General features: G+C 73.8%; 48 protein-coding genes and 3 tRNA genes (2 of these 51 only partly in view). 17 read left to right on the top strand and 34 right to left on the bottom strand.

Annotation, left to right across the window (positions count from 1 at the left end; genetic code table 11):
- From AC2TEW_RS19935 to hrcA, 3 genes are all read right to left on the bottom strand, one after another.
- Nucleotides 1–599, bottom strand: the 5' portion of a protein-coding gene (locus tag AC2TEW_RS19935) for a 16S rRNA (uracil(1498)-N(3))-methyltransferase (RefSeq protein WP_484624694.1). Its footprint begins 151 nt before the window's first position; the window shows 599 of its 750 coding nt (coding positions 1–599); its start codon is at nt 597–599; the stop codon falls past the left edge of the window.
- A gap of 157 nt (nt 600–756) precedes the next feature.
- Entirely contained in the window at nt 757–1,896 is a 1,140-nt protein-coding gene (gene dnaJ / locus AC2TEW_RS19930; RefSeq protein ID WP_484624693.1) for a molecular chaperone DnaJ, read from the bottom strand.
- Nucleotides 1,897–1,967: 71 nt separating this feature from the next.
- Nucleotides 1,968–3,047 carry a heat-inducible transcriptional repressor HrcA gene (gene hrcA, locus AC2TEW_RS19925; RefSeq protein ID WP_082526573.1) on the bottom strand — a complete coding sequence of 360 codons (1,080 nt, stop codon included), beginning with the start codon at nt 3,045–3,047 and terminating at the stop codon, nt 1,968–1,970.
- 231 nt (nt 3,048–3,278) lie between these two features.
- Between hrcA and htpX the strand changes: the two genes are divergently transcribed.
- The 3 genes from htpX (at nt 3,279) to AC2TEW_RS19910 (ending at nt 5,719) form a co-directional block, all read left to right on the top strand.
- The gene (gene htpX, locus AC2TEW_RS19920) at nt 3,279–4,199 is read left to right on the top strand and encodes a zinc metalloprotease HtpX (RefSeq protein ID WP_484624692.1); all 921 of its coding nucleotides are present in this window, start codon (nt 3,279–3,281) and stop codon (nt 4,197–4,199) included.
- 13 nt (nt 4,200–4,212) lie between these two features.
- Nucleotides 4,213–4,797 carry a PspA-associated protein PspAB gene (gene pspAB, locus AC2TEW_RS19915; RefSeq protein WP_484624691.1) on the top strand — a complete coding sequence of 195 codons (585 nt, stop codon included), beginning with the start codon at nt 4,213–4,215 and terminating at the stop codon, nt 4,795–4,797.
- Between the two features lie 91 nt (nt 4,798–4,888).
- Complete coding sequence (locus AC2TEW_RS19910) at nt 4,889–5,719, top strand: DUF3097 domain-containing protein (RefSeq protein ID WP_484624690.1); 831 nt, start codon at nt 4,889–4,891, stop codon at nt 5,717–5,719.
- Between the two features lie 14 nt (nt 5,720–5,733).
- On the opposite strand, the gene hemW is transcribed toward AC2TEW_RS19910, so the two are convergent.
- On the bottom strand, nt 5,734–6,963 hold the full coding sequence (gene hemW / locus AC2TEW_RS19905; protein WP_484624689.1) for a radical SAM family heme chaperone HemW: 1,230 nt from the start codon (nt 6,961–6,963) through the stop codon (nt 5,734–5,736).
- 79 nt (nt 6,964–7,042) lie between these two features.
- Entirely contained in the window at nt 7,043–8,941 is a 1,899-nt protein-coding gene (locus AC2TEW_RS19900; RefSeq protein ID WP_484624688.1) for an AMP-dependent synthetase/ligase, read from the bottom strand.
- Between the two features lie 282 nt (nt 8,942–9,223).
- Here AC2TEW_RS19900 and AC2TEW_RS19895 point away from each other — a divergent pair, with 282 nt between their 5' ends.
- Nucleotides 9,224–10,957, top strand: a complete 1,734-nt coding sequence (locus AC2TEW_RS19895) for an ABC transporter ATP-binding protein (RefSeq protein WP_484624687.1) — start codon at nt 9,224–9,226, stop codon at nt 10,955–10,957.
- Nucleotides 10,954–12,963 (top strand): ABC transporter ATP-binding protein, encoded by a 2,010-nt coding sequence (locus tag AC2TEW_RS19890; protein ID WP_484624686.1) that lies wholly within the window; start codon nt 10,954–10,956, stop codon nt 12,961–12,963. Before AC2TEW_RS19895 ends, AC2TEW_RS19890 begins: the two co-directional genes overlap by 4 nt.
- On the opposite strand, the gene AC2TEW_RS19885 is transcribed toward AC2TEW_RS19890, so the two are convergent.
- A complete protein-coding gene (locus AC2TEW_RS19885) occupies nt 12,939–13,868 on the bottom strand; it encodes an EamA family transporter (protein WP_484624685.1) in 930 nt (309 codons plus the stop codon). The genes AC2TEW_RS19890 and AC2TEW_RS19885 overlap by 25 nt on opposite strands.
- Nucleotides 13,869–13,954: 86 nt before the next feature.
- Here AC2TEW_RS19885 and AC2TEW_RS19880 point away from each other — a divergent pair, with 86 nt between their 5' ends.
- The 4 genes from AC2TEW_RS19880 to AC2TEW_RS19865 all read left to right on the top strand — a co-directional run bounded on the left by AC2TEW_RS19880 (nt 13,955) and on the right by AC2TEW_RS19865 (nt 17,368).
- A complete protein-coding gene (locus tag AC2TEW_RS19880; protein WP_484624684.1) occupies nt 13,955–14,503 on the top strand; it encodes a MarR family winged helix-turn-helix transcriptional regulator in 549 nt (182 codons plus the stop codon).
- Nucleotides 14,504–14,534: 31 nt separating this feature from the next.
- Entirely contained in the window at nt 14,535–15,515 is a 981-nt protein-coding gene (gene sigJ / locus AC2TEW_RS19875) for an RNA polymerase sigma factor SigJ (RefSeq protein ID WP_484624683.1), read from the top strand.
- 105 nt (nt 15,516–15,620) lie between these two features.
- Nucleotides 15,621–16,691, top strand: a complete 1,071-nt coding sequence (locus AC2TEW_RS19870; RefSeq protein ID WP_484624682.1) for an NAD(P)/FAD-dependent oxidoreductase — start codon at nt 15,621–15,623, stop codon at nt 16,689–16,691.
- 68 nt (nt 16,692–16,759) lie between these two features.
- Nucleotides 16,760–17,368 (top strand): hypothetical protein, encoded by a 609-nt coding sequence (locus AC2TEW_RS19865; RefSeq protein WP_484624681.1) that lies wholly within the window; start codon nt 16,760–16,762, stop codon nt 17,366–17,368.
- A 134-nt stretch (nt 17,369–17,502) separates the two neighbouring features.
- On the opposite strand, the gene lepA is transcribed toward AC2TEW_RS19865, so the two are convergent.
- Nucleotides 17,503–19,371 (bottom strand): translation elongation factor 4, encoded by a 1,869-nt coding sequence (gene lepA / locus AC2TEW_RS19860; protein ID WP_484624680.1) that lies wholly within the window; start codon nt 19,369–19,371, stop codon nt 17,503–17,505.
- 326 nt (nt 19,372–19,697) lie between these two features.
- On the opposite strand from lepA, the gene AC2TEW_RS19855 reads away from it, so the two are divergent.
- The 3 genes from AC2TEW_RS19855 to AC2TEW_RS19845 all read left to right on the top strand — a co-directional run bounded on the left by AC2TEW_RS19855 (nt 19,698) and on the right by AC2TEW_RS19845 (nt 21,779).
- Entirely contained in the window at nt 19,698–20,003 is a 306-nt protein-coding gene (locus tag AC2TEW_RS19855; RefSeq protein WP_484624679.1) for an antibiotic biosynthesis monooxygenase family protein, read from the top strand.
- 203 nt (nt 20,004–20,206) lie between these two features.
- On the top strand, nt 20,207–20,470 hold the full coding sequence (gene rpsT / locus AC2TEW_RS19850) for a 30S ribosomal protein S20 (protein ID WP_033820963.1): 264 nt from the start codon (nt 20,207–20,209) through the stop codon (nt 20,468–20,470).
- 466 nt (nt 20,471–20,936) lie between these two features.
- The gene (locus AC2TEW_RS19845) at nt 20,937–21,779 is read left to right on the top strand and encodes a hypothetical protein (RefSeq protein ID WP_484624678.1); all 843 of its coding nucleotides are present in this window, start codon (nt 20,937–20,939) and stop codon (nt 21,777–21,779) included.
- A gap of 151 nt (nt 21,780–21,930) precedes the next feature.
- Here the strand turns inward: AC2TEW_RS19845 and holA are convergent, their stop codons facing one another.
- The gene (holA, locus tag AC2TEW_RS19840) at nt 21,931–22,926 is read right to left on the bottom strand and encodes a DNA polymerase III subunit delta (RefSeq protein WP_033820964.1); all 996 of its coding nucleotides are present in this window, start codon (nt 22,924–22,926) and stop codon (nt 21,931–21,933) included.
- Nucleotides 22,927–23,181: 255 nt separating this feature from the next.
- On the opposite strand from holA, the gene AC2TEW_RS19835 reads away from it, so the two are divergent.
- Nucleotides 23,182–23,445, top strand: coding sequence for a hypothetical protein (locus AC2TEW_RS19835; protein ID WP_484624677.1), 264 nt, complete (start codon nt 23,182–23,184; stop codon nt 23,443–23,445).
- 214 nt (nt 23,446–23,659) lie between these two features.
- Nucleotides 23,660–24,616 (top strand): helix-turn-helix transcriptional regulator, encoded by a 957-nt coding sequence (locus tag AC2TEW_RS19830; protein WP_484624676.1) that lies wholly within the window; start codon nt 23,660–23,662, stop codon nt 24,614–24,616.
- Between the two features lie 32 nt (nt 24,617–24,648).
- Here AC2TEW_RS19830 and AC2TEW_RS19825 read toward each other — a convergent pair whose 3' ends face one another.
- The 4 genes from AC2TEW_RS19825 to AC2TEW_RS19810 form a co-directional block, all read right to left on the bottom strand.
- Complete coding sequence (locus tag AC2TEW_RS19825; RefSeq protein WP_484624675.1) at nt 24,649–27,276, bottom strand: ComEC/Rec2 family competence protein; 2,628 nt, start codon at nt 27,274–27,276, stop codon at nt 24,649–24,651.
- A 184-nt stretch (nt 27,277–27,460) separates the two neighbouring features.
- Nucleotides 27,461–28,492, bottom strand: coding sequence for a ComEA family DNA-binding protein (locus AC2TEW_RS19820; RefSeq protein ID WP_484624674.1), 1,032 nt, complete (start codon nt 28,490–28,492; stop codon nt 27,461–27,463).
- Nucleotides 28,493–28,632: 140 nt separating this feature from the next.
- Complete coding sequence (locus AC2TEW_RS19815) at nt 28,633–29,478, bottom strand: DegV family protein (protein WP_484624673.1); 846 nt, start codon at nt 29,476–29,478, stop codon at nt 28,633–28,635.
- A gap of 141 nt (nt 29,479–29,619) precedes the next feature.
- Nucleotides 29,620–30,432, bottom strand: a complete 813-nt coding sequence (locus AC2TEW_RS19810; RefSeq protein ID WP_484624672.1) for a hypothetical protein — start codon at nt 30,430–30,432, stop codon at nt 29,620–29,622.
- A gap of 232 nt (nt 30,433–30,664) precedes the next feature.
- Here AC2TEW_RS19810 and AC2TEW_RS19805 point away from each other — a divergent pair, with 232 nt between their 5' ends.
- Complete coding sequence (locus tag AC2TEW_RS19805; RefSeq protein WP_484624671.1) at nt 30,665–31,687, top strand: helix-turn-helix transcriptional regulator; 1,023 nt, start codon at nt 30,665–30,667, stop codon at nt 31,685–31,687.
- Between the two features lie 125 nt (nt 31,688–31,812).
- On the opposite strand, the gene leuS is transcribed toward AC2TEW_RS19805, so the two are convergent.
- The 3 genes from leuS to AC2TEW_RS19790 all read right to left on the bottom strand — a co-directional run bounded on the left by leuS (nt 31,813) and on the right by AC2TEW_RS19790 (nt 36,526).
- Complete coding sequence (gene leuS / locus AC2TEW_RS19800) at nt 31,813–34,695, bottom strand: leucine--tRNA ligase (protein WP_484624670.1); 2,883 nt, start codon at nt 34,693–34,695, stop codon at nt 31,813–31,815.
- Nucleotides 34,696–34,993: 298 nt separating this feature from the next.
- The gene (locus AC2TEW_RS19795) at nt 34,994–36,283 is read right to left on the bottom strand and encodes an NsdA family TPR-like regulatory protein (protein WP_484624669.1); all 1,290 of its coding nucleotides are present in this window, start codon (nt 36,281–36,283) and stop codon (nt 34,994–34,996) included.
- A 170-nt stretch (nt 36,284–36,453) separates the two neighbouring features.
- Nucleotides 36,454–36,526 (bottom strand) — tRNA-Ala (locus tag AC2TEW_RS19790).
- Nucleotides 36,527–36,834: 308 nt separating this feature from the next.
- On the opposite strand from AC2TEW_RS19790, the gene AC2TEW_RS19785 reads away from it, so the two are divergent.
- Nucleotides 36,835–37,776, top strand: coding sequence for a helix-turn-helix transcriptional regulator (locus AC2TEW_RS19785; RefSeq protein ID WP_484624668.1), 942 nt, complete (start codon nt 36,835–36,837; stop codon nt 37,774–37,776).
- A 71-nt stretch (nt 37,777–37,847) separates the two neighbouring features.
- Here the strand turns inward: AC2TEW_RS19785 and AC2TEW_RS19780 are convergent.
- The 8 genes from AC2TEW_RS19780 to AC2TEW_RS19745 form a co-directional block, all read right to left on the bottom strand.
- Nucleotides 37,848–37,920 (bottom strand) — tRNA-Ala (locus AC2TEW_RS19780).
- Between the two features lie 36 nt (nt 37,921–37,956).
- Nucleotides 37,957–38,029, bottom strand: a tRNA-Ala gene (locus AC2TEW_RS19775).
- Nucleotides 38,030–38,136: 107 nt separating this feature from the next.
- Nucleotides 38,137–38,784 (bottom strand): histidine phosphatase family protein, encoded by a 648-nt coding sequence (locus AC2TEW_RS19770; protein WP_033820979.1) that lies wholly within the window; start codon nt 38,782–38,784, stop codon nt 38,137–38,139.
- Complete coding sequence (gene rsfS, locus AC2TEW_RS19765) at nt 38,781–39,227, bottom strand: ribosome silencing factor (protein ID WP_484624667.1); 447 nt, start codon at nt 39,225–39,227, stop codon at nt 38,781–38,783. Before rsfS ends, AC2TEW_RS19770 begins: the two co-directional genes overlap by 4 nt.
- Before the next feature lie 110 nt (nt 39,228–39,337).
- Nucleotides 39,338–41,233 carry a LytR C-terminal domain-containing protein gene (locus AC2TEW_RS19760; protein WP_484624666.1) on the bottom strand — a complete coding sequence of 632 codons (1,896 nt, stop codon included), beginning with the start codon at nt 41,231–41,233 and terminating at the stop codon, nt 39,338–39,340.
- Between the two features lie 16 nt (nt 41,234–41,249).
- On the bottom strand, nt 41,250–41,876 hold the full coding sequence (gene nadD, locus AC2TEW_RS19755) for a nicotinate-nucleotide adenylyltransferase (RefSeq protein WP_484624665.1): 627 nt from the start codon (nt 41,874–41,876) through the stop codon (nt 41,250–41,252).
- 98 nt (nt 41,877–41,974) lie between these two features.
- Nucleotides 41,975–42,130: a hypothetical protein gene (locus AC2TEW_RS19750; RefSeq protein ID WP_199520276.1), complete on the bottom strand. Its 156-nt coding sequence runs from the start codon at nt 42,128–42,130 to the stop codon at nt 41,975–41,977.
- A gap of 186 nt (nt 42,131–42,316) precedes the next feature.
- Nucleotides 42,317–42,463: a hypothetical protein gene (locus AC2TEW_RS19745; RefSeq protein WP_199520277.1), complete on the bottom strand. Its 147-nt coding sequence runs from the start codon at nt 42,461–42,463 to the stop codon at nt 42,317–42,319.
- Nucleotides 42,464–42,745: 282 nt separating this feature from the next.
- On the opposite strand from AC2TEW_RS19745, the gene AC2TEW_RS19740 reads away from it, so the two are divergent.
- The gene (locus tag AC2TEW_RS19740) at nt 42,746–43,831 is read left to right on the top strand and encodes a M48 family metallopeptidase (RefSeq protein WP_484624664.1); all 1,086 of its coding nucleotides are present in this window, start codon (nt 42,746–42,748) and stop codon (nt 43,829–43,831) included.
- An 81-nt stretch (nt 43,832–43,912) separates the two neighbouring features.
- Here AC2TEW_RS19740 and AC2TEW_RS19735 read toward each other — a convergent pair whose 3' ends face one another.
- The 11 genes from AC2TEW_RS19735 to AC2TEW_RS19685 all read right to left on the bottom strand — a co-directional run.
- On the bottom strand, nt 43,913–44,968 hold the full coding sequence (locus AC2TEW_RS19735; protein WP_484624663.1) for an SCO2583 family membrane protein: 1,056 nt from the start codon (nt 44,966–44,968) through the stop codon (nt 43,913–43,915).
- Nucleotides 44,969–45,116: 148 nt separating this feature from the next.
- Nucleotides 45,117–45,701 carry an SCO2584 family spore wall biosynthesis protein gene (locus AC2TEW_RS19730; protein ID WP_484624662.1) on the bottom strand — a complete coding sequence of 195 codons (585 nt, stop codon included), beginning with the start codon at nt 45,699–45,701 and terminating at the stop codon, nt 45,117–45,119.
- A 147-nt stretch (nt 45,702–45,848) separates the two neighbouring features.
- A complete protein-coding gene (locus AC2TEW_RS19725; protein ID WP_484624661.1) occupies nt 45,849–47,159 on the bottom strand; it encodes a glutamate-5-semialdehyde dehydrogenase in 1,311 nt (436 codons plus the stop codon).
- Between the two features lie 86 nt (nt 47,160–47,245).
- Nucleotides 47,246–47,749 carry a DUF8830 family protein gene (locus AC2TEW_RS19720; protein WP_484624660.1) on the bottom strand — a complete coding sequence of 168 codons (504 nt, stop codon included), beginning with the start codon at nt 47,747–47,749 and terminating at the stop codon, nt 47,246–47,248.
- A 78-nt stretch (nt 47,750–47,827) separates the two neighbouring features.
- Nucleotides 47,828–48,964 carry a glutamate 5-kinase gene (gene proB, locus AC2TEW_RS19715; RefSeq protein ID WP_484624659.1) on the bottom strand — a complete coding sequence of 379 codons (1,137 nt, stop codon included), beginning with the start codon at nt 48,962–48,964 and terminating at the stop codon, nt 47,828–47,830.
- Nucleotides 48,965–49,090: 126 nt separating this feature from the next.
- Nucleotides 49,091–50,566, bottom strand: coding sequence for a GTPase ObgE (gene obgE, locus AC2TEW_RS19710; protein ID WP_484624658.1), 1,476 nt, complete (start codon nt 50,564–50,566; stop codon nt 49,091–49,093).
- Nucleotides 50,567–50,677: 111 nt separating this feature from the next.
- On the bottom strand, nt 50,678–50,935 hold the full coding sequence (gene rpmA / locus AC2TEW_RS19705; protein ID WP_033818964.1) for a 50S ribosomal protein L27: 258 nt from the start codon (nt 50,933–50,935) through the stop codon (nt 50,678–50,680).
- Nucleotides 50,936–50,947: 12 nt separating this feature from the next.
- Nucleotides 50,948–51,265 (bottom strand): 50S ribosomal protein L21, encoded by a 318-nt coding sequence (rplU, locus tag AC2TEW_RS19700; protein ID WP_350640756.1) that lies wholly within the window; start codon nt 51,263–51,265, stop codon nt 50,948–50,950.
- A gap of 231 nt (nt 51,266–51,496) precedes the next feature.
- Entirely contained in the window at nt 51,497–55,039 is a 3,543-nt protein-coding gene (locus tag AC2TEW_RS19695; protein WP_484624657.1) for an Rne/Rng family ribonuclease, read from the bottom strand.
- A 453-nt stretch (nt 55,040–55,492) separates the two neighbouring features.
- Nucleotides 55,493–56,257 (bottom strand): TIGR03936 family radical SAM-associated protein, encoded by a 765-nt coding sequence (locus tag AC2TEW_RS19690; RefSeq protein ID WP_484624656.1) that lies wholly within the window; start codon nt 56,255–56,257, stop codon nt 55,493–55,495.
- A gap of 155 nt (nt 56,258–56,412) precedes the next feature.
- Nucleotides 56,413–57,314, bottom strand: the 3' portion of a protein-coding gene (locus AC2TEW_RS19685) for a hypothetical protein (RefSeq protein WP_484624655.1). Its footprint extends 661 nt past the window's final position; the window shows 902 of its 1,563 coding nt (coding positions 662–1,563); its start codon lies off the right edge, out of view; the stop codon is at nt 56,413–56,415.

Genomic DNA, 57,314 nt, shown 5'->3' with positions numbered 1-57,314 from the left:
CCGACCACCAGCACGATGTCCCCGGCCGCCGGGAGCTCGGCGGTGGCCAGCGGCTCGGCGCCCTCCTCGTGCAGGACGGCGGCGAGCGCCGCCCGTTCCAGCAGCGGGACCAGCTGACGGGTGGTCACCTGGTCGGCCACCTCGGGGAAGCGCAGCCGTCGGGACTGCTTGCCCGCCTCCCGGGCGGTGGCCCGCCACTTGGCGAGCGCCTTGGCGCCGCGCTCGCCCTTCCACTGGGTGATGCAGCGGGAGGCCGCCCACGGGATCACCACGTCGACGCCGACCTCGGTCATGGTCTCCACCGCCAGCTCGCCGCGGTCGCCCTTGGGCAGCGCCTGCACCACCACGATCCGCGGGCCCGGCTCCGGTTCACGGCGCACCGCCGTCACCGTGACGTCCAGGGCGTCCTTGCCCAGCACGGCCGCCACGGTGCCGTCCAGCCCCAGGCCGAGGCCGTCCGTCAGGGTGAGCGCCTCCCCCGCCGTCAGCCGCTTCACCGCCGCCGCGTGGCGCCCCTCCGGCCCGTCCAGCCGTACCACCGATCCGGGCCCGGCCGCGGCCAGCCGGGCGGTCTCGACGACGAACACGGGCGCGGTCATGGGACGAACCTCCGGTGGGACGGGACGGGGGCCCGGCCTGGGCCGGGCGGGAACGGGAAGCGGTGGAAGGCAGTGGCGCCGGAGCGCGCGACACCCCGCCGGCCCGGACGGGCCTGCGGGGTGTCGCGAGGGTCGGCCGCTCGGGCCTCCCGGCGGCTCAGCGGCCGTTGAAGGCGTCCTTCAGGCGGGAGAACAGCCCCTGCTGGCCCGGCGCGAAGTGGCCGGCCGGCCGCTCCTCGCCGCGCAGCACCGCGAGTCGGCGCAGCAGTTCCTCCTGCTCGGGGTCGAGCTTGGTGGGCGTCTGCACCTCGACATGCACTATCAGGTCGCCGCGGCCGCCGCCGCGCAGGTGGGTGATGCCCCGGCCGTGCAGCGGGATCGACTGGCCGGACTGGGTGCCGGGCCGGATGTCGACCTCCTCCAGCCCGTCCAGGGTCTGCAGCGGCACCTGGGTGCCGAGCGCGGCGGCCGTCATCGGGATGGTGACCGTGCAGTGCAGGTCGTCGCCGCGGCGCTGGAAGGTCGGGTGGCTGGTCTCGGCGATCTCGACGTAGAGGTCGCCGGCCGGGCCGCCGCCGGGGCCGACCTCGCCCTCGCCGGCCAGCTGGATGCGGGTGCCGTTGTCGACACCGGCGGGGATCTTGACGGTGAGGGTGCGGCGGGCGCGGACCCGGCCGTCGCCGGCGCACTCCGGGCAGGGGGTCGGCACCACGGTGCCGAAGCCCTGGCACTGCGGGCAGGGGCGGGAGGTCATGACCTGGCCCAGGAAGGACCGGGTGACCTGGGAGACCTCGCCCTTGCCGCGGCACATGTCACAGGTCTGCGCGGAGGTGCCGGGGGCCGCGCCCTCGCCCGCGCAGGTGGTGCAGGTGACGGCCGTGTCGACCTGGAGCTCCTTGGTGGTGCCGAACGCGGCCTCCTCCAGGGTGATCTCCAGCCGGATCATGGCGTCCTGGCCGCGCCGGGTGCGCGAGCGCGGTCCGCGCTGGCCGCCGGCGGCGCCGAAGAAGGCGTCCATGATGTCGGAGAAGCCGAATCCGGCCGCGCCGAACCCGCCCGCGCCGCCACCGCCGCCGTTCGGCGACAGCGGGTCGCCGCCGAGGTCGTAGACCTGCCGCTTGGAGGGGTCGGAGAGCACCTCGTAGGCGGCGTTGATCTCCTTGAACCGCTCCTGCGTCTTGGGGTCCGGGTTGACGTCCGGGTGCAGTTCGCGCGCGAGGCGCCGGAACGCCTTCTTGATCTCGTCCTGACCCGCGTCACGTCGGACGCCGAGTACCGCGTAGTAGTCCGTGGCCACCAAATGCTCCGGTTTGTTCCGCCTCTAGAAGTGCTTGCGACTGCTGCGCGCCGGCCTGCGGCGCGTGTGTCCTACGACTCGGCCAGGATCTGGCCCACGTACCGTGCCACCGCTCGCACCGCCCCCATTGTGCCCGGGTAATCCATCCGGGTCGGACCGATCACCCCGAGCTTCGCCACGCTCTGGTCGCCCGAACCGTAACCGACCGAGACCACCGAGGTGGAATTGAGCCCCTCGTAGGCGTTCTCGTGGCCGATCCGGACCGTCATCGTGGCGTCCGCCGTCTCACCCAGCAGGCGGAGCAGGACCACCTGCTCCTCGAGGGCCTCCAGCACCGGCTGGATGGTCAGCGGGAAGTCGTGTCCGAAGCGGGTCAGGTTGGCCGTGCCCGCCAGCATGATCCGCTCCTCGTTCTGTTCGGCCAGCGTCTCGAACAGGGTGGCCAGCACCGCGGTGACGGTCGGCCGGTCGGCCGGCTCGAACGCGGCCGGGAGCTCCTCCAGTGCCGTCGGCACCTCGGGCAGCGGGCGGCCGCCGGCCTGGCCGTTCAGCCGGGCCCGCAGGTCCGCCAGCACGGTGTCGCCGACCGGGCCCGGGCAGTCGACCATCCGCTGCTCGACCCGGCCGGTGTTGGTGATCAGGACCAGCATCACCTTGGCCGGCGTCAGCTGGACCAGCTCGATGTGGCGGACCGTGGAACGGGTCAGCGACGGGTACTGGACCACCGCGACCTGCCGGGTGAGCTGCGCGAGCAGCCGTACCGTGCGGGCCACCACGTCGTCCAGGTCGACCGCGCCCTCCAGGAAGTGCCGGATCGCCCGGCGCTCGGGGCTGGTCATCGGCTTGACCTCGGCCAGCCGGTCGACGAAGAGCCGGTAGCCCTTGTCGGTGGGGATCCGGCCGGCGCTGGTGTGGGGCTGCTGGATGAAGCCCTCCTCCTCCAGCGCCGCCATGTCGTTGCGCACGGTCGCCGGGGAGACCCCGAGGCTGTGCCGCTCGACCAGGGCCTTGGAGCCGACCGGCTCCTCGGTGCCCACGTAGTCCTGGACGATCGCCCGCAGCACGGCCAGCCTGCGGTCGTCCAGCGGGCGGGCGGCGGGGCGGGGCTCCACCGCCCGGGACGGCTCGAAGGAACGGGGCTCGTCGACCATGGGCACGCACCTCCGTCTTCGTCCGTTGAGCTGTTGAGTGTCCGATATCTGGCACTCCGGCAGGCAGAGTGCCAGGACCTTACCAGCCAGTGTAAGGCCCGGGTCCGACGGCAGGAACGGGCCGCCCAGGTGATCCTGCCCGCATCGCCGGACGGCACCCGTGGCGCATGGTGCCCGGGGCGGCCGCGAGTGGGAGCATCGGAGGCGAGCGCGACGAGCGAGGGAGTGGCGATGTCGACTTCGGGAGAGCACTCCCGGTTCGCCCCCGACCGGGGGCTGACCGGCCGGATGGTCACCACGATGTTCCTGATCGGCCTGGTCTACGTGGGGTTCACCGGGCTGCTGATCGCACTGCTGCGCGGGGCCTGGCCGCTGATCGTCCTGATCTCCGGCGGCCTGTTCGTGGCGCAGTTCTGGTTCAGCGACAAGATCACCGAGCGGGCGATGGGCGCCCACGAGGTCACCCCCGAGCAGTACCCGCAGCTGCACGGCACCATCGACCGGCTCTGCGCACTGGCCGACATGCCCAAGCCCCGGGTCGCGGTCGCCGTCAACGACATGCCGAACGCCTTCGCCACCGGCCGCAAACCCGAGAAGGCCGTGGTCTGCGTCACCACCGGGCTGCTGCGCCGGCTGGAGCCCGAGGAGCTCGAAGGCGTGCTCGCCCACGAGCTCTCGCACGTCGCCCACCGGGACGTGGCGGTGATGACCGTCGCCGGCTTCCTCGGGGTGCTGGCCGGCGCGATGACCAGGATCGCCCTGTACGGCGGGTTCCTGGGCGGCAACCGCAACAGCAACGACAGCACCGCGGCCATCGCGGCGATCATCATCCCGCTGGTCAGCATCGTGGTCTACGCGATCAGCTTCCTGCTCACCCGGCTGCTCTCGCGCTACCGGGAGCTGGCCGCCGACCGGGCCGCCGCCCAGCTGACCGGCCGGCCGAGCGCGCTGGCCTCCGCACTGACCAAGGTGACCGGGCAGATCGCCGCCATCCCGACCAAGGACCTGCGCCAGGCGCAGCCCTACAACGCCTTCTACTTCGCCCCGGCGCTGAGCGCCCGGGAGGCCGCCACCCAGCTGCTGTCCACCCATCCGTCGCTGGAGCAGCGGCTGGCGCAGCTGGCGAAGATCTCGGCCGAACTCGGCCGGTGACGAGGAGCTGGACGTGGGATTCCTGGACGCACTGTTCGGCCGGACCAAGCCGGTCCGGCCGGACCTTGACCAGCTCTTCGGGGTGCCCTCGGCGGCGCTGACCCTGGAGGCGGCCGCCGGCTTCCGCCCGACCGGGCTGGGCTCGGTCTGCTTCGCGGCGGTGGAGGGCGGCGCCTTCGCCGAGGTCCAGCGGCAGGTCCGGGCGCTGTTGGACGCCGACACCCCGAACGGCGGGGTGCCGGTGGAGGCCTCTCAGGACGCCTACGGCTACTCCTGGCTGCTGGCCCGGCACACCGCCGAGGAGCTGCCGGACCTGGTCAACGACCTGCACGCGGTCAACAGCGAGCTGGAGGGCAACGGCTTCGGCCCGCAGCTGCTCTGCTCGCTGGTCGGCTTCCGCAACGAGGCGGGGCAGCCGCTGGCACTGGTCTACCTGTACAAGCGCGGGTCCTTCTACCCGTTCGCGCCGGTGCCGGGGGGCGGGGAGAAGCGCAACAGCCCGCTGGAGCTGCAGGTGAAGGCGATGCTCGGCAACGACCTGCGGCTGGAGCAGGACCTGAGCCGCTGGTTCCCGGTCTGGGGTGCGCCCGGGCTCTGAGGCGGCGGCCGAGCGGCCGCCACCTCGGGGGCGGGGCCGCGGGGGCGGGTCGGGGCGGGTGACGGTGCGTCGGGTTCCGTATAGTCCCGGCATGCGCAGCAGGCAGTACGGCCCGGACCTGACCCCGCCGTGGAAGCGGCAGCAGCCCGCCCCCGAGGTGGCGGCCGAGCGTGACCTGGTGGTCGAGGAGGCCGTGACCGGGTTCTGCGGGGCCGTGGTGCGGTGCGAGAAGACCGCCGAGGGGGTGACCGTCACCCTGGAGGACCGCTTCGGCAAGCACCGGGTGTTCCCGCTGACCCCGCGCGGGTTCCTGCTGGAGGGCCGGGTGGTGACCCTGGTCCGGCCGGCCGCCGCGGCGCCCGCGCGCGGGCCGGCCGTGACGGCGTCCGGGTCGCTGGCGGTGCCCGGCGCGCGGGCGCGGGTGGCCCGGGAGTCGCGGATCTACGTCGAGGGGCGGCACGACGCCGAGCTGGTGGAGCGGGTCTGGGGTGACGACCTGCGGATCGAGGGCGTGGTGGTGGAGTACCTGGAGGGGATCGACGACCTGCCGGCGATCGTCGACGCCTTCGGGCCCGGCCCGGGGCGCCGGCTCGGGGTGCTGGTCGACCACCTGCTGCCGGGCACCAAGGAGCACCGGATCGCCGCGCAGGTGACCGGCGACGGGGTGCTGGTGGTCGGCCACCCGTACATCGACGTCTGGGAGGCCGTGAAGCCCTCCTCGGTGGGCATCGCGGCCTGGCCGCAGGTGCCGCGCGGGGAGTCCTGGAAGGAGGGCGTCTGCCGCCGCCTGGGCTGGCCGGCCGACACCCCGGCCGCCTGGAAGCGGATCCTCGGCTCGGTGCGCAGCTACCGCGACCTGGACCCGGCACTGCTGGGCCGGGTCGAGGAGCTGATCGACTTCGTGACCCTCGCGGTGGACTGAGCCGCGGGCCCGGCTCAGTCCACCAGGTCGCGGACCACGCCGTCGGCCAGCAGCCGGCCGCGCAGGGTGAGGGCGGCCCGGCCGTCGGCGAACGCCGCCGGGTCCAGCAGGCCGTCGGCGAGCGCCCGTTCGGCGGCCCGCAGGCCGTCCGGGGTGAGCAGGGTGAGCGGGCAGCCGTCGACCAGGCGCAGCTCGAGCAGGATCCGCTCGACCCGGCGGTCCTCGCCCGCCAGCAGTTCCCGGCCGAGCGCCGGGGTGCGGCCCTCGGCGAGCGCCTGGGCGTACGCGGCGGGGTGCTTGGCGTTCCACCAGCGCACCCCGCCGACGTGGCTGTGCGCGCCAGGGCCGGCGCCCCACCAGTCGCCGCCGGTCCAGTACAGCTCGTTGTGCTTGCAGCGGCCGGCCTCGGTGGTGGCCCAGTTGGAGACCTCGTACCAGCCGAAGCCCGCCGCGGCGAGCGCCTCCTCGGCGATCAGGTAGCGGTCGGCGTGCACGTCGTCGTCGATCATCGGGAGTTCGCCGCGCTTGACCCGGGCGGCCAGCTTGGTGCCGTCCTCGACGATCAGCGAGTAGGCCGAGACGTGGTCGGGTCCGGCGCCGATGGCGGCGTCCAGGGAGGCCCGCCAGTCGTCGTCGGACTCGCCGGGGGTGCCGTAGATCAGGTCGAGGTTGACGTGGTCGAAGCCCGCCTCCCGGGCCTCCGCGACGCAGGCCTCCGGGCGTCCCGGGGTGTGGTGGCGGTCGAGCAGTCGGAGCACGTGCGGGCGGGCGCTCTGCATGCCGAAGGAGATCCGGTTGAAGCCGCCCTCGCGCAGTTCGGCGAGGTAGCGGGGGTCGACCGACTCGGGGTTGGCCTCGGTGGTCACCTCGGCGTCCTGGGCCAGCCCGAACTCGTCCCGGATCGCGCCCAGCATCTTCACCAGGTCGCGGGCGGGCAGCAGGGTGGGGGTGCCGCCGCCCAGGAAGACGGTGCGCACGGGCAGCTCGGTGTCACCGAGCACCCGGCGGGCCAGGCGCACCTCGGCCACCAGGTTGTCGGCGTAGGTCTCCTGGGAGGCGACGGTGCCGGCCGAGCGCAGCTCGGTGGCGGTGTAGGTGTTGAAGTCGCAGTAGCCGCAGCGGGTGGCGCAGTACGGCACGTGCACGTAGAAACCGAACGGTCGCTCGCCCAGCCCGGCCAGGGCGTGGGCGGGCAGGGAACCGTCGGACGGCACGGGAACGCCGTCGGGGAGTGCGGAGGGCATTGACCCATTGTCCCGCACGGCCCGGGTGGACCGTGCGGGACGGGTGGTACGGGCGCGGGACAGCCGGTACGGGCCCGGGTCAGGCCTCGACGGTGCCCGCGTACATCCCGGAGACGGCGTCGGCGTAGGTCTTCTCCACCACCGGGCGCTTGATCTTCAGGCTCGGGGTCAGCTCACCGTGCTCGACGTCCAGGTCACGCGGGAGCAGCGTGAACTTCTTGATCGTCTGCCAGCGCTGGAGCTCGCCGTTGAGCCGCTGCACGAAGCCCTCGATCAGGGTGTGCACCTGCGGGTCGGCCGCCACCTCGGCGTACGACTTGCCGGCCAGGCCGTGCTCGGCCGCCCACGGCATGATCACCGCCTCGTCCAGGCCGATCAGCGCGGTGCAGAAGTTGCGGCCGTTGCCGATCACCAGGACGTTGCTGACGAACGGACAGATCGCCTTGAACTTGCCCTCGACCTCGCTGGGCGCCACGTACTTGCCGCCGGAGGTCTTGAACATGTCCTTCTTGCGGTCGGTGATCCGCAGGAAGCCGTCCGCGGCGAGCTCGCCGATGTCGCCGGTGTGGAACCAGCCGTCCGGCTCCAGCACCTCCGCGGTCTGCTCGGGCAGGTTGTGGTAGCCGCGCATCACGCCGGGGCCGCGCAGCAGGATCTCGCCGTCCTCGGCGATCCGCACCTCGGTGCCGGGCAGCGGGGTGCCGACCGTGCCGACCCGGACGTCCTCGGCGCGGTTGACGGTCGAGCCGGCCGAGGTCTCGGTCAGGCCGTAGCCCTCGAGCACCGGCACGCCGGCGCCGGCGAAGAAGTAGCCGATCTCGGGGGCGAGCGCGGCGCTGCCGGAGACCGAGCCGCGCAGCTGTCCGCCGAACGCCGCCCGGATCTTGGTGTACACCAGCCTGTCCGCGAGGGCGTGCTGCAGCCGCAGCCCGAGCGGCGCGCTGTCGCGGCCGGTGGCGATCCGGTTGGCCTGGGTGGTGCGGGCGTACTCGCGGGCCACCCCGGCGGCCCACATGAAGATCTTGTACTTGGCGCCGCCCTCGGCCCTGGCCTTGCCCGCTATTCCGTTGTAGACCTTCTCGAAGATCCGGGGCGCGGAGGCCATCAGGGTCGGCCGGATCACCGGCAGGTTGTGGATGATCCGGTCCACCCGGCCGTCCACGGCCATCACGTGGCCGGTGGCGATCTGGCCCGAGATCAGGGTCTTGCCGAACACGTGGGACAGCGGCAGCCACATGAACTGGACGTCCTCGGCGCGCAGCAGCCCGCTCTCCTGCTGGGCCACGCCCTCGTACGCCCAGCAGTCGTGCACCAGGCGCACGCCCTTGGGGCGGCCGGTGGTGCCGGAGGTGTAGATCAGGGTGGCGAGCTGCTCCTTGTCGATCGCGTCGACGGCCTTGTCCACCGCGTCCGGGTGCTCGGCCAGGTACGCGGCGCCGCGCTCCTCCAGCTCGGCCAGGGTGATCACGTTCAGGCCGGCCGCCTCGGCCGGGCCGGCCGGGGCGTCGAACAGGACGACGTGGTCGAGCTCGGGGAGGCTGTCGCGCTCGGCGACCACCTTGGCGAGCTGGACCTCGTTCTCGGCGAACACCGCGCGGCAGCCGGCGTTGGCGAGGATGAAGGCCGACTCGTCGGCGTTGGTGCTGGGGTAGACCGTGGTGGTGGCCGCGCCGGCACACATGTTGCCGAGGTCCGCGATGATCCACTCGATCCTGGTGGCGGACGCGATGGCGACCCGGTCCTCCGCGCCGATGCCCAGCGAGAGCAGACCGGCCGCGACCGACCTGACCCGCACCGCGGTCTGCGCCCAGGTGAGCGAGCGCCACTGCTCGGCGCCGGGGGCGCCGTCGGCCGCGTGCTCGTCCACCGGTGCGGGGTACCGGTACGCCTCATGGTCGGGAGTGGCCTCTACCCTGCTGAGGAAGAGGTGTGCCACGGAGGGCGGACGCCGCTCGATCATGGACTGCACACTGCTCAACGGGGACCTCCGGGGGGCGGGTGGCCAGGGTGGTGGGACGGCGGTTGTGGGGGGCAGCCGTATCGGCCGACTTATTAACCAGTGAGTAACAAGACGGCAATCAGCAGCCTAGGGGGTACGGAGCCGTTCCGTAAGGGGGTCACGGAGGGTGGCACCCCCGCGGACCGGCAGTGCAAAGGACTGTACAAGCCCGCAGGTTCGGCAGCGAAGAGGCCGGACCCGCGCGGTACGGATTGAGAAAACGGGGATGCGCGGCACCCCGGCGACGACGAGAGTGTCACGGTGCTCATCAGACTTCTCCGGGCCCATCTGAGGCCCTACTCCCGACCCATCCTCCTACTCGTGCTCCTCCAACTGATCTCCACCATCGGCATGCTGTACCTGCCCACGCTCAACGCCGACATCATCGACAACGGCGTGATCAAGGGCGACACCGGCTACATCCTGCGGGTCGGCGGCGTCATGATCGGCGTCTCGCTGGCCCAGGCGGGAAGCTCGATCGCCGCGGTGTACTACGCGGCGCGGACCGCGATGGCGGTCGGCCGGGACATCCGGGCCTCGGTCTTCGACCGGGTGCAGAGCTTCTCCGCCCGCGAGCTCGGCCGGTTCGGCGCGCCGTCGCTGATCACCCGCACCACCAACGACGTCCAGCAGGTCCAGATGGTGACCCTGCTGGCGTTCACCCTGATGGTGGCCGCGCCGATCATGTGCGTCGGCGGCATCGTGATGGCGCTCAACCAGGACGTGCCGCTGTCCGGGCTGCTGCTGGCCGTGGTGCCGGCGCTCGGCGCGGTCGTGCTGCTGCTGATCCGGCGGCTGCGGCCGCAGTTCCGCGGCATGCAGGGACGGATCGACACCGTCAACCGGATCCTGCGCGAGCAGATCACCGGCATCCGGGTGATCCGGGCCTTCGTCAAGGACGGGCACGAGAAGCAGCGGTTCGACACCGCCAGCGAGGACCTGGCCGGGTACTCGCTGCGGGTGGGCCGGCTGCTGGCGCTGATGTTCCCCACCGTGATGGGCGTGGTCAACGTCTCCAGCATCGCCGTGCTCTGGTTCGGCGCGCACCGGATCGCCAGCGGCGGCATGCAGATCGGTGCGCTCACCGCGTTCCTGTCCTACCTGATGCAGATCCTGATGAGCGTCATGATGGCCACCTTCATGTTCATGATGGTGCCGCGCGCCGAGGTCTGCGCCGAGCGGATCGAGGAGGTGCTGGACACCGACACCAGCGTCGTCCCGCCCGCCTCCCCCGTCACCGAACTGCGCGCCCGCGGCCTGCTGGAGCTGCGCGGCGTCGACTTCCGCTACCCGGGCGCCGAGGCCCCCGTGCTGCGCGGCATCGACCTCACCGCCCGGCCCGGCCGGACCACCGCCGTGATCGGCTCGACCGGCAGTGGCAAGTCCACCCTGATCGGTCTCGTCCCGCGGCTCTTCGACGCCACCGGCGGCGAGGTCCTGGTCAACGGCGTCGACGTGCGCGAGATCGCGCCCGACCGGCTGGCCGGGGTGATCGGCCTGGTCCCGCAGAAGCCCTACCTGTTCTCCGGCACGATCGCCTCCAACCTGCGCTACGGCCGCCCCGACGCCACCGACGACGAACTCTGGCAGGCCCTGGAGACCGCCCAGGCCAGGGACTTCGTCGAACTCCTCCCCGAAGGCCTGGACGCCCCGGTCTCCCAGGGCGGCTCCAACGTCTCCGGCGGCCAGCGCCAGCGGCTCGCCATCGCCCGGGCGCTGGTCAGCAAGCCGGAGATCTACCTCTTCGACGACTCGTTCTCGGCGCTCGACTACGCGACCGACGCCCGGCTGCGCGCCGCGCTCGCCGAGGAGACCGCGGACGCCGCCGTGGTGATCGTCGCCCAGCGGGTCTCCACCATCCGCGACGCCGACCTGATCATCGTCCTCGACGAGGGCGCGGTGGTGGGCAGCGGCACCCACCAGGAGCTCATGGCGGACAACCCGACGTACCGGGAGATCGTGCTCTCCCAGCTCACCGAGCAGGAGGCGGCGTGACCACCGCGAAGCAGGCCCCGGGCGGGGCCCCGGGCGCCGAGGCCCCGAAGCCGGGCGGCTCGCAGGAGGCCGCCGCACGGCGCGGACCGGCCGGACCGGGCCGGTTCATGGGCGCCCAGGGCGCGGAGAAGTCACTGGACTTCAAGAACTCCGGCAAGCGGCTGCTGGGCCGGCTGCGGCCCGAACGCAACCTGATCACCGGGGTGCTGGCGCTCGGCACCCTGAGCATCGGCGCCGCCGTGGTCGGGCCGAAGATCCTCGGCCACGCCACCGACCTGATCGTCGCCGGGGTGGTCGGCGGGCAGTACGCGCCCGGCACCACCAAGGCCCAGGCCGTCGAGATGGCCCAGCAGCGGGGCGGCGACAAGCTGGCCCACCTGGTCGGCTCGGTGGACTTCACCCCCGGCCAGGGCATGGACTTCGGCGCGATCGGCACCGTGCTGCTCTGGGTGCTCGGCATCTACCTGGCCGCGACCGTCTTCGGCATCTTCCAGGGCCGGCTGGCCGCGCTGGCCATCAACCGGGCGGTGTACCGGCTGCGCAAGGACGTCGAGGAGAAGATCTCCCGGCTGCCGCTCAGCTACTTCGACCGGCAGCCGCGCGGCGAGGTGCTCAGCCGGGTCACCAACGACATCGACAACATCGGCCAGTCCATGCAGCAGACCATGGGCCAGGTGGTGAACTCGCTGCTGACCATCGTCGGCGTGCTGGCGATGATGTTCTGGATCTCCTGGCTGCTGGCGCTGATCGCGCTGGTCTCGGTGCCGCTGTCGGTGGTGGTCGCCACCCGGGTCGGCAAGCGGGCCCAGCCGCAGTTCGTGGCCCAGTGGCGCACCACCGGCAAGCTGAACGCGCACATCGAGGAGATGTACACCGGCCACGCGGTGGTGAAGGTGTTCGGCCGCCAGCGGGAGGCCGCGGAGATCTTCCGCAAGGAGAACGAGGACCTCTACGAGTCCGCCTTCAAGGCCCAGTTCATCTCCGGGATCATCCAGCCCGCGATGATGCTGATCGGCAACCTCAACTACGTGCTGGTGGCGGTGGTCGGCGGGCTGCGGGTGGCGAGCGGTGCGCTGTCCATCGGCGACGTGCAGGCGTTCATCCAGTACTCCCGGCAGTTCAGCCAGCCGCTCACCCAGGTCGCCTCGATGGCCAACCTGGTGCAGTCCGGGGTGGCCTCCGCCGAGCGGGTCTTCGAGCTGCTCGACGCCCCCGAGCAGACCCCCGAGCCCGCCGTGCCGCAGCGCCCGGCGGCGCTGAACGGCCGGGTCGCCTTCGAGGACGTGTCGTTCCGCTACGACGCCGACAAGCCGCTGATCGAGAGCCTGTCGCTGAAGGTCGAGCCCGGGCACACGGTGGCGATCGTCGGCCCGACCGGCGCCGGCAAGACCACCCTGGTCAACCTGCTGATGCGGTTCTACGAGGTGAGCGGCGGCCGGATCACCCTGGACGGCGTGGACATCGGCGCGATGGCCCGCGAGGAGCTGCGCTCCGGCATCGGCATGGTGCTCCAGGACACCTGGCTGTTCGGCGGCTCGATCGCCGACAACATCGCGTACGGCGCCGAGGGCGCCACCCGCGAGCAGGTGATCGAGGCGGCGAAGGCGGCCCACGTGGACCGCTTCGTACGGACCCTGCCGGACGGCTACGACACGGTGATCGACGACGAGGGCACCGGTGTCAGCGCGGGCGAGAAGCAGCTGATCACCATCGCCCGGGCGTTCCTCGCCCAGCCCGGCATCCTGGTCCTGGACGAGGCCACCAGCTCGGTCGACACCCGTACCGAGGTGCTCATCCAGCGGGCGATGGCCCGGCTGCGCAGCGGCCGGACCAGCTTCGTGATCGCCCACCGGCTCTCCACCATCCGGGACGCCGACGTGATCCTGGTGATGGAGGACGGGTCGATCGTCGAGCAGGGCTCGCACGAGGAACTGATCGGCGCCCAGGGCGCGTACCACCGGCTCTACCAGGCGCAGTTCGCTCAGGCGGTGGCCGAGGTCGACTGAGACCGCGGTGCGACCGGGGGGAGGCCGGCGGTGTCGGCCTCCCCCCGGCGCGTCCGGGCCCGGGGCCGGCCGAGCACGGTCGAGCCCAGCGCGATGCCCATGCCGAGCAGTTGGACCGCGGTCAGGGCCTGGCCGAGCGCGGCCCAGCCGAGCACCGCGGCCGAGACCGGGCTGAGCAGCCCGAGCAGGGCGACCGAGGCCGCGGGCAGCCGGCCGACCCCGGCGAACCAGATCCAGTACGCGAGCGCCGTGTTGGCGATGGCCAGGTAGGCGTACCCGGCGAGGTTGACCGCGGTGAGGGCCGGCGGGGCGCCCTCCACCAGCAGCGCGACCGGGAGCAGCAGCAGCCCGCCGGCGGCCAGTTGCCAGCCCGTCATGGCCAGCGGGCCGACGCCCTCCGGCCGCCCCCAGCGCTTGGTCAGCACGGTGCCGGTGGCCATGCAGGCGGCGCCGGCCAGGCCGGCCAGGACGCCGAGGGCGTCCAGCCGGGCGGTGGCCCTGAGCACCACCAGGGCCACCCCGACCACGCCCGCCAGACCCGCCAGCAGGGAGCGGCGGCCGACCCGCTCGCCGAGCAGCGGGACGGCGAGGCCGGCGGCCAGCAGCGGCTGTACGGCGCCGAGCACCGCGGCCACGCCGCCGGGCAGCCGGTAGGCGGCGATGAACAGCAGCGCGAAGAAGATCCCGATGTTGAGCGCCCCGAGCACGGCGGCCTTCCACCACCAGTGGCCGCGGGGCAGGACCCGGGTGGCCGCCAGCAGGACCAGCCCGGCGGGCAGCGCCCGCAGGGTGGCGGCCAGCAGCGGGCGGTCGGGCGGCAGGAACTCGGCGGTGACGGCGTAGGTGGAGCCCCAGGCGAGCGGGGCGAGCGCGGTGAGCAGCAGGGTGCGCGAGGAAGAAAGCATGAAAATAACTTAGCACTAAGCCAATCACTCGCAAGCCACTTTCTGCTAAGCAGCTTGCCGCAAAGGTTCTGTGCCAGACTGGCCGCATGGACCGCACCACCACCGACCCCGCCCAGCCGGCCCCGGCCGATCAGGCCGATCAGGCCGACCCGGTCGACGCCATCGCCGCCCAGTGGCGCCGCGAACGCCCCGACCTCACCCCGCAGACCGAGGCGATGGCCGCGTTCGGCCGGATCTACCGGATCGCCCGGGCCATGGGCGAGCGCGCGGAGCAGGCCTACGCCCCGTACGGGATCGGCCGCGGCGAGTTCGACGTGCTCGCCACCCTGCGGCGGGCCGGCGAGCCGTACACCCTCTCGCCGCGCGAGCTGACCGCCACCCTGATGCTCACCACCGGCGGCATGACCGGCCGCCTCGACAAACTGGAACGGGCCGGCCTGCTCACCCGCTCCCCCGACCCGACCGACCGGCGCGGCCTCAAGGTCACCCTCACCCCGGCCGGACTGGACACCGTCGACGGCGCCGCGGCCGCCGGCATGACCGTCCAGCAGCACGTCATGGCAGCCCTCGGCGAACGGGACGCCGAGCAGCTGAACCGGCTGCTGCGCACCCTGATGGCGGCGGCCGAGGGCTGACCGGCCCGCCCCACCGCGCTACCGTGGGCGGGTGAGTGACGAGGGATCGGCCACGGCAGCCGCAGCCACCGGAGCGGACGCGCCCACCACGGCGGGGACCACCCCGGGCGCCTTCCAGGACACGCCCGAGGACGCGCCCGAGGACGCACTCCAGGACGCGTTCGAGGCCAACCGCCGGTACCTCGGCGCCGTCGCCTACCGGCTGCTCGGGTCGCTGACCGACGCCGAGGACGTCCTCCAGGAGGCCTGGCTGCGCTGGCGGGCCGCCGACCGCGGCCGGGTCGCCGACCCGCGCGCCTACCTCAGCACCGTGGTCACCCGGCTCTGCTACGACCAGCTCGGCTCCGCCCGCGCCCGCCGGGAGGCCTACTACGGCGAGTGGCTGCCGGAACCGCTGGTCGACGACGAGGACTCCCCCGCCCGCCGGGCGGAACTCGGCGAGTCGGTGTCGCTGGCGATGCTGGCCGTGATGGAACAGCTCACCCCCGCCGAACGCACCGCGTTCGTGCTGCACGACGTCTTCGCGGTGGACTTCACCGAGATCGCCGCCTCCCTCGACCGGACCCCCGACGCCGCCCGGCAGCTCGCCTCCCGGGCCCGCCGCCGGGTCCGCGAGGGCAGCCGGCGCGGCCGGATCGACCCGGCCGAACACCGGCAGGCCGTCCACGCCTTCGCCGCCGCGACCACCGGCGGCGACCTCCAGGGCCTGCTCGCCGTTCTCGACCCCGACGTGGTCTGGCACTCCGACGGCGGCGGCATCGTCAGCGCCGGCGCCCGGCCGGTGTACGGCGCCGACAAGGTCGCCCGCCTGGTGCTCGGCCTGATCCGCCGGGTCTTCGTCCCCGGCTCGACCGCCTCCTTCGGCTTCGCCCGGGTCAACGGCGAACCGGGGATGGTGTTCCTCGAGGCGCCCGGCCGGATCGGCGGCGTCATGGCGTTCACCGTCCGCGACGGCCGGATCACCGACGCGTACGTCATGGTCAACCCGGAGAAGCTCACCCACCTGGCCTGACCGACCGCGCCCGGGATGTGACGCGGGTCACTGTCACACCCGGACGGGCTGCGTCGTCCCCTTCCCGAACGCGCGGACCACCGCGCACCGAAGGAGGAGGACACCATGACCGGGCAGCAGCACATCGTGGTGATCGGCGCCGGCTACGCCGGGCTCAGCGCGGCCACCCGGGCGGGCCGCCGCCACCGGGTCACCCTGGTCGCCCCCGAGACCCGCTTCCGGCACCGGGTGCGGCAGCACGAGCAGGCCGCCGGACGCCCCGAGCACCGCCCCGACATCGCCCGGGTGATCCGCGGCCGTCAGGTGACCCACGTCCCCGCCCGGGTCACCGAACTGGACCTCACCGCCCGCAAGGTCTTCCTCGACAACGGCGAGGCCCTGTCCTACGACACCCTGGTGTACGCGCTCGGCAGCCGCACCGACCGGCAGGGCGTCCCCGGCGTCGCCGAGCACGCGCTCACCGCCGAACGGGCCGCCGAGATCCGCCGCCGGATCGCCGAGGCGCCCGCGCCCGGCACCGTCGCCGTGGTCGGCGGCGGCGCCACCGGCATCGAACTCGCCGCCGAACTCGCCGAGGCGCACCCCGCCTGGCAGGTCCGGATCGTCGCCGCCGGCCAGGTCGGCGGCTGGTTCTCCGCCAAGGGCCGGGCACACGTCCTGCGGGTCCTCGGCCGGCTCGGCGTCCAGGTGCACGAGCACTCCCCCGTCACCGCCGTCACCGCGCACGGACTGCGCACCGACACCGGGACCCTCGACGCCGACCTGGTCGCCTGGGCCGCCTCGATGGAACCGCACCCGCTGGCGGCCACCGCCGGACTCGCGGTCACCCCGGACGGCCGGGCCCGGGTCGACGAGTACCTGCGCTCGGTCTCGCACCCCGAGGTGTACGTGATCGGCGACGCCGCCGAGGTCACCGTCCCCGGCACCGGCACCCTCCGGATGGGCTGCGCCACCGCCCAGCCGATGGGCCTCTACCTGGGCAAGCGGCTGGCCGGCCGGACCTCCGCACCGTTCGCCTTCCGGTACGGCCTGCAGTGCCTCAGCCTCGGCCGGCGGGAGGCGCTGGTCCAGCTGATCCACCGGGACGACTCGATGCGGCCCACCGCCGTCCGCGGCACCCTCGCCCGGCTGACCAAGGCGGCCATCGTCAACGGTGTGGTGCTGGCGCTGCGCTGACCGGCGGACGCCCCTGCGGCGAACGGGGATCTTCCCCGACCGCGCACCGCACTGACACAATCCAGCCCGTGACGATCAACGAAGATGTCAACGAAGAGGTCGGCGAAGAGGTCTACGAGTCCCGCTTCGGCTGGAGCGCCCGCACCGTCGGCGTGCTCGTGACCTGCCTGCTGTTCGTGACCGTCCTGCTGCTCACCGACGTCTTCGGCACCGGCCCGCTCGGCACCGTCCTGCGGATCTGCGGGCTGCTCCTGTTCGGCGGCGGCGCCCTGGTGATGGCCTACAGCTCCGGCAGCCGCAAGGTCGCCCTGCGCGTCGACGCCGACGGGATCCTGCTCGGCGGCACCCCGCTGCGCTACGCGGCCACCACCACGCTGGTGCCCTGGTCCGAGGTCCGCGGCCTGCGGCTGTGGCTCCAGCCGCTGCCGTACGGGAGCAGCATGCCGTACGTCGGGGTGCACCGGGTGCCCGGCGCGGCCCGGCTGCCCGGGACGCCGACCGGTCCGCTGGGCCGGTCGGCGGTCGAGGACCTGACCGGCGTCGACGCCGAACTGGTCTCCGCCAGCCGGGCGGTGAACGGCTGGCCGCTGGACACCGACACCCTGCTGGCCACCGTCGGCCGGTACGCCCCCGGCGCGGTGATCACCGTCGCGCCGGGCTTCCCCACCCGGCGCTGAGCGGCCCCGGCCCGTCTGCCCCGGCCCGCACCCTCCCCCGTACCTCCGCCCGTACCTCCGCCCGCGGACGGCGCAGGCCGCCGCCCGTCGGTCACGGGTGGCGGCCTGCGTCGTGGGCCCGGTCGGGCCGGGTGCTACTTCTTCTCCTTCGGGGCGTCCGCGTCGGTGGACAGCGCGGCAATGAAGGCCTCCTGCGGGACCTCCACGCGGCCGACCATCTTCATCCGCTTCTTGCCCTCCTTCTGCTTCTCCAGCAGCTTGCGCTTACGCGAGATGTCACCGCCGTAGCACTTGGCGAGGACGTCCTTGCGGATCGCGCGGACCGTCTCACGGGCGATCACCCGGGAGCCGATGGCCGCCTGGATCGGCACCTCGAACTGCTGGCGCGGGATCAGCTTCTGGAGCTTTCCGGCCATCATCACGCCGTAGTTGTAGGCCTTGTCCTTGTGCACGATCGCGGAGAACGCGTCCACCGCGTCACCGTGCAGCAGGATGTCGACCTTCACCAGGTTGGCGCTCTGCTCGCCGATCGGCTCGTAGTCGAAGGAGCCGTAGCCGCGGGTCTTGGACTTCAGCTGGTCGAAGAAGTCGAAGACGATCTCCGCGAGCGGCAGCGTGTAGCGCAGCTCGACCCGGTCCTCGGAGAGGTAGTCCATGCCCTGGAGGTTGCCGCGGCGGGCCTGGCAGAGCTCCATGATGGCGCCGACGAACTCGTTCGGGGCCAGGATGGTGCCGCGCACCACCGGCTCGTACACCTCGGCGATCTTGCCGGTCGGGAACTCGCTCGGGTTGGTGACGGTGTGCTCGGAGCCGTCCTCCATCACCACCCGGTAGATCACGTTCGGGGCGGTGGAGATCAGGTCGAGGTTGAACTCGCGCTCGAGCCGCTCCCGGATGATCTCCAGGTGCAGCAGGCCGAGGAAGCCGCAGCGGTAGCCGAAGCCGAGCGCGACCGAGGTCTCCGGCTCGTAGACCAGCGCGGCGTCGTTCAGGCGCAGCTTGTCGAGGGCGTCGCGCAGCAGCGGGTAGTCGCTGCCGTCCAGCGGGTACAGGCCGGAGAACACCATCGGGCGCGGGTCCTTGTAGCCGCCCAGCGGCTCGGTCGCACCCTTGTGCATCGAGGTGATGGTGTCACCGACCTTGGACTGCCGGACGTCCTTCACACCGGTGATGATGTAGCCCACCTCGCCGACCCCGAGGCCGTCGGCGACCTTGGGCTCCGGCGAGATGACGCCGATCTCCAGCAGCTCGTGGGTGGCGCCGGTGGACATCATCGCGATCCGCTCACGCTTGGTGAGCTGGCCGTCGACCACACGCACGTAGGTGACCACGCCGCGGTAGGAGTCGTAGACCGAGTCGAAGATCATCGCGCGGGCCGGGGCGTCCTTGACGCCGACCGGGGCCGGGATCCGGTCGACCACGTGGTCGAGCAGGTCCTCGACGCCGAGACCGGTCTTGGCGCTGACCTTGAGCACGTCCTCCGGGTCGCAGCCGATGATGTGCGCCAGCTCGGCGGCGTACTTCTCGGGCTGGGCGGCCGGCAGGTCGATCTTGTTGAGGACCGGGATGATCGTGAGGTCGTTCTCCAGCGCCAGGTACAGGTTGGCGAGGGTCTGCGCCTCGATGCCCTGGGCCGCGTCGACCACCAGGATGGTGCCCTCGCAGGCCGCGAGGGAGCGGGACACCTCGTACGTGAAGTCCACGTGGCCGGGGGTGTCGATCATGTTCAGGATGTGCGTGGTGCCGGCGTTCTCGCCGGCCCGGGGGGCCCACGGAAGGCGGACCGCCTGCGACTTGATGGTGATACCGCGCTCACGCTCGATGTCCATCCGGTCGAGGTACTGGGCGCGCATCTGCCGGGGGTCGACCACACCGGTGATCTGCAGCATCCGGTCGGCGAGCGTGGACTTGCCGTGGTCGATGTGGGCGATGATGCAGAAGTTGCGGATCACCGCCGGGTCGGTCCGGCTGGGCTCTGGCACGTTGCTGGGGGTCGCGGGCACCTTGGTCCGATTCTCCGTTGGTCCGGGGGCCGGGATCTGCGGGCCGTCTCGGACCGTCCTCCCGGCGACCGGACGGTCTCGTCCGATCGATATGGTTCCGCCCATCTTCCCACGAGCCCGGGGCGCGGCGCCGGTCAGCTCGTCCCGGCCGCTGCGGCGGGGCCGCGGCGGGGCTCTCCGGGGCGTGCGGGCACGGGCCTCCGGGAGCGCGGGCCGGGTCTCCGGGGATGCCGACGGGCGGGCGTGGGGCGTGCGGGCGGGCGGCTGTGGGGACGTGCGGGCGTGTGGGCGTGCGGGCCTGCGGGCGTGGGGCAGGATGGCTGGGCATGATCCTCGAAAGCGCTCTGCTGGACGTCCGCCCCGGCCGGGAGGACGAATTCCTCGCCGCCTTCGCCCTGGCCCGCCCGCTGATCTCGGTACAGCGCGGGTTCCGCTCGCTGGAACTGCGGCGCTGCCTGGACCAGGGGCGCGGCTCCCGGTTCCTGCTCCAGGTCGGCTGGGAGAGCCTGGAGGACCACACCGAGGGGTTCCGGCGCTCCGCCGAGTACGCGAGGTGGCGGGAGTTGCTGCACCACTTCTACGAGCCGTTCCCCGAGGTCGAGCACTACGGCGAGCCGCTGCTGCGCGGCTAGGGCCTGTGCGGCGGGACGGCGGTCGCCGCGGCCGGACGGCGGCGGCCCGCCGGTTTGGGGGCGGGTCGGGGCCCCTGGTAACGTGGGGCGCTGCACCTGGCCTCGGCATGCCCTCTCAGCAGACCGGGGCCACCGAAGGTGCGAAACCCCCGGCCACGGCCGGGGACCGGAAACCGTCGTTCCAACCAGACTGAGGCTCCTTCGTGGCGAACATCAAGTCCCAGATCAAGCGCAACAAGACCAACGAGAAGGCGCGCCTGCGCAACAAGGCCGTCAAGTCCTCGCTGAAGACCGCCCTGCGCAAGGCCCGCGAGGCCGCTGCCGCCGGTGAGACCGAGAAGGCCACCGAGCTGGCGCGCGCCGCCTCCCGTGCCCTCGACAAGGCCGTGAGCAAGGGCGTCATCCACAAGAACCAGGCCGCCAACAAGAAGTCGGCGATCACCAAGCGCGTCAACACCGCCGCCTGATTCTCGCTCCTGTGAGCACCACCGGGCCCAGCCCGGACCGGACGGCGTGATCCGCGGCCCTCTACCCGCTCCGCGCCGACCGAGCCTCGACGGCCGCTCCGGCCCTCTATCCGGAAGCCCGAGGCGCACGACTCCGTACCGCACGCGGCCTGCGTTCGCCACGCGGGTGCGGTACACCACAGCTGGACAGCAGTAGACCGACAGGCGCTGCGACCGAACCCCATTCCCCGGGTGGTCGCGGCGCCTGTCGGCGTTCCGGGAGCAATCCGGGAGCGATCCGGGCGACGCAGCGAGGGCGCGGGCGCGGGTTCGCCCGGCGGTGAGTGGTCGCGGTGGACGGTGGAAGTGGGCCGGTCGCACGGTGATGCGGGGTGTACGGGCACCGGTATGGTTCGGTTCGACCGCCCGACCGCAGTACCGGACAGGCCAGCTGGGGGCCCCGATGTCGACTCCACCACCACCCAACGTGCCTTCCTCCCCCTACGGCCAGGCACCGGGGAACCAGCCCGGCGGCCCCCACCTCGGACGCCAGGGCGGTCCGCTGCCCGGTACGACACTGCCCGGCAGCCGGCAGGCGGCGACGGGGTACGGGCCGGCCGGGACCTCGCCGGGCACCTCCGGCCCGGGCGGTCCGGTCCCCGGCGGCGGCAACGGTGGCGGAACCGGCGGCGGGCGGCGCGGGGTGCTGTGGGGTGTGGGCGGCGCGGTGCTGGCCTCGGCCGTCTGGGCGGCCGCCGTCCTGCTCGTACCGGGCATCGTCACGGACGGCGCCGGCAACTCCCCCGGCGTGGCCGGGTACCAGGTGGCCGACAACCTCTGCGACACCGTCAAGCTGGCCAAGTTCAGCCAGCTGTACCCCTCGCAGACCGGCACGCCGTACCACTACACCACCCGGCACACGGCGCTCGACGACATGTACTGCAGCCAGTACCGGAAGCGGCTCAGCAGCGACAGCGACTACTTCTCGATCTACCTGGACGTGCAGTTCCACAAGAAGGTCGACCCCCGGCCCGAGTTCGAGGCGCAGCGCTCCGGGCTCCAGCAGCGCAAGTACGAGATCAGCTCGGTGCCGGGCCTCGGCGACGACGCGTACATCGGCTACCTGGACGACACCACCGGCTCGGACAAGACCTGGCACTACCTCACCCAGGTGCTGTACGTGCGGCAGGCCGGGATGACCTACTACGCGAGCTGGTCCGGGTCGTACCAGGAGGGCAAGGCCGCCAGCGTGCCGGACCGCGAGGAGATCCGGCAGGCGCTGCTGATCGACAGCCGGGACGCGCTGAAGGCACTCGGCGGCAGGCTCTGACGGGTGGCTCCGGGCCGCCTGTGAGCCGGTCGCAGGGGCGGCTTGCGAGCCGGTCGCCGGGCGTACCGGGGCAGGGCGAACCGACGCCGCGTGAGGCGATACCGCGTGACCCGGTGCCGGATGACCCGGTGCCGGATGACCGATACCGGGCTCAGTAGGGGCGGGCGCTCATCCGGGAGGCGCGGGCCACTGCGACCACGGCACGTTCCAGGGCGTAGGCCGGGTCGTCCGAGCCGCCCTTGACGGCGGCGTCGGCCTGGGCGATCGCGGTCAGCGCCGCCGCGACGCCGTCCCCCGTCCAGCCGCGCATCTGCTGGCGCACCCGGTCGACCTTCCACGGCGGCATGCCTAGCTCGCGGGCCAGGTCGGCGGGACGCATGTTCCGCCCGACGGTGGCCAGCCGGCCGATGCTGCGGACCCCGGCTGCCAGCGCGTAGGTGATACCGGTCGGGGGCTGGCCGACCGCGAGCGCCCAGCGCAGGCGCTCCAGTGCTTCCGCCGCCCGGCCGGTGACCGCCAGGTCGGCCACCTCGAAGCCGGTCGCCTCGGCCCGGCCGCTGTAGTACTTGGCCACCGCCGTCTCGTCGATGGTGCCCTCGACGTCGGCGGTCAGCTGGCTGCAGGCCGCGGCCAACTCCCGCAGGTCGCTGCCGAGCGCGTCGAGCAGCGCCTGCCCGGCCTCCGGGGTGGCCGAGCGGCCGAGCTGCCGGAACTCGTTGCGGACGAAGGCCAGCCGCTCGCCGGCCTTGGTCAGCTTGGCGCAGGCCACCTCGCGGGCGCCGGCCTTCCTCGCCGCGTCCATCAGGCCCTTGCCCTTGGCGCCGCCGGCGTGCACCAGCACCATGATCACTTCTTCGACCGGGGAGTCGAGGTAAGCCTTGACCTCCTTGACCGAGTCGGCCGCGAGATCCTGCGCGGCCCGGACCACGATCACCTTGCGCTCGGCGAACAGCGAGGGCGTGGTCAGCTCCGCCAGACTGCCGGGCTGCAAGGCACCGGGGGCGAGATCGCGGACGTCGGTGTCCGGGTCGGCGGCACGGGCAGCTGCCACCACCTCGGCGACCGCACGGTCCAGCAGCAGCTCCTCCTGGCCGACCGCGAGGGTCAGCGGGGCGAGCAGATCGTCGGGTGCACTCTTCCTGGCCATCGCGTACCAGCATCGCACGCGGCGCCGACAGCTCCGCGACACGTCGGCCGGGACTGCGGCGGGCACGGTGGCGGGGTGGTGCGGTCGACGCGGCGGTGGGCGGTGCGGTGGGCACCGCTGCGGGGACCGGACCCTGGCCGAGATCATGGCCGAGACCCAGGTCGAGACCCTGGCCGAGATCCCGGCCGAGATCCGTGCCGGACCTTGTGGAGACCTCTGCTCGGGGCGGGCGAGCGGGGGTTGGACAATGGTGCGATGACCGCGAACCACACCCGCCAGCTGCTCGTCCTGCCCGACCGCGACGCCGCCGAGGAGGCCGCCGACCGGCTCGCCGAGCAACTGCCCGGGCTCGCCCGGCCCGAGCTGGTACGGGACGCGCTGGCCGGGGAGGACGACGCGGAGGACGCACAGTGGCTGGTGGTGCTGGAGGCGCCCGAGGACGGCGGCTGGACGGCGGAACAGCTCGCCGAGCTGGACGACACCGCTGCGGAGTTCGAGGGGTGGCGGGAGGAGGACTGACCGGCCCGGCCAGGTGCCGCAAGGGGCGGCCTGCCAGGTAGCGGGGCTGCCGGGCACCTGGGCAGCCGGACCGGTGCCACGGGGGATGCCACGGGGGCGATGCCGCGGGAGCCGGTGCCGCGGGAGCCGGTGCCGCGCCGGGGGCCGGTTGCGTTCCGTGACTGGTATCGGCAATCCCTGACTGGCCGTCGGATGAACAGGCAGGATGGCGGCCATGGAGATGAACCGCCGCGAACTCGCCGACTTCCTGCGCCGATCCAGGGAGCGCCTGCGCCCGCAGGACGTCGGCCTGCCGGAGGGCCCGCGCCGCCGGACCCCGGGGCTGAGGCGCGAGGAGGTGGTCCATCTCGCGGGGATGTCCGCCGACTACTACATCCGGCTCGAACAGGCCCGCGGCCCGCAGCCGTCCGACCAGATGCTCAGCGCGCTGGCCCGCGCACTGCGGCTGACCGAGGATGAACGCGACCACCTCTTCCTGCTCGCCGGACACCGTCCGCCGACCGGACGGCTCTGCGGGGAGCACATCAAGCCCGGGCTGCTGTACCTGCTCGACCAGCTGACCGAGACCCCGGCGCAGATCGTCAGCGACCTGGGCGACCTGCTGGCGCAGAACGCCATCGCGACGGCCCTGTTCGGAGGGGTGTGCCCGCTGGACCCGGACAACCGCAACGTGGCATGGCGGTGGTTCACCGACCCCGCCGCCCGCGTCGCCTACCCGGTCGCGGAGCACGACCACTGGAGCCGGGTGCACGTCGCCGACCTGCGGGCGGCCGTCGCACGCCGGGCGGGCGACGCGGCATCGGCCGCGCTGGTGGAACGGCTGCGGGCGGCCAGTGCCGAGTTCTCCGCGCTGTGGGAGCTGCACGAGGTCGCCGTCCGGCGGTCCAGCCGGATGCGGGTGGTGCACCCGGTGATCGGGCCGGTGGACCTGGATTGCCAGACCCTGCTGACACCGACCGAGGACCAGCGCCTGCTGATCTTCACCCCGCCGCCCGGCACCTCGGACGCCACCCATCTGCAACTGCTGCGCGTGGTGGGCACCGAACGCTTCGATGCCCCCGGCAGCCCCGGCAGTCCTGGCAACCCCGGCGAGCCCGTTGGCCCGGTCCGCGCCGGGGGCCCCGGCGCTTCGGGCCTCGGCGCTGGGGAAGGCACGCCACGGCGGGCCTGACGGCGTCCGCGCCGCGCGCTCCCGCATCGCTGTCACTGCCGGAGCGGGTGCGGGTGGACGGCCGTCGCCAGGCTGCCCCCGGTACCGACGACCGCGATGTCGCCGGACCGGTCGGTCCGCAGCACGGTCGCGCCCTGCGCACGCAGCCGGTCGACGGTGAACGCGGACGGATGGCCGTACGGGTTGTCGGCACCGCAGCTGATCAGCGCGAGTCTCGGACGCAGGGCGGCGGCCAGTGCCCAGTCCTGGTTGGCCGAGCCGTGGTGGGCCACCTTGAGCACGTGCACCGGGCCGAGGGGCGGGCCGCGCAGCAACAGTTCGGCCTGGGCCGGTGGTTCGAGGTCACCGAGGAGCGCAACGCGCAGTGCGTCACCGGCCGGGCCGACCGTCGCCAGGACGGCGATGCTGGCGTTGTTGGCTCCCGGAAAGAGCGGGCCGGGTACACCGTCGGGCCAGAGCACTTCCCAGGACAGCTGCGGACCTGCGCTCCGGCGCTCGCCACGGCGGGCGCGCAGCAATGGTGCCCCCGCCCCGGCGGCCCATCGGGCGACCCGGCCCTGCTCGCCCTGCGGGGTGTCGAGGGTGGTGGTCTGCACGGCACCCACCTGACGACCGCGCAGCACGCCGGGCAGTCCCTCGACGTGGTCCGCGTGGAAGTGGCTGAGGATCAGGATCGGGATCCGGGTGATGCCGAGCTCGCGCAGGCAGGTGTCGGCCGCCTTGGGGTCCGGACCGGCGTCGACGACGACTGCGGTGTCGACGGCGATCGGCAGAACTGTCATGTCCCCCTGTCCGACATCGCAGAGCACCAGCCGCCACCCCGGCGGCGGCCAGCCGGTGGCGAGTCTGCTGAGAACCGGCGGTCGCAGCAACGCGATCGGCAGCAGCAGCGCGCAGACGACTGCCGGTAGCTGACGGAGCGTGCGACTTCGATGCCCTGGCCGTGCCGACCGTGTCGACCACGGCCGAGGCCGGAGCCGGGGTGTCTGCCGACGATCCGGACAGCTGGGGTCCGGTGGGCGGCCGGCGGAGCCCGGCAGCAAGGCAGGTGCGGCCCAGACGAGCGCCAGGACCGTACCAGCCAGCAGAACGGCGCCGGGCAGGCCCGCCGGCCAGGCCAGTTCGGCGCCCGGTAGGTCCGCGCCGTGACGGGCCACGAGGACCAGCCAACCGGTCGGCACCGCCGCCAGGTCCGCGAGCAGGGCCGCCGCGCGGTGGGAGAGCGGATCAACGACGAGCGCGGCGAAGCCGAGCAGTGTCGCGGGCGCGACCGCGGCTTCCGCGAGCAAGTTGCAGGGAATGGCGACCAGGCTGACCCGGGGCGCCAGCAGGATGGTGACGGGTGCGCAGAGCGCCTGCGCGGCGGCCGTCGAGGCGGCGGCGGTGGCGAGGTGGTGCGGCCAGCGACGGGCGCGCAGCGCCGCCGTCCACCGCGGCCCGAGGGTGAGCAGGCCGGTCGTGGCGAGGACGGACAGCAGGAAGCCGAACGAGCGGGCCAGCAGTGGATCCCAGAGGAGCAGGACGAGGACGGCGCCGGCCAGCGCGGGCAGCGCCTGGCGTGGACGGCCGCAGGCGAGCGCGAGCAGGCCTACGAGGCCGGTGGCGGCGGCTCGCAGCACGCTCGGCTCCGGCCGGCAGACCGTGACGAAGGCGAGCGTCAGGGCGGTGCCCAGCAGGGCGGTGGTGCGTAGCGGGATTCCGAGCCGCCTGGCCAGCCCGCCGCGCTCGGTGGTACCGGACCGACCGGGGACGCCGAGCAGAACCGCCAGCACGATGGCGAGGTTGCCGCCGCTGACGGCGCTGAGGTGGCCGAGGTCGGTGGCCCGGAAGGCGTCCGCGAGGTCCTCCGGGACGGCTGAGGTGTCGCCGACGACCAGTCCGGGGAGCAGCCCTCCGACGTCGGGCGATAGGTGGGCGCAGGCCGCCCGCAGACCGCCCCGCAGCCGGGCGGCGACCCGTTGTGGGAGGGTCGGCGGCGCGAGCAGCCGTGGCGGGCCGTGGGCGAGCAGGAGTGCGGCGGTGTCGTACCGGCCGGGGCCGGCGGGAAGCACCCGCACGTCGGCGCCGAGCCGGGTGGACGGGACCAGCCGTTGCCAGGCGGCGGCGTCCTGGACCCGGACCATCAGCGTGACCGGGGTACGGGTGGTGACCGTGCGGGACTGTCCGGGCCCGTCCTGGCGGACCTGGTCGACGACGGCCGCCACGGTGAGGACGGGACTGGCTGCCGCCGTACCGCGGGATGGGGAGTTGTGGGAGCGCGGGTCCCTGGCCACGGTCAGCTCGACCGTCACGTCGGGCGGTACCGGGGGAAGGTCGGACAGGCCGGAGGAAGCGGGGACGGAGGAGGTAGGCACGGAGGAGGTAGGCACGGAGGACGCGGGGACAGGAACGGCGGGTGGGTCGGCGAGTGCGGGGAGTGGGCCGCGGTGCAGGTCGGCGGTGTGCAGGACGGTGGTCGTGGTGGCCGCGGCGCCGGTGAGCAGGGTTGCGGCGAGCAGCAGTCGTACGGGTTGACGCCGATGGCGGGCCGGGAGGGCCAGCAGGACGAGCGCCAGAGCTGCGCCCAGGGCGGCACCGAGCAGAAGCAGCGGGTGGCGGCGCGGATCGCTGTCGAGCACCGCTGCTGTGACGGCCCAGCCCGAGATCGCGGGGAGGAGCAACCGGAGATCGGCGGCGGGAGGGGGCCGGGTGGCTCTGGGGACTCTGGGGAGGGCCGCGGTGGGGAGACCGGCGGTGCGGAGGGTGCCTGTGGGCAGGGAGATGGCGGGAGGGGTGATGGCGGGAACCTCGCTGGGATCCGAGGCGGTCGGTGACGGGGTGAAGCGGCGATCGACGGCTCGGGGGTCAGAGGGCGAGCAGGGGTTTGAGTTCCTCGTACTTCCGGGCGCCGATCCCGCTGACCTGGCGGAGCTGGTCGATGGAGCGGAAGGACCCGTGCTCCAGCCGGAACTGGACGATGCGCTGCGCCAGCGTCGGGCCGACCCCGGGCAACGTGTCCAGTTGCTCGACGGTGGCACGGTTGAGGCTCAGTGGCCCGGCTCGGGTCGCCGGGCCGGTCGCGGCGTTCTGGACGGCCGGGGCGCCGACCAGGATCTGCTCGCCGTCCGTCAGCACCCGGGCCAGGTTGAGGCTCTGGGTGTCGGTGTCCGGCAGCGGGCCGCCGGCGGCTGCCAAGGCGTCGGCGATCCGGGCACCGACCGGAAGCCGGCGCAGGCCGGGGTGGGCGACCCGGCCCGCCACGTCGACCACGACGCCGACGCCGGGACCGGCGGTGCCGGTGCCGGTGGCGGTGGCGATCCCCGCACCGGTGCCCGGATCCGTACCGGGCGAGGACCCTGTCTCGACAGGCGCTGCCCCTGCGCGGGTGGCGGGCGGCGGCCCGGCTCCCGCGGGCCGTTCCGGTCCCTCGGCGACCGCGCTCGTGGGCACGGTCACCGGTTGCGGGCGGCCCAGCCAGAAGTGCTGGACGGCATACCCGACGGCCAGCAGCAGGAGGACCGTCAGCCCGATCACCGCCCGCCGGTCGAGCGTGACCCCGGGAGGCAGCGGCAGCTGCGGCAGCAACCGGCGCGGGGCGAGCGGGGGCTCCGTGGGTTGGTGCGAACGCGGGGGTTCCGGCCCGGGATCCGGGACAGCGTCCGCCGACTCCCGGGGACCGTCACCACCGTCACCCATGTCCTCGTCCAGAGCGGGTGGTGACGCCTTGCTCCCCCACGGCACGCCGGGTCTCCCCGGTGCGGACGCGGCCGTCAGGACTTGCGGGCGGGGCGGGTGATACTCCGCGTCCTGCGCTGCGGCGAACAGGTTGGCCATCCGGTGGCGGACGGTCTCGGTGGTCTGGCGGCGACGGGCTGCACCCGGGGTCATGGTCCTCATGCCCAGGACGGTAGACCCGCCGCCGGCACCGAACGGAAGACCTCGAAATCCCTGTGGATAACCAGGGGTTGTGGATAACTCAGGTACCTCGGACGAGTGAGTTTGCGGCACAGCAGGCCCCGCCTCCCGGCACCCGAGGCTCAGCGCGGCGAGACCACCACCGCCAGCAGTCCCGGCCCGACATGCGCGCCGATCACCGCACCCACCTCCGCCACCTGGAGGTCGCGCAGCCCGGGCACCCGCTCGCGCAGCCGTTCCGCCAAGGGTTCGGCGCGGTCCTCGGCCGCGAGGTGGTGGACCGCGATGTCCACCTCCCGCTCGCCCGCCTCGGCCACGGCGATCTCCTCCAGCCGGGCAATCGCACGGGAAGCGGTCCGGACCTTCTCCAGCGGCTCGATCCGCCCGCCGGACAGGTGCAGCAACGGCTTGACGGCCAGCGCAGAACCCACCAGTGCCCGGGCGGCGCCGATCCGACCGCCCCGGCGCAGGTACTCGAGGGTGTCCACGTAGAAGAAGCCCCGGGTCAGCTCGGCCCGCCGGCCGGCCTCCGCGGCGGCCTCGTCGACGTCCGCGCCCGCCTCGGCGGCCTCGGCGGCGGCCAGCACGCAGTGCCCGAGCGCCATGCCCACCAGCCGGCTGTCGACCACCCGGACGGGGATGCCCACCTCGGCGGCGGCCAGCTGGGCGGCTTCGAACGTGCCGGACAGTTCGGAGGAGATGTGCACCGAGACGACGCCGCTCGCGCCCGCCTCGGCGGCGGCCCGGTAGGCCGCGGCGAAGGTCTCGGGGCCCGGCCGCGAGGTGGTGACCCGCTGCTTGCCGCGCAGCGCCTCGGCGACGTCCTTGGGCGAGATCTCGACGCCCTCGGCGAGTACCTCGTCACCCACGACCACACTGAGCGGGACGATCTCGATCCCGTGCCGGTCGACCGCGTCCTGCGGCAGGTAGGCGGTGGAATCGGTGACAAGAGCGAGGTGGCCGGGCATGAGCCGGAGGTTACTCCCCGTTGGTCGCGGACGACAGCGCAGCCATCCCTCGTGGGCCGCGGCGCGCACCCCCCGGACCACCCGCACCACCCATGCCCACCTGCCCCACCCACCTCACCCGTGCCCCCACGCCCACCCGCGCTACCCGGCGGACGAACCGCCGGCGTTCGGCTTGCGCAGACGGTCGGCCAGCCGGGCCAGCGGCTCGGCGAGACCGAGCACCTCCTCGGCGCTCGGCCGGCGCCCGGCGGCGATCCCCTTCCGGCCGTCCGCCCCCGCCCCACCGCCGTCACCAGTACGAACACCGGCATCGCCAGCACCACTACCGCCACCAGCACCAGCACCAGCACCAGCACCAGCACCAGCACCAGCCTGAGCATCACCAGCACCGACCCCGCCCCCGGTGTCCCAGTGCCGGAGCGCGCCCGCCTCGTTGGCGCACTCGTCGGTCAGCCGGCTCAGCTCGTCGTCGGCGAAGCGCCGCATCCGGTCCTGGGCCGCCCAGCGCAGCGACTCCGCGGAGTGGGTGATACGTCCGGCCCGCTCGCGGAGTTCGGCCAGCTTGGCGGTGACCCGGGCGGCGTCCGGTTCGCGTTCCAGCATCCGCATCTCGGCGTCGAGTTCGGCGGCGTGCGCGTCGAGCCGGGTGAGCAGCTGCATGGCTTCGCCGAGCTGGCCGTCCTGCGGCAGGCCGCCGGCGAGCACCTGCCGGGTGCTGTCCAGTGCGGTGCGCAACGACAGTCGGACGGCGGCGAGTTGGCCGTGCGGGCCCGGCTTGGTGAAGGTCTTCGCCTTCAGCGTGACGTTCTCCACGGCACGGCGGGCGTTCGCCTCGTGGCGTTCCAGCTTCACGGCCGCGGCCTTGGCCGCCTTCACCGTCCCGATCACCGCGGCCGCCACCACCGCGGCCCCGAACAGCAGGACCATCACGACCACGATTCCGAGCGCGTCCATGGCGAGCCCACCTTCCTCCACCGCTGCCACCGGGCCCGGCCGCCCGTGCGGTCCGCCGTGCTCTGCCGAGACCTCCACCGTAGCGGTCCGGCAGCGGGGCGAGGGCGGTGGAGGCCCGCAGCCGCCGCAGAATCAGGGAAGGCTCAGGGCTGCCGGGGGCCGGTCTCGGGGCCGGCCTCGGGGTCGCCCTCGAGGACGGCATCCGTCCTCGATCGGTGCCAGACTGGCCGGCATGCTGGAGACCTCGGCTCGACTGCTACGGCTGCTCTCGCTCCTCCAGGTCCGCCGGGACTGGCCCGGTGCGGACCTCGCGGACCGCCTCGGTGTGGACGTCCGCACCGTCCGCCGGGACGTCGACAAGCTGCGCAGCCTCGGCTACCCGGTGGACTCCACGCCCGGTGTGGCAGGCGGCTACCGGCTCGGCGCCGGTGCGCAGATGCCGCCCCTGCTGCTGGACGACGAGGAGGCGGTGGCGGTGGCGGTCGGCCTGCGTACGGCGGCGGGCGGCACCGTGTCGGGGATCGAGGAGTCGTCGGTGCGGGCGCTGGCCAAGCTCCAGCAGGTGATGCCGTCGCGGCTGCGGCACCGGGTCGACGCGCTCGCCGCCACCACGGTGGCGCTGGCCTCGAACGGTCCGGCCGTGGACGCCGTCGTCCTGACCGGGATCGCCGCCGCCTGCCGGGCGCACGAACGGCTGCGCCTCGACTACCGTGCGCACGACGGCAGCGAGAGCCGGCGCGACGTGGAACCGCACCGGCTGGTGCACACCGGCACCCGCTGGTACCTGGTCGCCTGGGACACCGGGCGCGCCGGCTGGCGCAACTTCCGGGTCGACCGGATCACGCTCCGGCCGCCCGCCGGGCCGCGGTTCGCCCCTCGACGGCCGCCCGAGGAGGACGTCCGCTCGTTCGCGTCCTGGGAGATCGCCGTCGGCCAGTACCGGTACCAGGCCCGGGTGACCGTCCGGGCGCCCGCGGACGTCCTCGCGGCGCGGATCCCGCCGACCTCCGGCCTGGTGGAGCCGCTGGACGAGCACAGCTGCACCCTGCGGGCGGGTTCCAACTCTCTCGACGGGCTGGCCGTCCACCTCGCGGTCCTCGGGTTCGGCTTCACCGTGCACGAGCCGCCGGAGCTGGTCGAGCACGTCCGTACGCTGGCCGACCGCCTCGCCGCAGCCTCACCGGCACCACCACCCGCGCCCACGGAGAAACCCACGGAGGAGCCCACGGAGGAGCCGCCCACGGGCGAGCCGTGAGCAGGCACCTGCGCGGCGCACGGACGGACGGACAAACGAACGACCGAGCGGCATACGGATGGACGAACGAACGGACCGGCCGCCCCTCCCCGAGGAGTGGCGGCCGGTCCGGGTCCCACGGCGCGTCAGCCGGTGACGATGTTCACCAGCTTCGGCGCCCGCGCGATGACCTTGCGGACCTGGGCGTCGCCGATGGCGGCGACCACCGCGGGCTCGGCCAGCGCCAGGGCCTCCAGTTCGGCGTCGGAGATCGACGGCGCGACCTCCAGGCGGGCCTTGACCTTGCCCTTGATCTGGACCACGCAGGTGACGGTCTCGTCCACCACGTACGCCGGGTCGGCGACCGGGTAGTCGGCGAAGGCCAGCGACTCCTCGTGGCCCAGCCGGCGCCACAGCTCCTCGGCGATGTGCGGCGCCAGCGGGGCGATCAGCAGGACGATCTGCTCGGCCACCGGGCGGGGCGTGGAGCCGCGCTTGACCAGGAAGTTGTTCAGCTCGATCGCCTTGGCCACGGCCGTGTTGAAGCGCAGGCCGGCCAGGTCCGCGCGGATGCCGTCGATCGCCTTGTGCAGGGCCCGCAGGGTGGCCTCGTCGGGCGTCTCGTCGGTGACCACCAGTTCGCCGGTGGACTCCGAGACGATGTTGCGCCACAGCCGCTGCAGGAAGCGGAACGAGCCGACCACTGCGCGGTCGTCCCAGGGGCGGGAGACGTCCAGCGGGCCCATCGACATCTCGTACAGGCGCAGCGTGTCGGCGCCGTACTGGTCGGCGATGGCGTCGGGGGCGATGGCGTTCTTCAGGGACTTGCCCATCTTCCCGGCCTCGCGGGTGACCGGCTCGCCCTGCCAGAACCAGGCGCCGTCGCGCTCCTCGACCTCGGCCGCGGGCACCGGGAAGCCGCGGCCGTCGCGGTACACGTCGGCTGTGATCATGCCCTGGTTGAACAGCTTGTGGAACGGCTCGACCGAGGAGACGTGGCCCAGGTCGTGCAGCACCTTGTGCCAGAAACGGGCGTACAGCAGGTGCAGCACCGCGTGCTCGGCGCCGCCGACGTACAGGTCGACGCCGCCGGCCGGCTTGCCCTCGGTCGGGCCCATCCAGTAGGCCTCGTTGGCCGGGTCGACGACCTTCTCGCTGTTCACCGGGTCGACGTAGCGCAGCTCGTACCAGCAGGAACCCGCCCAGTTGGGCATGGTGTTGGTCTCGCGGCGGTAGGTCTTGACGCCGTCGCCCAGGTCCAGCTCGACGTTGACCCAGGCCTCGTTGCGCGACAGCGGGGTCTTGGGCTCGGAGGTGGCGTCGTACGGGTCGTAGGTGTGCGGCGAGTAGTCGTCGACCACGGGGACCTCGACCGGCAGCATCGACTCGGGCAGCGCGTGCATCACGCCGTCCTCGTCGTAGACGATCGGGAAGGGCTCGCCCCAGTACCGCTGGCGGCTGAACAGCCAGTCGCGCAGGCGGTAGTTGACGGTTCCCTCGCCGATGCCGCGCTCGGCCAGCCAGGCGGTGACGGCGGCCTTGGCCTCGACCACGCCCAGGCCGTTCAGGGACAGCCCGTCGTGGGCCGAGTTCACGATCACCGAGTCGTAGGTGTCGAAGGCGTCGTCCCAGGTGTGCGGGTCGTCGCCGCGGCCGTCGGTCGGCTGCACGACGCAGCGCATCGGCAGCGCGAAGGCGCGGGCGAAGGCGAAGTCGCGGTGGTCGTGGGCGGGCACGGCCATGATGGCGCCGGTGCCGTAGCCCATCAGCACGTAGTCGGCGATGAAGACCGGGACCGGCTCGCCGCTGACCGGGTTGGTCGCGTACGCGCCGGTGAAGACGCCGGTCTTGACCTTGGCGTCGACCTGGCGCTCGACGTCGGACTTGGCGGCGGCCTCCGCGCGGTACGCGGCGACGGCCTCGGCCGGGGTGGCCGCGCCGCCCGTCCAGTCGTCGTGGGTGCCGGCCGGCCAGGCGGCCGGGACGATCGTGTCGACCAGCGCGTGCTCGGGGGCCAGCACCATGTAGGTGGCGCCGAACAGGGTGTCGGGGCGGGTGGTGAAGACGGTGATCGCCTGGTCGCCGGGGGCGGCGAAGTCGACCCGGGCGCCCTCGGAGCGGCCGATCCAGTTGCGCTGCTGCAGCTTGATCGCCTCGGGCCAGTCCAGCTGGTCCAGGTCGGAGATCAGGCGGTCGGAGTAGGCGGTGATCCGCATCATCCACTGCCGCAGCTTCGACTTGAAGACCGGGAAGTTGTCCCGCTCGGAGCGCCCGTCGGCGGTGACCTCCTCGTTGGCCAGCACGGTGCCCAGGCCGGGGCACCAGTTGACCGGCACCTCCTTGGAGTACGCCAGCCGGTACTCGCTCAGCACGGCCTCGCGCTCGGTGGCGGACAGCGCCTCCCAGGCGCGGCCGTCCGGGGTCGGGCGGGTGCCGTCGGCGAACTGCGCGACCAGCTCGGCGATCGGGCGGGCCTTCTGGGCCTCGGTGTCGTACCAGGAGTCGAAGATCTGCAGGAAGATCCACTGGGTCCAGCGGTAGTACTCCGGGTCGATCGTGGCAATCGAGCGCCGCGAGTCGTGGCCCAGGCCCAGCCGGCGCAGCTGGCGGCGCATGTTGGCGATGGCCGCCTCGGTGGTGATCCGGGGGTGCTGGCCGGTCTTGACCGCGTGCTGCTCGGCGGGCAGGCCGAAGGCGTCGTAGCCCAGCGTGTGCAGCACGTTGTGACCGGTCATCCGCTGGTAGCGGGCGTAGACGTCGGTCGCGATGTAGCCCAGCGGGTGGCCGACGTGCAGGCCGGCGCCCGACGGGTACGGGAACATGTCCATGATGAAGCTGTGCGGCTTCGCGGAGACCTCACCGGCCGAGGGGTCGGCCAGCGGGCCGACCGGGTTGGGGGCGTCGAACGTCCCCTCCTTCTCCCACAGGTCCTGCCAGCGGGACTCGATCTCGGCGGCCAGCGCGGCGCCGTAGCGGAAAGGCTCGGTGGCGGCGTCGGCCGCGCCGGAAGCAGGGGTCGTCTCGCTCATGGTCCTTCGGGCTCCATCGTCATCGTTAAGCGAACCGGGCAGCGTCCCCGGGCAGGCCACCGGGCATCGATCCGGGCCTGAAAACAAAAAGGCCCCTCGCAGGAGGGGTCGCCACGCCGACTCCGGCCCCCGCCCGGGGGCGTCGGCCGGTCCTGGTCAGCGCGGCCGGCTAAGGAGCAGGCGCACGGTTCGCATGGGGTCAGGGTACCGCAAGGGCGGCCGCCCGCCGGGCCGATGTCCGGCCCGTGGAGCCCCGGCCGCCCGCGCCCGCTCCTGCGCGCGCCCCGCGGCGCGGCGGCTACCCGGCGCGCACCGCCGCGTCGAACTCCCGCAGCGCCCGCGCCACCCGCCCGGACTGCATGCCGGCCGCCAGCAGCCGGGCCTCGTCCGCGATCCGGTCGGCCTCCTCCTGCTCCCCGGTGCGCCGGTAGGAGTCGGCCAGCCGGACCATCAGCAGCGCCCTGGCCCTGGCCCGCTCCGGCGAGAGCGCGTCGACGGCGGAGGTGAGCAGCCGGCGGGCCGGTTCGTGCTCGCCCAGGAACAGGTAGCCCTCGCCCACCATGCCCTCCAGGTCGGCGTGTTCCTGGCCGTGGTCCGGTTCGCCGTCGAGGACCTGGAACGCCCGCTCGGCGACCGCCTCCGCGCTGATCTGCTCGCCCTTCTTGCCGTGCGCCCGGGCGATCCGGCCGAGCTGCAGGGCCCGCTCACGGGGGGTCAGCACCTCGTCGGCGGCGCGCAGTGCGGTGGAGAGCATGGCGACCGGGTCCAGTCCGCGCCCGCCGGAGTTGTAGGTGGCCTGCACGGCGAGGCAGCCGACCACGCTGACCCCGAGCCGCGGGTCCCCGGAGACGTGCGCGGCGCGCAGCGCCGCCACGAAGGCCCGCTGGGCGGCGGCGTCGTTGCCCATGTCGTAGCTGGCCCAGCCGACCAGCCTGGCCAGCCGCCCGGCCGCGCCGTACAGCTCCCGGCCGAGGCCCTCGCCGTAGCGGCCGAGCTCCAGCAGCTTGCCGACCATCGCCAGCTCCGCCCGGGCCGGGCCGAGGATCAGGCCGCCGCCGTAGGCGCGCTCCAGGCGCTGCTTGCTGTCGTACGAGAGCCGCAGGTCCGCCAGTTGCTCGGGGGCGATCCGCAGGGCGCCCTCGCCGCCGGTGACCTCGGGCGGCGGGGAGGCCCAGTGCCGGGCCGCCTGCTCCAGCTCGTCGCCGCGGAACAGGTCGGTGAGCCTCACCGGCGCCGCGTCGGCGCCCGCCTCGCGCAGCGCGGTCTGCGCGGTGTCCGCCGTCCACGGGTCGGTCAGCAGCCGGGGCGAGAGCACCTTGGCGCCGCGGCTGCCGCCCATCTGGCCCCAGAGCTGCTCGTACGTGACGGCGATGCCGACGGTGCGGCTGAGCACCTCGCAGACGGTCTGGTCGTGCGGCGAGCGCGGCACCATGCCCCGGTCCCGCCACTTGTACGGCGCGGTGGAGCTGATCGCGAGGCCGGGCGGCAGCATGGCGCTCACCTCGCGGGCGAGCCGCTCGGGGCTCCAGCCCAGCTGGTGGAGTATCCGGGCCAGCTCTTCGTTCCGTTTGCGCGCCAGGTCGGCCATGGCACGACCGTATCCGGCGCACCGCGCGCGCCGGTAGGGCCCCCACCACGCCCTGCCGGAGCCCGGGGGACGCCGGACGGTGCCCTGACGGGCCGGCAGCGGGGAGCGGGGCCGGTCGACGGAACGTCAGAAGGGCCGCCCTCCCGCAGGAGACGGCCCTTCTGTGACTGTGGAGCTATGGAGAATCGAACTCCAGACCTCCTGCATGCCATGCAGGCGCTCTACCAACTGAGCTATAGCCCCTCGTTACCGCTGTCCCCGGCGTTTCCCCCGGCGACATCGCCAACAATACACGGTCCCGGGGGTGCCTCCCTAATCGCTTTCCGACCCTCCCGCACCCCTCTGATCAGCGCCCCGAGGGTCCGCCCGCACCGCGGCAACCGCACGCGACGGTGGCGGCGGGGGCGGCGGGGACGTGGAGGGCACCGGGGGCGGCCCTGAAGGATCGTCAGGACGGGCCTGCGGGGCTGCCGTGACCGGTGGTGGCGGCCGGCCGGGCGGGCTGCCGCAAGCGCCTCTCGCGCCGCGGCGCGGCGGGAGAGCATGGGTGGATGACGATGACGTCGGACCACCTCACGGCCGGGACCGGGCCGCCGCCGCGCCGGGAGCAGCGACGGGGCGAGCTCGCCACCTTCCTCAGGGCCCGCCGGGCCAGGATCCAGCCCGAGGACGCCGGCCTGCCGGCCGGGCAGCGCCGCCGGACCCCGGGGCTGCGCCGGGAGGAGCTGGCGCAGCTCGCGGGGGTGGGGATCACCTGGTACACGCGGCTGGAACAGGGCAGGCCGGTCGACGCCGCCGAACGGGCGCTGGACGCGGTGGCCCGGACGCTGCGGCTGGACCGGGTCGAGCGCGAGCACCTGTTCCGGCTGGCCGGGGTGGAGCCCGCCGGGCCGGCCGGGCCTCGGCCGGCGGTGCCGGACCCGGCGGTGGCCCTCATCCTCGCCCAGCTCGACCCGCTGCCCGCGGCGGTCGGCAACAGCCGCCACGACCTGCTGCTCACCAACCGCTCGTACGACCTGTTGTTCCCCCGCACGGTCACGCCCGTGACCCCGGACGGCCGGCGCAACAGCATCTGGTGCGCGTTCACCGCGCCCGCGTGCTGCACGCCGTTCGTACGGCCCGACGAGGAGCTGTCCCGCATGGTGGCGGCCCTGCGCACCGCGTACGGGCGGCACGTCGGCGAACCGGCCTGGGAGGGCTTCCTCGGGGCGCTGGCGGGCGCCAGCGCCCGGTTCCGCACCCGGTGGGAGCGCCGGGACTCCGCGCCGCCCCACGACGGGCCGACGCTCCTGCGGCACCCCGGGATCGGCGAGGTACGGCTGCGGGCGGCCCGGCTCGGGGCGCCGGCCGGGCCGGAGTGCCGGCTGACCGTCTACACCCCGCAGACGCCCGGCGACCGGGCGCTGCTGGAACGGCTGCACCTGCACCCGCCCGCGGCACCGGCCGGGCACGCGCGGGGACCCGCGCACGTCCACCCGCCCGCGGCGGGGTGAGCGCGGGAGCACCGGCCGCGGGTACGACGAAGGCCGCCACCCGGATCGGGTGACGGCCTTCGGCTCCGCTGTGGAGCTATGGAGAATCGAACTCCAGACCTCCTGCATGCCATGCAGGCGCTCTACCAACTGAGCTATAGCCCCGCGACGTGTGCGCCCTTGCGGACCACCGGTGCGGAGTGGAGCTATGGAGAATCGAACTCCAGACCTCCTGCATGCCATGCAGGCGCTCTACCAACTGAGCTATAGCCCCGCGTTCCCGCGATTCCCGCTTCCCTTTCGGTCTGCGTTCCTCGCCTGCGAACGAGGAAGACTCTAGCTGGTCAGAGCCGGAACTGCGAAATCGCCCCTGGTTCACCCTCAGGTCTCGTCGCCGATGACCGGTTGCGGGAGGGTGCCCGCGTTGTGCTCCAGCAGCCGCCAGCCGCGTGCGCCCTGTCCGAGCACCGACCAGCAGCAGTTGGAGAGGCCGCCGAAACGCTCCCAGTGCACCGGGTCGAGGTCGAGCAGCCGCCCGAGCATGGTGCGGATGGTGCCGCCGTGGCTGACCACCACCAGCGTGCCGTCCTGCGGCAGCTTCTCGACCGCGGCCAGCACCACCGGCACCGCGCGGTCGGCGACCTCGGTGGCCAGTTCGCCGCCCCCGCGGCGGACCGGCTCCCCCTGCGCCCACGCCTCGAACTGCTCCGGGTAGCGGGCCCGGATCTCGGCGTTGGTCAGCCCCTGCCACTCGCCCGCGTAGGTCTCCCGCAGGCCCTCGTGGTGGTCCACCCCGAGCCCGGTGACCTGGGCCAGCTCGGCGGCGGTGTGCCGGGCGCGCTGGAGGTCGGAGGAGATCAGCAGGTCGGGCTGGAGGCCCGCCAGCAGCCGGGCGGACCGCCGGGCCTGCTCGACGCCCTGCTCGGTCAGCGGGATGTCGGTGCTGCCCTGGAACCGGGACTCCAGGTTCCAGGAGGTCTGGCCGTGCCGCCAGAAGACGATGCGCGGCCCCCGCGCGGCGCGGCTCAGCTCTCGTCCTCGGAGCCGGCGGACACGGCGTTGCCCGCGGCGTCGGTGACGGCGTTCTCCGGGCGGTTGCGGGTGGCCACCGCGTCGGCCGGCAGCGGCACCTCGGGGCAGTCCTTCCAGAGCCGGTCGAGGGAGTAGAACGAGCGCTCCTCGGAGTGCTGGACGTGCACCACGATGTCCAGGTAGTCCAGCAGGATCCAGCGGCCCTCGCGCTCGCCCTCGCGGCGGACGGGCTTGATGTCGAGCTGCTCGCGCAGCTGGTCCTCGATCTCCTCGGCGATCGAGCGGACCTGGCGGTCGTTGCCCGCCGACGCGATCAGGAACGCATCGGTGATCGACAGCACCTCGCTCACGTCGAAGGCGATGATGTCGTGCGCCAGCTTGTCCGCGGCCGCCTGGGCGGCGACGTTCAGGAGCTGCTGGCTGTGGTCTGTGACGGTCACGGTGTACTTCCCGCTCGATGGCATTAACGCCTTCCAGGATCTCACGAACGGGCCGGGGCCCGGATCGCACGGATCCGGGCCCCGGTCGGGCACCGCGACGGCGGCGGCCGCTACGCCTTGGGCGCCTGGTAGTCCTTGCCGAGGACCACCACCAGGTCGGCGTTCTGCGGGTCGGTGACCTTCTTCACCACCGTCTCCGGCAGGCCGAGCGCACCCGCCAGGGCCTTGGCGTCCGAGGCCTTCGCGTCGTCGGTGTAGCGGATCTCGCTGGCCGCCTGGGCGGCGGCCTTGGCGGTGCTGGGCACCAGCTCCAGGCCGGCGTTGGTCACCTGGACACCGGCGGCGGTGGCGTTCTGGTCGTTGCCCGAGGCGTTCACCACCGACACCCGCGAGGTGCCGCCGGTGCTGGTCACGGCCCCGGCCTTCACCGTTCCGCCGAGGATCTCCTTCACCTGCTGGCCGGCCGTCGCCTCGTCCAGGGTGCCGTCCGGCTTCGTCTTCAGGGTGCTGCTGGACAGGTGCCCGTCCTTGGCCTGCCCGGCCAGCAGCGCCAGCACCCCGCCGAGCTTCTTCTCCGGCAGGGACGGGTCCAGCACCGCGTTCATCCGGTGCACGTCGTCGGTGGACTCCGCCAGGTCGGTGGGCATGGTGCGCAGCACCGCCTCCATCACCTTGCCGAAGCGGGCGAGCTGGGCGTCCCGGCCCTCGGTCGGCGCCTGGTAGGTGGCGTACGCGACCGAGGCCTTCCCGCTCAGCATCACGCCCTTGCCGGCGGCCGCCAGCACCCGGCCGTCCGGCTTGTTGCCGTCGCGCACCTCGACGTCGGTGTCCACCGCCACCCCGCCCAGCTGGGCGACCAGCAGCTCGAGGTACGGGGTGTCCAGCCGCCAGGTGCCGGCCACCGGGGCGCCGAGCACGGTGCTCAGGCCCTCCCGGGTGGCGGAGGCACCGATGGTGTCCAGGGACTGGCCGACCGTGGTGACGCCGCTGTCGCCGGTGCCGGGCAGCTTGAGGGTGTCCGGCAGCATCAGCACCGAACCCTTGTGGCCGGCCGCGTCGTTCACCAGCAGCGCGGTGGAGACCTTCCCCTGCAGGTCGCGCAGGTGCACCACGGTGACCTGCCGGTCGCCCGCGACCGCGGCCGCGTCGCTCCCGCCGAACCGGCCGTCCCACCACAGGTAGCCGAACACGCCGCCGGCCAGCACCGCGAGCACCACCAGCACGCCGACCAGCCGGTTGCGCAGCCGGCGGCGCCGCTCGGCCCGGACCTCGCTGCGCGACTCGGCGAACTTCAGCCAGTCGATGACGTCCTCGGACTCCTCCGCCTGCTCGTCCACGAAGGTGAACTCGCCGGTGGCGTAGTTGTCCTTGCTGTCCCGGCCGTCCTTGCCGTCCTGGGGCGGCCGCGCGTTCCGGCGTCCGCCGACCTGCTCGGACGGCTGCTCGGGCGCGGCCGGGGCGGCGGGCGCCGCCGGGCGCGGCCGCGGCGGCGCCTGCTGCGGCACCTGCTGCGGCACCTGCTGGGCCGGGGGCGCCGCCTGCGCGGCCTGCTGCGGCGCGGCCGCGGCGTACGGGTCCTGGGCGTACGCCTGCGGCTGGGCCTGCTGCTGGGTCTGCTGGTGGGCCTGGCGCTGCCCGTACTGCGGGTAGCCGCTCTCCTGCCGGTAGGCCTCCGGCTGGTACGGCTGCTGCTGGTGCTGGCCCTGCGGGTAGTGGCCCTGCTGGTACCGGTCCTGGCCGTACCCCTGCGGCTGGGCGTGCTGCTGCCCGTACTGCGGGTAGCCCTGGTCGGGCTCGGGCCGGTAGGTCTGCGGCTGCTCGTAGTACCCCTGCTGGTACTGCTCCTGGGCGTACCCCTGCCCCTGGTAGGGCTGCTCCCGGTACGCCTGCTCCTGGTACCCCTGGTCCTGGTAGTGGTCCTGGTACGGCTGCTGCTGGTAGGGCTGCTGCTGGTGCGGGTACCAGGCCTCGTCGTCCTGGCCGCCTCGGTTCGCGGATCCGGTCACGCCGCCCCTCCCGGGTTCATGGCTGGGCCGGCGCGTAGAGCGCCCGCTTGTCGATGTAACGGACCACGCCGTCCGGCACCAGGTACCAGACCGGTTCGCCCTTGGCGACCCGCAGGCGGCAGTCGGTGGAGGAGATGGCCAGCGCGGGCACCTCGACCAGGGAGACCCCGCCGACCGGCAGTCCGGCGTCGGAGAGAGTGTGCCCCGGGCGGGTGCAGCCGATGAAGTGGGCGAGCTCGAAGAGTTCCTCGGAGTCCCGCCAGGAGAGGATCTGCGCGAGGGCGTCGGCGCCGGTGATGAAGAACAGCTCGGCGTCGGGGTGGAGCGCCCGCAGGTCGCGCAGGGTGTCCACGGTGTAGGTCGGTCCGGTGCGGTCGAGGTCGATCCGGCTGACCGAGAACTGCGGGTTCTCCGCGGTGGCGATGACCGTCATCAGGTAGCGGTCCTCGGCGGCGGAGACCGTCCGGTCGCACTTCTGCCACGGCTGCCCGGTCGGCACGAAGATCACCTCGTCGAGGTGGAACGCGCTCGCGACCTCGCTGGCGGCGACCAGGTGGCCGTGGTGGATGGGGTCGAAGGTGCCGCCCATCACGCCGAGTCGCCTCTTCGCCGCGCGCTCCGCGGTCCCGGCCTGCTCTCTCATGGCGCCACACCTTACGCGACCCGGATGACCACCGGGACAGCCCGCGTCCGCACCCGGCCCGCGGGGCCCCGGACCGGGGCCCCGGGCGGCCGCCCGGATCAGCGGTCGCGGTTGAAGCGGGTGGTCACGAAGAGCAGGAGCAGCAGGATGAACAGCGCGGACCCGCCGGTCAGGTACGGGTTGAGGCTGTCGTGGTTGCCCCCCTCGGACTCGGCGGCGAGCTGGGTGAGGGCGGACAGTGCGGCGTGGCTCATGGTCGGCAGGACCTTCTCGGCTCGGTGACGGACCAGGGGTGCGGGCCGGGTCGGCCTGCGGGCTCATCGTACGGGGGCCGTCACCGCAACCGCTCGGCGGCCCACCGCGTCCACCCCGTGGAGCGGGTGTGCTGGCGGACCGTCGGCCCGACGGGCCGTCAGTGCGGACCGGGCGGCCCGCACGGTTCAGTTGTCGCGGCCGGCCCGGACCAGCAGCCAGGCCAGCAGGCCGACGCCGACGAAGGACGCCACCACGATGATCCGCAGGAACAGGCCCGGGCCGTTCTCGGTCGAGATCGGGCCGGCCAGGTGGGCCAGGGTGGCAGGGGACATCGTCGGGCTCCTCGGGCTTGCTGCGGGCTGCTGCCCGGCCGCCCGGTCGGGTCACCGGGGCCGGCCCTGCCAGGGTAGACGGGTTTACGGCGGCCCGGCGCCGGGGCCCCGTACCGGGCTCGACGCGCCACCACCGGGCTCCGGACTCCCGCGCCGCACCGGCCGGGCGTAGCGTGTCGGGCCGGGGACGAGTACACGCCCACGGGCGTTGAAGCCAGTTGGAGCCAACAGCAGCGGGGGCCGGGGAGCCGGTGCCGGCATCGACCAGGAGGTACTCAGAGCATGTCCGATCTCACCAAGGAGACCGCGCCGAGCCGGCGCCGCCAGCGCTTCCCGGAGATCTCCACCCGGGCCTGGGAGCACCCGGCGGACCGTTCGGCCCTGGTCGCCCTGCGCCGGCTGAGCGGCTTCGACGACGTCCTGAAGAAGCTCGCCGGGCTGGTCTCCGAGCGCAGCGTCCGGCTGATGTTCCTGGCGACCGCCGTGAAGGCCTCCGAGCGGCAGTTCCCCGAGCTGTACGACATGGTCCGCGACGCCGCGTACGTGCTGGACCTGGAGCAGGTCCCGGACCTGTACGTGACCCAGGACCCGGCGGTCAACGCGATGTGCATCGGGATGGACACCCCGATCATCGTGCTGACCAGCGGGCTGGTCGACCTGCTCGACGAGGAGGAGCTGCGCGCCGTGGTCGGCCACGAGGTCGGGCACGCGATGTCCGGCCACGCCGTCTACCGGACGATGCTGCTGATCCTCACCAACATCGCGGCCCGGATCGCCTGGCTGCCGCTGGGCAACCTGGCGATCACCGCGGTCATCACCGCGCTCAAGGAGTGGTTCCGCAAGGCCGAGCTGTCCTGCGACCGGGCCGGGCTGCTGGCCGGGCAGGACCTGCAGGCCTCGATGCGCGGCCTGATGAAGCTGGCGGGCGGCCACAACCTGGCCGAGATGAACGTCGACGCGTTCCTGGAGCAGGCCGAGGAGTACGACCGGGCCGGCGACCTGCGCGACGGCGTGCTCAAGCTGCTGCAGGTGCTGCCGCAGACCCACCCGTTCGCGGTGGTCCGGGTGGCCAAGCTGAAGAAGTGGGCGGAGAGCGAGGAGTACCGCTCGATCCTGGCCGGCGCCTACCCGCGCCGCGGCGACGACCCGAACACCTCGGTCGGTGCGCAGTGGAAGGCCGCGGCCGACTCCTACTCGCAGTCGGTCAAGGACAGCAAGGACCCGCTGATGGGCCTGCTGCGCGACGTCGCCGGCGGGGTCGGCACGGTCGGCGGCAAGCTCCGCGACACCTTCGCCGGTGCCCGGGGCGCCGCCGGCGGCCCGGCCGGGGACGGCCGCCAGGGGGACGGCGCCGACAACGCCGGCTGACCACCACCGCGTCACCGCCACCGCACCGCGGGCCCGGGAGCCGCTGCTCCCGGGCCCGTTCGCGTCGTCGTGCCGCCGGGGTCAGCCCGTGGGCGGCCCGAGCACCCCGCACACCTGCCACGCCGGGTGGGTGTGGTCGGCCGGGCTGACCGGTGCCGGGGCGGTGCCCGCCGCACCCGCCGGCAGCGGCTGCAGATAGCCCGCCGTGAACGCGCCGCAGGAGGTCGGCCCGGCCTGCACCACCGCGTCGACCAGCCGCAGCCGGGCCACCGCGACATCGCCGTGGTCGAACTCGAAGCGCAGCTCCCGCCGGACCGTGAACAGGGCGGCGGGCGCCTGCGCGGTACCGGCCGGCCGCAGCGCGTACACGAAGGTGTGGTCGGCGGCCACCTCCAGCGTCCCGCTGTCCGCCTCGGTCACCACCATCGAACCGGCGGCCTTCACGGTCTGCGACGCCAGCGCCACCTGGCCCGGGTCGAACCGCACCAGCCAGCCGGTCGCGGCGTGGCGGCGGTCGTCCCGCGGCGCCTTGACGCTGTCGTCGTACTGGGTCAGCTCCCCGGCCGTCACCAGCGTCCTGGCCTGCGCCGTGTCCGACTGCACCAGCGTCGCCGGGGAGAGCGCGGAGGCCACCAGGTAGCGCTGCACGGTGTCCAGCGCCCGGGCCACCTCGGTACGGGTGAAGTGCGCGGTCGCGGAGGCGGCCGGCACCCCGAGTCCGGCGGCCCCGTCGGCGTACCCGCCCGGCAGGCCGGCGAACGGGTCGGCCTGGTCGGCGACGGCCGGGACCGCGCCCGGCGGGCTGAGCGCCACCATGGTCGAGGAGAGCTGGCTGCCGCTCGGCACCACACCGGCCCGGTGCGGGGAACTCACGCCGAAGTACACCGCGGCGGCGAACGCCAGCACCACGACGAGCAGCAGCGCGACCGCCTGCCGGGGCAGCGAACCCATCGGGCCGAAGCCGATCCGGGGCCGGGTCGCCCGCGGATGGTCAGGTCCCAGCCGCTCCTGGGCGGACAGCTCCTGGATCCGGGCAGCGCGGACGAACGATTCGTCGAAGACCACGGATCGGAACTCGTCCTCGTTGCCGGAACCGCCCTCGGGGGTACCCTCGGGAGGCTCGCGCGGGTCACCCATACCACCAGGGTAGACGCGGGCCCCGCGCGGTACGAGAGGCCGTGCAGAACTTCCGGCCGCACCGGTGACGCCCCGCCCCACGCGTCCACGGCCGGGCCGACCGACGGGTCGGACGGGACCGGGCAGGTCGGACAGGACCGCCGTACGGTCAGCCCGAGCGCACCACGGCCACCGCCGGGGCCGGCGTCGGGTCGACCGCGGCGCCCGGGCTGCTGCTACCGCTCTCCGGCCGCACCGGGGACCCGCCCGTACCGCCGCCGGTGCCCCGGTAGATCGCGGCCACCGCCACCGCCACCACCCCGACGCCCATCACCACCGCCAGCACCCAGGCCACCGGCCGGTGCCAGCGCTGCTGCGCGACGTCCCGGCCGCGGTGGGCGGCCGAGGGGTGCGGCCGGACCGGCCGGCCCCAGCGCGAACGCCGCCGGGAGCGGTCCAGCCCGGACCACGGATCCGGGTACAGCCGGTCGTCGTCGAGACCCCGCGGGTGCGGGCGCAGCTCCAGCGGCAGCCCCTCCCCCGAGGTCGTCAACTCGTAGCCCCGGCCGGTGCCGACCGCGTCCGGCTCGAACCGCGCCTCGGCGGCGGCCAGCTGCCGCTCCAGCGCGCTCGGCTCGTGGACCGCGGCGGACCGGACGAACGCCTCGTCGAAGACCACGGTGGCGAACTCGTCGTCCGCACCACCGTGATCGGCGCCGTCGGGGTACGGCGAACCCCCCACATCGTCAGCCACGGACTCAGCGTATTACCGGGCGGCCCGTTTGTCCGGGTCTCCGGCCAGTTGCTCCGTCACAAGGATGTCCCGACCGGCCGGTTCCCCCGCCCGCCGGACCCGGCCGCCGGGCGGGGGGAGAGGAGGCGGGGTCCCGGGAGCCGCGCTTCAGGAGCCGGAGCCGACCGTCCGGGTCGCCTCGCCCCGGACGTGGCCGTCGCCGGTCACGATGTACTTGGTCGAGGTCAGCTCCGGCAGGCCCATCGGACCGCGGGCGTGCAGCTTCTGGGTGGAGATGCCGATCTCCGCGCCGAAGCCGAACTCGGCGCCGTCGGTGAACCGGGTCGAGGCGTTGACGGCCACCGTGGTGGCGTCCACCAGCTGGGTGAAGCGGCGGGCCGCCGCCTGCGAGGTGGTCACGATCGCCTCGGTGTGGCCCGAGGACCAGCGGCGGATGTGCGCGACCGCGGCGTCCAGCGACGGCACCACGGCGGCGGCCAGGTCCAGCGACAGGTACTCCGCCTCCCAGTCCTCGTCGGTGGCGGGCACCACGGTCGCCGCCGACCCCTCGGCGGCCTTGAGCACCGCCTCGTCGCCGTGCACGGTGACCCCGGCCCCGGCCAGCGCGGCGAGCGCAAGCGGCAGGAACTCGTCCGCGACGTCGGCGTGCACCAGCAGCGTCTCCGCGGAGTTGCAGACGCTGACCCGCTGCGCCTTGGAGTTCAGCAGGATGCCGACCGCCATCGCCAGGTCGGTGTCGGCGTCCACGTAGACGTGGCAGTTGCCGGTGCCGGTCTCGATCACCGGCACGGTGGAACCCTCCACCACCGCCTTGATCAGCGCGGCGCCGCCGCGCGGGATCAGCACGTCCACCAGCCCGCGGGCGCGCATCAGCTCCTGCACCGAGTCCCGGCTCTCGCCGGGCACCAGCTGGACCGCGTCGGCGGGCAGGCCCGCGGCGCCGATCGCGTCCCGGACGACGGCGACCAGCGCGGTGTTGGACCGGTACGCGGAGGCGGAGCCGCGCAGCAGGACGGCGTTGCCGGACTTCAGGCACAGCGCGGCGGCGTCCACCGTGACGTTGGGCCGGGCCTCGTAGATGATGCCCACCACGCCGAGCGGGACCCGCACCTGGCGCACGTCCAGGCCGTTGGGCAGGGTGTAGCCGCGCACCACCTCGCCGACCGGGTCGGGCAGCGCGGCGACGTCCCGCACGTCGGCGGCGATGGCGGCGATCCGCTCCTCGGTCAGGGTGAGCCGGTCGATCACCGACTCCGCGGTGCCGGCCTCCCGGGCGCGGGCGACGTCCTCGGCGTTGGCCGCGGTGATCTCGGCGCTGCGGGCGGTCAGGGCGTCCGCGACCGCCCGCAGCGCGGCGTCCTTGACGCGGCGCGGCAGCGGGGCGAGCTCGGCGGCCGCCTCCCGGGCACGGCGCGCGGCGGCGAGGACGGGGCTGTCGGTGGTGGCGTGGTCGCTCATGCCGAAAGGGTAGCGACTGCGCCGCCCGGACCCGCGATCCGTCCTGTCCGGTGAGACGGCCGCCCGGCCCGCCACCGGCCCCGGGCTCAGTACGGGTGCACGCCGCCCAGGTGCGGCGGCGGATCGCCGAAGCCCTCGGCGACCCGCTTGTGGTACGTCGGGCGGTCGACCACCTCGAGGCCGACGATCTCCCACGGCGGCAGGTTGGCGGAGCCCTTGTGCTCCCCCCACAGCCGCAGGGCTATCGCCGCCGCGTCGTGCAGGTCGCGGGCCTCCTCCCAGTAGCGGATCTCCGCGTGGTCGGTGGCGTAGCGGGCCGTCAGGAAGAACGAGTGGTCGTACGCGAGCCGCTCCAGCGCCGCCCGCAGCTCACCGAGCGGGGTGGCCCGGCCGGCCACGCTGAGCACCACGTGCCACAGCCGGCCCTGCTCCGGCTGCGGCTGCTCGTCCTCCTCGCGCGGGCGCAACTCCCGGACGGCCTCGCGCGGTTGCAGCTGCGGCGCCTGGTCCGCGCGGCGGCCGCCCTCGATGCTGGTCAGTCTCCGCTGCGCCGTCTCTCCGGGCAGTGCTCCCTGGAGCCTGCGTCCCACCGGCGGCCTCCTGTTCGGCGACGACACTGTCCGGACCCGGCCGGGCCCGCCTGACCCACTCCCCCTCGGGGCCTTCCGTCAGCCGCGCAGGACGACCAGGTCGTCACGGTGGACGACCTCGCGCTCGTACTCGGCTCCGAGCTCCTGGGCCAGTTCTCGGGTGGACCGGCCGAGCAGACGGGGCAACTCCCTCGCATCAAAGTTGACCAGTCCGCGGCCGACGATGTGGCCGTTTTCACCAAGAAGGTCCACCGGATCACCCGCGGTGAAGTCCCCGTCCACCCGGGTCACCCCGGCGGGCAGCAGCGACTTCCCTCCGTGCACCACCGCCTCCACCGCACCGGCGTCCAGGTGCAGCGCACCGCGCGGGGTCGAGGCGTGCTCCAGCCACAGCAGCCGGTCCGCGGAGCGGCTGCCGGTGCGCCGGAACAGGGTGCCGGTGGGGCGGCCCGCCAGGGCGTCGGCGGCGTGGCTGGCGGCGGTCAGCACCACCGGGATGCCCGCGCCGGTGGCGATCCGGGCGGCCTCGATCTTCGTCACCATGCCGCCGGTGCCGACGCCGGCCTTGCCCGCGCTGCCGATCTCGATGCCGTCCAGGTCCTGCGGACCGCGCACCAGCTCGATCCGGCTGGTGCCGGGCCGGCTCGGGTCGCCGTCGTACAGGCCGTCCACGTCGGAGAGCAGCACCAGCAGGTCGGCCCGGACCAGGTGGGCGACCAGGGCGGCCAGCCGGTCGTTGTCGCCGAACTTGATTTCGGCGGTGGCGACAGTGTCGTTCTCGTTGACGACCGGCATCGCGCCCATCGCCAGCAGCTGGTCCAGGGTCCGGTAGGCGTTGCGGTAGTGCGCGCGCCGGCTGGCGTCCTCGGCGGTCAGCAGCACCTGGCCGACCCGGACCCCGTAGCGGGCGAAGGATGCCGTGTACCGGGCCACCAGCAGCCCCTGGCCGACGCTGGCGGCGGCCTGCTGCCGGGCCAGGTCACTGGGGCGCCGGTCCAGGCCGAGCGGGGCCAGGCCCGCCGCGATGGCGCCGGAGGAGACCAGCACCACGTCCGGCGCGTCCGGGCGGGTGCGGACCTTGGCGAGCGCGTCGACCAGCGCGTCCACCCGGTCGGCGTCCAGGCCACCGGCCGCCGTGGTGAGGGAGGAGGAGCCGACCTTGACGACGATCCGCCGTGCGGCCAGGACCTCCTGCCGCAGTGTCCGATCCGTCATCAGTGCCCTCCGGTCGTAAAGATCGAGCCCGCCGCTCGGACCGCAATCTACGCGATCCGGGCGACGGGCCCGTACGGCATTTCACCCCTCAGGACGAGGCGGCCACCGCCCCGGCCCGGCCCGGGGTCAGTAGTCCTCGTCGTCGCCCTCGAGGGCCTGCCGGCCGGAGGAGAGCGCCTCGTAGGCGAGGTACTCCGACTCGGCGGCGTCGCGGCCCTTCTGCTTCTCGCGGCGGCGGTCGACGGCCGGGCGCTGGGTCTCGAAGCGGTGGTCCTCGCCGCGGCGGCCGAGCATCTCCGCACCGGCGGCCATGGTCGGCTCCCAGTCGAACACCACGGCGTTGTCCTCGGGGCCGATGATGACGGTGTCGCCCTCCTGGGCGCCGACCTTCCACAGCTGGTCCTCGACGCCGAGCCGGGCCAGCCGGTCCGCGAGGTAGCCGACCGCCTCGTCGTTGGAGAAGTCGGTCTGGCGCACCCAGCGCTCGGGCTTGGTGCCGCGGATCCGGTAGGCGCCGTCCTCCTCGGTGATGGTGAAGCCCGCGTCGTCGACCGCGGCGGGCCGCAGCACGATCCGGGTGGACTCCTGCACCGGCTTGGCGGCCCGCGCCTCGGCGACGATCTGCGCCAGCGCGTAGTTGAGCTCCCGCAGGCCCTTGTGGGCGAGCGCGGAGACCTCGAAGACGCGGTAGCCGCGCTCCTCCAGGGAGGCCCGGGTGAGGTCGGCGATGTCCTGGCCGTCCGGGACGTCGGTCTTGTTCAGCGCGACCAGCCGCGGCCGGTCCTCCAGCCCGCCGTACGCGGCGAGTTCGGCCTCGATGGTCTCCAGGTCGGTCAGCGGGTCGCGGCCGGGCTCCAGGGTGGCGCAGTCCAGTACGTGGACCAGCACCTCGCACCGCTCGACGTGCCGCAGGAACTCCAGGCCCAGGCCGCGGCCCTGGCTGGCGCCGGGGATCAGGCCGGGGACGTCGGCGATGGTGTAGACCGTGTCGCCGGCGGTGACCACGCCGAGGTTGGGGATCAGGGTGGTGAACGGGTAGTCCGCGATCTTCGGCTTGGCGGCCGAGAGGACCGAGATCAGCGAGGACTTGCCCGCGCTCGGGTAGCCGACCAGGGCGACGTCGGCGACGGACTTGAGCTCCATCACGATGTCGCCGGCCTCGCCGGGCTCGCCGAGCAGCGCGAAGCCGGGGGCCTTGCGGCGGGCCGAGGCCAGCGCGGAGTTGCCGAGGCCGCCGCGGCCGCCGGCGGCGGCGACGTAGCTGGTGCCGTGGCCGACCAGGTCGGCGAGCACGTTGCCCTTCTTGTCGAGGACCACGGTGCCGTCCGGGACGGGCAGGACCAGGTCCTGGCCGTCCGCGCCGGTCCGGTGGCCGCCCGCGCCGGGCTTGCCGTTGGTGGCCTTGCGCTTGGGCGAGTGGTGGTACTCGAGCAGGGTGGTGACCTGCGAGTCCACGGTGAGGATGACGCTGCCGCCCTCACCCCCGTTGCCGCCGTCGGGACCGCCGAGCGGCTTGAACTTCTCCCGGTGCACGGAGGCGCAGCCGTGGCCCCCGTTACCCGCGGCGACGTACAGCTCGACGCGGTCCACGAAGGTGGTCATGGGATGTGCCTCCAGTGCGAAGAAATGGGGTCCTGCGGTAAAGCATGAAGGGTGGACCGGGTCATTCCCGGCCCACCCTTCACTGTGAGTCCTGACCCAGGGTCAGCAGACTCAGGCCTCGACGGCCACGATGTTGACGACGCGGCGGCCACGACGGTTGCCGAACTGGACCGCACCGGCGGTCAGCGCGAACAGGGTGTCGTCGCCACCGCGGCCGACGCCGGCACCCGGGTGGAAGTGGGTGCCGCGCTGGCGGACGATGATCTCGCCGGCGCTGACGACCTGGCCGCCGAAGCGCTTGACGCCGAGGCGCTGGGCGTTCGAGTCACGGCCGTTACGGGTAGAGCTTGCGCCCTTCTTGTGTGCCATCTCGCTATCCCCTTACTTGCTGACGGAGTCGATGCTGGTGATCCGCACAGCGGTGTGCTGCTGACGGTGACCCTGGCGGCGGCGGTAGCCGGTCTTGTTCTTGTAGCGCAGGATGACGATCTTCTCACCCTTGGTCTGGTCCACGACCTCGGCGTGAGCCTTCACGCCGGCGAGCACCCACGGGTCGGAGGTGACAGCTTCACCGTCGACGATGAGGATGGTCGAGAGCTCGACCGAGTCACCCGGCTTGGCCTCAATACGGTCAATCTCCAGCACGTCGCCGACGGCGACCTTGTGCTGGCGGCCGCCTGCGCGAACGATCGCGTACATGCGGTACCCACTTTCTGTACTCGGTCGGAACTCGCCGATGCCAGCCACCTGGGTACGGACACAGGGGCCTCCCCCGGAACCAGCAGGGCTGGACCGGGAGGTGATCTGCTCGGGAGCACGGCGTCAAACACGCCAAGGGTCAAGAATACGGACCGACCGCCCTACGGGCAAACCGGACCCTACCCGGCGACGGCCGGGCCCCGCGGACGGGACCCGGCCATCACCCGGGGCTTACTCGGACGCCGTATCACCTTCGGCGGCCGCGGCCTTCTTGGCCGCCGCGCTGGTCCGCTTGGTCGCGGTCTTGCGGGCGGTGGTCTTCTTGGCCGCGGTGGTCTTCTTCGCAGCCGTGGTCTTCTTCGCGGCGGCCTTGCGGGGCGCCCGCTTCTTCGGAGCCGGGGCCTCCTCGGCCTGCTCCTCCGCAGCCTGCTCCTCGGCGGCCTCGGCGGCCGGGGCCTCGGCCTCGACGGCCTCCACCTCGACGACCTCGGCGACCGGCGCCTCGACGGCCGGCTCCTCGGCCGGGGCCGCCGGCTCCGGCTGCGCCTGGGCCGCGGCCGTCAGCGCGGCCTCGACCACGGCGTCGGCCCGCGCCTGCAGCACCACGATCTCGGCGCCGCCCGGCGCGCCGGCCGGAGCCGTCGCCTTGCGGACCGCGCGGCGGCGGGTGCGGCCGGCCGCCGGCGCGGCGGCCGGGATCTCCACCAGGCTCGGCCGGTCGACGGGCTCCGCCGCCTCGGCCGGCGCGGCCGGCTCCTCGGCGACCGGCTCCGGCTGCGCGGCGGGCTCCCGCTCGACCAGCTCGAAGGTCTCCTCGGCCTCGGCCTCGGACTCGAACGGCGCCTCGGACTCGGTGCCGGCGGCCTCCAGGCCCTCCGGCTCGCCCTGGCCCGCGCCGCCCTTGCCGCGGCGGCGGCGCTTGCTGCCGCCCGCGGCGGCGCTCTCGCCGGCCGCCGCGGTGTGACCGCCACCGCCGTGGGTGTGCGGCTGGTCCATGTGGACGATGACGCCGCGCCCGTTGCAGTGCACGCAGGACTCGGAGAAGGACTCCAGCAGGCCCTGGCCGACCCGCTTGCGGGTCATCTGGACCAGGCCCAGCGAGGTGACCTCGGCCACCTGGTGCTTGGTCCGGTCCCGGCCCAGGCACTCCAGCAGGCGCCGCAGCACCAGGTCGCGGTTGGACTCCAGCACCATGTCGATGAAGTCGATCACGATGATGCCGCCGAGGTCGCGCAGCCGCAGCTGACGGACGATCTCCTCGGCCGCCTCGATGTTGTTGCGGGTGACGGTCTCCTCGAGGTTCCCGCCCTGGCCGACGAACTTGCCGGTGTTGACGTCGACCACGACCATCGCCTCGGTCCGGTCGATCACCAGCGAACCGCCGCTGGGCAGCCAGACCTTGCGGTCCAGCGCCTTCATCAGCTGCTCGTCGATCCGGTACGTGGCGAACACGTCGACGTCCGAGGTCCAGCGCTGCAGCCGGTCCGCGAGGTCGGGGGCCACGCCGCCGACGTACTCGTGGATGGTGCTCCACGCCTCGGCGCCGCTGACGATGACCTTGCTGAAGTCCTCGTTGAAGATGTCGCGGACGACCCGGACGGTCATGTCCGGCTCGCCGTACAGCAGCGCCGGGGCGTTGCCGGTGGCGGCCTTCTTCTGGATCTCCTCCCACTGCGCCTGCAGGCGCTGCACGTCGCGGGTGAGCTCGTCCTCGCTGGCGCCCTCGGCGGCGGTGCGCACGATGACGCCCGCGTCGTCCGGGACGATCTTCTTGAGGATCTGCTTCAGGCGGGCGCGCTCGTTCTCCGGGAGCTTGCGGCTGATGCCGGTCATCGAGCCCTCGGGCACGTAGACCAGGTAGCGGCCGGGCAGCGAGATCTGGCTGGTCAGCCGGGCGCCCTTGTGGCCGATCGGGTCCTTGGAGACCTGCACCAGCACGGACTGGCCGGACTTGAGCACCGACTCGATCCGGCGCGGGCCGCCGTGGCCCAGCGCACCGAAGTTGACCTCACCGGCGTACAGCACCGCGTTGCGGCCCTTGCCGATGTCGACGAAGGCGGCCTCCATCGACGGCAGCACGTTCTGGACCTTGCCCAGGTAGACGTTGCCGACGTAGCTGGTGGCCTGCTCCTTGTTGACGTAGTGCTCGACGAGCACGCCGTCCTCCAGGACGCCGATCTGGGTGCGCTGGCCGTTCTGGCGGACCACCATCACCCGCTCGACCGACTCCCGGCGGGCCAGGAACTCCGCCTCGGTGATGATCGGCACCCGGCGGCGGCCCAGCTCGCGGCCCTCACGGCGGCGCTGCTTCTTCGCCTCCAGACGGGTGGAGCCCTTGATGGACTGCACCTCGTCCGGGTCGAAGGCCGGCTCGGTGGAGCGGCGGCGCGGCTCGCGCACCTTCACCACGGTCCGGACGCCGTCCTCGGTGGTCTCGGCGGCCACCTCGACACCGCTCTCGCCACTGCGGCGACGGCGGCGACGGCGACGGCGCGAGGAGGACAGGCCGGCCGCGAGGTCGTCGTCGTCCTCGTCGTCCTCGTCCGCCGCGGCGGCAGCGGCCGGCTGCTCGTCCGCGGTGTCCGCGGTCACCGTCTCGGTGTCGTTCTCGTTCTCGGTCTCGTCGCTCTCACCGCGGCGGCGACGGCGGCCGCCACGACGGCGGCGGCGGGACGGACGACCGTCCTCGTCCCACTCCGCCTCGGTGTCCGGGCCGGTCGCGGGCGCCTCGGCGGGCGCCTCGACGGCGGCCGGCTCCGGCTGCTGCGCACGGACCTCCTGGCGGGCCTCCTGGCGCGGCTCGGCCTGCGGCCGGCCCTCCGGGCGGACCCGCACCGAGGTGCGGACCCGGCGACGGCGGCCGACACCGCTGTACTCGAACTCGTCGTCGCCCTCGGCGGCCGGCGCGGACGCGGCCTTCGCCGGCTGCGCGGACGCGGTGGCGGGCTGGGCGGCGGCCGGCGCGGCCGGCTGGGCGGGCGCGGCCACGAACGGGGCGGGCTCCTGGAAGACCGGCGCCTGGAAGATCGCGGTGGACGGGCGCACGGCGCGGCGGCGGACCCGCTGCGGCGGCTCCGCCTCGGCGGGCGCGGCGGCCGGCGCGGGGGCCTCGGCCTGCGCGGCGGCCTGCTCCTCGGCCTCCTCCTCGGTCTCCTCGGCCGGCTCCTCGACGGGAGCGGCGGGCTCGACGACCGCGGCCGGCGGGGCCTGCTCGGCCGCCACGGGGGCGGACTCGACGACCCGGCGACGGCGCGGACGGCGGGCCGGGGCCTCCTCGGCCACCGGCTCGGCGGCGGGCTCCGGCGCGGCCTCGGCAGCCGGCTCGGCGGCGGCCTCGGCGGCCGGCGTCTGGACCGGCGCCTCGGCGCGCTTGCGGGTACGGCGGGCCCGGACGGGCTTCTCCGGCGCGGCCTCGGCCTCGGCGGCGGGCGCGTCGGCGACCGGCGCCTCGACCGCGGGGGTCTCGGTGGCGGCGGCCTCGGCGGCCTCCGGCGCGCCGGCCGGGGCCTCGACGCGCTTACGGGTACGGCGGGCCCGGACCGGCTTCTCCGGCGCGGCCTCGGCGGCGGGCGCCTCGGGCTCGGCGGGAGTCTCGGCGCCGGGGGCGTCGGCGGGGACGACCGTCTCGGCGGTGTCGGCGGCGGCCCCCTGCGGCGCACCGGCCGGGCGGGAGACCGCCCGGCGGCGACGGCGCGGCGGAGCGGCCGCGGCGGAGCCGTCGGCGTCGTGGTCGGCCGGTTCCGCAGCGGACTGCGGGTCGGTGTTCTCGAGCATGCGGGTGGATCTCCCGTCAGGCCCCCGGGCTCCGCATCCGAGCACGGCGGGGCACCGGGGTTCCGGTCGGTCGCGATGCTCGCGGACCGACTCCCACGGTGCCGCCGTGCGGACGCGAGGCCGCACAGGGGCTCGTAGTCTCGCTCGGCGCCCCGCACGGTGCGGGGTGTCGAAAGTCTTCTGGTCTGGGCCAGTCTTCTCAGTTGTCCGGGCCACTCCGGAGCCGGCCTGGTTGGCTGCCAGGCGGGCCCTCCGGCCCGGTTGCGGGCCGGAGGAAGGATCCTCGGGCCGGCCGACCATCCGGGTCGGCCGGCCGCAAGGGCTGGCCTTCATGTGCGACGGCGCTCGCTCCCCTGGGGAGCCGCGGGGCCCGGGGAGCCGCAGGACCGGAGTTGCTCCGGACCGGGGCTCCCGCCCGCCCGGCGGACGCGGATGCGCGCAGCCAGGAGGCCGCTACTGGCCGTCCGTGGCCGCTGCGCGGTCGAGCGCCAGCGGGTCGGTCACCGTGCCGGACTCCTCGTCGAGCGGCCCCTGCGCCAGCCTGGTCACCTCAGCGGGGACCGGCGGCGCCAGGTCGGCCGTCGCACGGAGACCGGACAAAACGTCGTCGGGTCGTACGGCGGGTGTGGCGTGTCGTACTACCAGCCGCAGTATCGCACAGGGACCGGTGGTCCGAACATCACCGGTACCGTCCGTACCGGTGTCGTTACCATTCCCCGTCTGCGGCGGAACAACCTCCAGGCCGGCGACGGCACCACGGGCGTCGAAGACCCGCATGCCGTTCTTGGTCTGGCGCTGGACCTCGACGGCCTCGGCCGCGAGGAAGGCGGAGACCGCACGGCCGGCCTCCTCGTGCGCCACGCCGTCCAGGCGCAGCTGCCACACCGAGGCCTCCAGACGCTCCACGAAGTGCGGGGTGCGCACCTCGACCGCGTCGATCACGTCCAGGCCGGGCGGGAGCGACTCGTCGAGCTGCGCGCGCAGCTGCTCCGGGTCGCGGAACTCGGCCAGGCCGATCTCCAGGTACTCGGCCTCGCTCGCGACCCCGGTCGGGGCGGCGTTGGCGTACGAGACCTTGGGGTGCGGGGTGAAGCCCGCGGAGTACGCCATGGGGACGGCCGAGCGGCGCAGCGCGCGCTCAAAGGCGCGTTGGAAGTCCCGGTGGCTGGTGAATCGCAGACGGCCGCGCTTGGTGTAGCGCAGACGGATGCGCTGCACCGTCGGAGCGGGCGGCGGACCGTCGGGCGTGCGGCGTGCCAGGGTCGCTCAGTCCTTAGTCAGTTGGCCAGTCCGGCGCGCCACCGTGTCGGGGCATCGGCCGGACTTCTGTCAGGACAAGGGTACGCGGCCCGCGGGGCCCGCCGGCGCCCAGCTCACCCCAGCAGCGCCCGGCGCAGCTCCTGGCGGATCTCCCGGCTCGCCCGGCGGACCTCGGCGGCGGCCCGCCGCAGCTCCGCCTTGGCCGGCCACCACACCTCGCGCCGGGCCCAGCGGCACGGGCGCAGCACCAGGGCCCGCCAGGCCCGGCCGGCCAGCCGCCAGGCTCCCCGTACGGCCCGCCACAGCCCGCGCAGCAGCGGTCCGAGCAGCGTCCGCCAGAACCAGGCCAGCGGCAGGACCACCAGGTAACCGATGAGCGTGCCGACCGCCGCGCCGAGCAGTTCGGCCAGCCGCTCGATGCCCCGGGCGAGCCCGCGCAGCGCCTGCACCAGCGCCCGTCCGAGCGGTATCAGCAGGTGCCGCACCGTCCAACGGCAGGCCGCCGCGGCCGCCCGCGCCGCCGTCCGGACCGCGGCAGCACCCCCGCGGGCCAGCCACACCACAGCCCGCCCGAACGGCACCAACCCGTACTGGTACACCCCGACCGCCGGCACCACCAGCAACCACCGCACCGACCACCGCAGCCCAGCCACACCCCAACCCGCCACCCGCACCACAGCACGCCCCAGCGGCACCAACCCGTACCGGTACACCCCGACCGCCGGCACCACCAGCAACCACCGCACCGACCACCGCAGCCCAGCCACACCCCAACCCGCCACCCGCACCACAGCACGCCCCAGCGGCACCAACCCGTACCGGTACACCCCGACCACCGGCACCACCACCAGGCTGCGCAACAGCCGGCGCAGCGCCGCACCGACGGCGGCCGAGGCGGTCAGCAGCCCCCGGCCGAGCGGCCGCAGGACGTGCCGGCCCAGCAGGGTCAGCGGGGCGGCGACCAGGGCGGCGCCGAGCCACCGCAGCAGGCGCGCGGCGGCGACCGCGGGCAGCA

This window comes from Kitasatospora sp. NEAU-CNBT7 (assembly GCF_057220535.1).
Note: the sequence above shows the minus strand (reverse complement) of the source record. Positions and strands in the feature narration are given on the sequence as shown.

Bases quoted from the DNA above. Each gene is read 5' to 3' on its own strand.
- hrcA (WP_082526573.1), bottom strand. From the start codon at position 3,047: ATGGTCGACGAGCCCCGTTCCTTCGAGCCGTCCCGGGCGGTGGAGCCC.
- htpX (WP_484624692.1), top strand. From the start codon at position 3,279: ATGTCGACTTCGGGAGAGCACTCCCGGTTCGCCCCCGACCGGGGGCTG.
- AC2TEW_RS19910 (WP_484624690.1), top strand. From the start codon at position 4,889: ATGCGCAGCAGGCAGTACGGCCCGGACCTGACCCCGCCGTGGAAGCGG.
- hemW (WP_484624689.1), bottom strand. From the start codon at position 6,963: ATGCCCTCCGCACTCCCCGACGGCGTTCCCGTGCCGTCCGACGGTTCC.
- AC2TEW_RS19885 (WP_484624685.1), bottom strand. From the start codon at position 13,868: ATGCTTTCTTCCTCGCGCACCCTGCTGCTCACCGCGCTCGCCCCGCTC.
- AC2TEW_RS19880 (WP_484624684.1), top strand. From the start codon at position 13,955: ATGGACCGCACCACCACCGACCCCGCCCAGCCGGCCCCGGCCGATCAG.
- AC2TEW_RS19870 (WP_484624682.1), top strand. From the start codon at position 15,621: ATGACCGGGCAGCAGCACATCGTGGTGATCGGCGCCGGCTACGCCGGG.
- AC2TEW_RS19855 (WP_484624679.1), top strand. From the start codon at position 19,698: ATGATCCTCGAAAGCGCTCTGCTGGACGTCCGCCCCGGCCGGGAGGAC.
- holA (WP_033820964.1), bottom strand. From the start codon at position 22,926: ATGGCCAGGAAGAGTGCACCCGACGATCTGCTCGCCCCGCTGACCCTC.
- AC2TEW_RS19835 (WP_484624677.1), top strand. From the start codon at position 23,182: ATGACCGCGAACCACACCCGCCAGCTGCTCGTCCTGCCCGACCGCGAC.
- AC2TEW_RS19830 (WP_484624676.1), top strand. From the start codon at position 23,660: ATGGAGATGAACCGCCGCGAACTCGCCGACTTCCTGCGCCGATCCAGG.
- AC2TEW_RS19820 (WP_484624674.1), bottom strand. From the start codon at position 28,492: ATGAGGACCATGACCCCGGGTGCAGCCCGTCGCCGCCAGACCACCGAG.
- AC2TEW_RS19815 (WP_484624673.1), bottom strand. From the start codon at position 29,478: ATGCCCGGCCACCTCGCTCTTGTCACCGATTCCACCGCCTACCTGCCG.
- AC2TEW_RS19810 (WP_484624672.1), bottom strand. From the start codon at position 30,432: ATGGACGCGCTCGGAATCGTGGTCGTGATGGTCCTGCTGTTCGGGGCC.
- AC2TEW_RS19805 (WP_484624671.1), top strand. From the start codon at position 30,665: ATGCTGGAGACCTCGGCTCGACTGCTACGGCTGCTCTCGCTCCTCCAG.
- leuS (WP_484624670.1), bottom strand. From the start codon at position 34,695: ATGAGCGAGACGACCCCTGCTTCCGGCGCGGCCGACGCCGCCACCGAG.
- AC2TEW_RS19795 (WP_484624669.1), bottom strand. From the start codon at position 36,283: ATGGCCGACCTGGCGCGCAAACGGAACGAAGAGCTGGCCCGGATACTC.
- AC2TEW_RS19785 (WP_484624668.1), top strand. From the start codon at position 36,835: ATGACGATGACGTCGGACCACCTCACGGCCGGGACCGGGCCGCCGCCG.
- nadD (WP_484624665.1), bottom strand. From the start codon at position 41,876: ATGAGAGAGCAGGCCGGGACCGCGGAGCGCGCGGCGAAGAGGCGACTC.
- AC2TEW_RS19750 (WP_199520276.1), bottom strand. From the start codon at position 42,130: ATGAGCCACGCCGCACTGTCCGCCCTCACCCAGCTCGCCGCCGAGTCC.
- AC2TEW_RS19745 (WP_199520277.1), bottom strand. From the start codon at position 42,463: ATGTCCCCTGCCACCCTGGCCCACCTGGCCGGCCCGATCTCGACCGAG.
- AC2TEW_RS19740 (WP_484624664.1), top strand. From the start codon at position 42,746: ATGTCCGATCTCACCAAGGAGACCGCGCCGAGCCGGCGCCGCCAGCGC.
- AC2TEW_RS19735 (WP_484624663.1), bottom strand. From the start codon at position 44,968: ATGGGTGACCCGCGCGAGCCTCCCGAGGGTACCCCCGAGGGCGGTTCC.
- AC2TEW_RS19725 (WP_484624661.1), bottom strand. From the start codon at position 47,159: ATGAGCGACCACGCCACCACCGACAGCCCCGTCCTCGCCGCCGCGCGC.
- proB (WP_484624659.1), bottom strand. From the start codon at position 48,964: ATGACGGATCGGACACTGCGGCAGGAGGTCCTGGCCGCACGGCGGATC.
- obgE (WP_484624658.1), bottom strand. From the start codon at position 50,566: ATGACCACCTTCGTGGACCGCGTCGAGCTGTACGTCGCCGCGGGTAAC.
- rpmA (WP_033818964.1), bottom strand. From the start codon at position 50,935: ATGGCACACAAGAAGGGCGCAAGCTCTACCCGTAACGGCCGTGACTCG.
- rplU (WP_350640756.1), bottom strand. From the start codon at position 51,265: ATGTACGCGATCGTTCGCGCAGGCGGCCGCCAGCACAAGGTCGCCGTC.
- AC2TEW_RS19695 (WP_484624657.1), bottom strand. From the start codon at position 55,039: ATGCTCGAGAACACCGACCCGCAGTCCGCTGCGGAACCGGCCGACCAC.